At 71.9% G+C, this 46121-nt stretch carries 42 protein-coding genes and 1 pseudogene (1 of these 43 running past the window's edge); 32 read left to right on the top strand and 11 right to left on the bottom strand.

The annotated features are described in order from the left end of the window. The 3 genes from ABZY31_RS18090 to ABZY31_RS18080 all read left to right on the top strand — a co-directional run. The coding region (locus ABZY31_RS18090; protein ID WP_356411247.1) for a DUF3459 domain-containing protein at positions 1-348 on the top strand (348 nt) is incomplete at its 5' end. A 25-nt stretch (positions 349-373) separates the two neighbouring features. Beyond that, on the top strand, positions 374-1402 hold the full coding sequence (locus tag ABZY31_RS18085) for a LacI family DNA-binding transcriptional regulator (RefSeq protein ID WP_356411244.1): 1029 nt from the start codon (positions 374-376) through the stop codon (positions 1400-1402). Positions 1403-1509: 107 nt separating this feature from the next. Further along, on the top strand, positions 1510-2439 hold the full coding sequence (locus tag ABZY31_RS18080) for a phosphatase PAP2 family protein (RefSeq protein WP_356411242.1): 930 nt from the start codon (positions 1510-1512) through the stop codon (positions 2437-2439). Positions 2440-2468: 29 nt separating this feature from the next. Here ABZY31_RS18080 and ABZY31_RS18075 read toward each other — a convergent pair whose 3' ends face one another. After that, the gene (locus tag ABZY31_RS18075; protein ID WP_356411239.1) at positions 2469-3170 is read right to left on the bottom strand and encodes a methyltransferase domain-containing protein; all 702 of its coding nucleotides are present in this window, start codon (positions 3168-3170) and stop codon (positions 2469-2471) included. A gap of 187 nt (positions 3171-3357) precedes the next feature. On the opposite strand from ABZY31_RS18075, the gene ABZY31_RS18070 reads away from it, so the two are divergent. Continuing rightward, positions 3358-4095, top strand: coding sequence for a PP2C family serine/threonine-protein phosphatase (locus ABZY31_RS18070; protein WP_356411268.1), 738 nt, complete (start codon positions 3358-3360; stop codon positions 4093-4095). A gap of 378 nt (positions 4096-4473) precedes the next feature. On the opposite strand, the gene ABZY31_RS18065 is transcribed toward ABZY31_RS18070, so the two are convergent. Continuing rightward, a complete protein-coding gene (locus tag ABZY31_RS18065) occupies positions 4474-7464 on the bottom strand; it encodes a bifunctional [glutamine synthetase] adenylyltransferase/[glutamine synthetase]-adenylyl-L-tyrosine phosphorylase (RefSeq protein WP_356411236.1) in 2991 nt (996 codons plus the stop codon). Positions 7465-8833: 1369 nt separating this feature from the next. Between ABZY31_RS18065 and ABZY31_RS18060 the strand changes: the two genes are divergently transcribed. Together ABZY31_RS18060 and ABZY31_RS18055 are read left to right on the top strand one after the other, a co-directional pair. Next, positions 8834-10936, top strand: a complete 2103-nt coding sequence (locus ABZY31_RS18060) for a PIG-L family deacetylase (RefSeq protein WP_356411233.1) — start codon at positions 8834-8836, stop codon at positions 10934-10936. Between the two features lie 134 nt (positions 10937-11070). Next, a complete protein-coding gene (locus ABZY31_RS18055; RefSeq protein ID WP_356411230.1) occupies positions 11071-12003 on the top strand; it encodes a hypothetical protein in 933 nt (310 codons plus the stop codon). Positions 12004-12083: 80 nt separating this feature from the next. Here the strand turns inward: ABZY31_RS18055 and ABZY31_RS18050 are convergent, their stop codons facing one another. Beyond that, positions 12084-12191: a glutamine synthetase gene (locus ABZY31_RS18050; protein ID WP_356411227.1), complete on the bottom strand. Its 108-nt coding sequence runs from the start codon at positions 12189-12191 to the stop codon at positions 12084-12086. A 257-nt stretch (positions 12192-12448) separates the two neighbouring features. Next, the gene (locus ABZY31_RS18045) at positions 12449-13378 is read right to left on the bottom strand and encodes a restriction endonuclease (RefSeq protein ID WP_356411225.1); all 930 of its coding nucleotides are present in this window, start codon (positions 13376-13378) and stop codon (positions 12449-12451) included. Positions 13379-13634: 256 nt separating this feature from the next. On the opposite strand from ABZY31_RS18045, the gene ABZY31_RS18040 reads away from it, so the two are divergent. From ABZY31_RS18040 to ABZY31_RS18030, 3 genes are all read left to right on the top strand, one after another. Next, on the top strand, positions 13635-14219 hold the full coding sequence (locus ABZY31_RS18040) for a hypothetical protein (protein ID WP_356411222.1): 585 nt from the start codon (positions 13635-13637) through the stop codon (positions 14217-14219). Positions 14220-15040: 821 nt separating this feature from the next. Further along, a complete protein-coding gene (locus ABZY31_RS18035; protein ID WP_356411219.1) occupies positions 15041-15580 on the top strand; it encodes a winged helix-turn-helix domain-containing protein in 540 nt (179 codons plus the stop codon). Then, positions 15577-16113 carry a transposase gene (locus ABZY31_RS18030; protein WP_356411265.1) on the top strand — a complete coding sequence of 179 codons (537 nt, stop codon included), beginning with the start codon at positions 15577-15579 and terminating at the stop codon, positions 16111-16113. The genes ABZY31_RS18035 and ABZY31_RS18030 overlap by 4 nt, the downstream gene beginning before the upstream one ends. A 961-nt stretch (positions 16114-17074) precedes the next feature. Here the strand turns inward: ABZY31_RS18030 and ABZY31_RS18025 are convergent. After that, positions 17075-17899 (bottom strand): hypothetical protein, encoded by an 825-nt coding sequence (locus ABZY31_RS18025; RefSeq protein ID WP_356411216.1) that lies wholly within the window; start codon positions 17897-17899, stop codon positions 17075-17077. A 1-nt stretch (position 17900) separates the two neighbouring features. Beyond that, on the bottom strand, positions 17901-18746 hold the full coding sequence (locus tag ABZY31_RS18020; RefSeq protein WP_356411213.1) for a sigma-70 region 4 domain-containing protein: 846 nt from the start codon (positions 18744-18746) through the stop codon (positions 17901-17903). A gap of 416 nt (positions 18747-19162) precedes the next feature. On the opposite strand from ABZY31_RS18020, the gene ABZY31_RS18015 reads away from it, so the two are divergent. The 14 genes and pseudogenes from ABZY31_RS18015 to ABZY31_RS17950 all read left to right on the top strand — a co-directional run. Continuing rightward, on the top strand, positions 19163-19633 hold the full coding sequence (locus ABZY31_RS18015) for a transcriptional regulator (protein WP_356411210.1): 471 nt from the start codon (positions 19163-19165) through the stop codon (positions 19631-19633). Positions 19634-19662: 29 nt separating this feature from the next. Next, positions 19663-20106 carry a protein kilB gene (locus ABZY31_RS18010; protein WP_356411207.1) on the top strand — a complete coding sequence of 148 codons (444 nt, stop codon included), beginning with the start codon at positions 19663-19665 and terminating at the stop codon, positions 20104-20106. Between the two features lie 92 nt (positions 20107-20198). After that, positions 20199-20465, top strand: a complete 267-nt coding sequence (locus ABZY31_RS18005) for a DUF6284 family protein (protein WP_356411204.1) — start codon at positions 20199-20201, stop codon at positions 20463-20465. Next, positions 20462-21307: a DUF2637 domain-containing protein gene (locus tag ABZY31_RS18000; protein WP_356411201.1), complete on the top strand. Its 846-nt coding sequence runs from the start codon at positions 20462-20464 to the stop codon at positions 21305-21307. Before ABZY31_RS18005 ends, ABZY31_RS18000 begins: the two co-directional genes overlap by 4 nt. A gap of 52 nt (positions 21308-21359) precedes the next feature. Next, positions 21360-21623 (top strand): hypothetical protein, encoded by a 264-nt coding sequence (locus tag ABZY31_RS17995; RefSeq protein ID WP_356411198.1) that lies wholly within the window; start codon positions 21360-21362, stop codon positions 21621-21623. Then, positions 21616-21990: a DUF6251 family protein gene (locus ABZY31_RS17990; protein WP_356411195.1), complete on the top strand. Its 375-nt coding sequence runs from the start codon at positions 21616-21618 to the stop codon at positions 21988-21990. Before ABZY31_RS17995 ends, ABZY31_RS17990 begins: the two co-directional genes overlap by 8 nt. Positions 21991-22021: 31 nt before the next feature. After that, on the top strand, positions 22022-22213 hold the full coding sequence (locus tag ABZY31_RS17985) for a hypothetical protein (RefSeq protein ID WP_356411192.1): 192 nt from the start codon (positions 22022-22024) through the stop codon (positions 22211-22213). 84 nt (positions 22214-22297) lie between these two features. After that, a complete protein-coding gene (locus tag ABZY31_RS17980; protein WP_356411190.1) occupies positions 22298-22492 on the top strand; it encodes a hypothetical protein in 195 nt (64 codons plus the stop codon). Between the two features lie 87 nt (positions 22493-22579). After that, positions 22580-22774, top strand: a complete 195-nt coding sequence (locus ABZY31_RS17975; protein ID WP_356411187.1) for a DUF6257 family protein — start codon at positions 22580-22582, stop codon at positions 22772-22774. A 96-nt stretch (positions 22775-22870) separates the two neighbouring features. Then, complete coding sequence (locus tag ABZY31_RS17970) at positions 22871-24988, top strand: FtsK/SpoIIIE domain-containing protein (RefSeq protein ID WP_356411184.1); 2118 nt, start codon at positions 22871-22873, stop codon at positions 24986-24988. A 296-nt stretch (positions 24989-25284) separates the two neighbouring features. Further along, positions 25285-26169 (top strand): bifunctional DNA primase/polymerase, encoded by an 885-nt coding sequence (locus tag ABZY31_RS17965; protein ID WP_356411182.1) that lies wholly within the window; start codon positions 25285-25287, stop codon positions 26167-26169. A 2-nt stretch (positions 26170-26171) separates the two neighbouring features. Then, positions 26172-27647, top strand: coding sequence for an ATP-binding protein (locus ABZY31_RS17960; protein ID WP_356411180.1), 1476 nt, complete (start codon positions 26172-26174; stop codon positions 27645-27647). Positions 27648-28099: 452 nt separating this feature from the next. Beyond that, positions 28100-28336: a helix-turn-helix domain-containing protein gene (locus tag ABZY31_RS17955; protein ID WP_356411177.1), complete on the top strand. Its 237-nt coding sequence runs from the start codon at positions 28100-28102 to the stop codon at positions 28334-28336. Between the two features lie 72 nt (positions 28337-28408). After that, positions 28409-29647: pseudogene (locus ABZY31_RS17950) on the top strand (site-specific integrase); the annotation flags it as partial. Between the two features lie 101 nt (positions 29648-29748). On the opposite strand, the gene glnA reads toward ABZY31_RS17950, so the two are convergent. After that, complete coding sequence (glnA, locus tag ABZY31_RS17945; protein WP_356411174.1) at positions 29749-31110, bottom strand: type I glutamate--ammonia ligase; 1362 nt, start codon at positions 31108-31110, stop codon at positions 29749-29751. Between the two features lie 214 nt (positions 31111-31324). Here glnA and ABZY31_RS17940 point away from each other — a divergent pair, with 214 nt between their 5' ends. Both ABZY31_RS17940 and ABZY31_RS17935 read left to right on the top strand, forming a co-directional pair. Then, entirely contained in the window at positions 31325-31981 is a 657-nt protein-coding gene (locus ABZY31_RS17940; RefSeq protein WP_356411171.1) for a DUF3105 domain-containing protein, read from the top strand. 65 nt (positions 31982-32046) lie between these two features. Continuing rightward, positions 32047-32712 (top strand): DUF305 domain-containing protein, encoded by a 666-nt coding sequence (locus ABZY31_RS17935; protein ID WP_356411262.1) that lies wholly within the window; start codon positions 32047-32049, stop codon positions 32710-32712. Positions 32713-32728: 16 nt separating this feature from the next. Here the strand turns inward: ABZY31_RS17935 and ABZY31_RS17930 are convergent, their stop codons facing one another. Next, a complete protein-coding gene (locus ABZY31_RS17930) occupies positions 32729-33652 on the bottom strand; it encodes an alpha/beta hydrolase (RefSeq protein WP_356411168.1) in 924 nt (307 codons plus the stop codon). Then, the gene (locus tag ABZY31_RS17925; RefSeq protein ID WP_356411165.1) at positions 33649-34335 is read right to left on the bottom strand and encodes a DUF998 domain-containing protein; all 687 of its coding nucleotides are present in this window, start codon (positions 34333-34335) and stop codon (positions 33649-33651) included. Before ABZY31_RS17925 ends, ABZY31_RS17930 begins: the two co-directional genes overlap by 4 nt. A 71-nt stretch (positions 34336-34406) precedes the next feature. Between ABZY31_RS17925 and ABZY31_RS17920 the strand changes: the two genes are divergently transcribed. The 4 genes from ABZY31_RS17920 (at position 34407) to ABZY31_RS17905 (ending at position 39807) form a co-directional block, all read left to right on the top strand. Continuing rightward, positions 34407-34868 carry a DUF6153 family protein gene (locus tag ABZY31_RS17920; RefSeq protein WP_356411162.1) on the top strand — a complete coding sequence of 154 codons (462 nt, stop codon included), beginning with the start codon at positions 34407-34409 and terminating at the stop codon, positions 34866-34868. 90 nt (positions 34869-34958) lie between these two features. Next, positions 34959-36677, top strand: a complete 1719-nt coding sequence (locus ABZY31_RS17915) for a multicopper oxidase domain-containing protein (RefSeq protein WP_356411159.1) — start codon at positions 34959-34961, stop codon at positions 36675-36677. Between the two features lie 118 nt (positions 36678-36795). After that, positions 36796-37950 (top strand): DUF4352 domain-containing protein, encoded by a 1155-nt coding sequence (locus ABZY31_RS17910; RefSeq protein WP_356411156.1) that lies wholly within the window; start codon positions 36796-36798, stop codon positions 37948-37950. A 102-nt stretch (positions 37951-38052) separates the two neighbouring features. Then, entirely contained in the window at positions 38053-39807 is a 1755-nt protein-coding gene (locus tag ABZY31_RS17905) for an NAD+ synthase (RefSeq protein ID WP_356411153.1), read from the top strand. A 63-nt stretch (positions 39808-39870) separates the two neighbouring features. On the opposite strand, the gene ABZY31_RS17900 is transcribed toward ABZY31_RS17905, so the two are convergent. After that, a complete protein-coding gene (locus ABZY31_RS17900; protein WP_356411150.1) occupies positions 39871-40899 on the bottom strand; it encodes an endonuclease/exonuclease/phosphatase family protein in 1029 nt (342 codons plus the stop codon). Positions 40900-41197: 298 nt separating this feature from the next. Here ABZY31_RS17900 and panB point away from each other — a divergent pair, with 298 nt between their 5' ends. The 3 genes from panB to ABZY31_RS17885 all read left to right on the top strand — a co-directional run bounded on the left by panB (position 41198) and on the right by ABZY31_RS17885 (position 44044). Then, entirely contained in the window at positions 41198-42079 is an 882-nt protein-coding gene (panB, locus tag ABZY31_RS17895; RefSeq protein WP_356411147.1) for a 3-methyl-2-oxobutanoate hydroxymethyltransferase, read from the top strand. Positions 42080-42164: 85 nt separating this feature from the next. Next, positions 42165-43196 (top strand): ATP-binding cassette domain-containing protein, encoded by a 1032-nt coding sequence (locus ABZY31_RS17890; RefSeq protein WP_356411145.1) that lies wholly within the window; start codon positions 42165-42167, stop codon positions 43194-43196. Continuing rightward, positions 43193-44044 (top strand): ABC transporter permease, encoded by an 852-nt coding sequence (locus tag ABZY31_RS17885; protein WP_356411143.1) that lies wholly within the window; start codon positions 43193-43195, stop codon positions 44042-44044. Before ABZY31_RS17890 ends, ABZY31_RS17885 begins: the two co-directional genes overlap by 4 nt. Positions 44045-44091: 47 nt before the next feature. Here the strand turns inward: ABZY31_RS17885 and ABZY31_RS17880 are convergent, their stop codons facing one another. Beyond that, a protein-coding gene (locus ABZY31_RS17880; protein ID WP_356411140.1) for a BTAD domain-containing putative transcriptional regulator crosses the window boundary here: on the bottom strand, positions 44092-46121 show its 3' portion. 1288 nt of this gene lie beyond the right edge of the window; 2030 of the gene's 3318 nt are visible here — the last part of the coding sequence; its start codon lies off the right edge, out of view; the stop codon is at positions 44092-44094.

Here is a 46121-nt window from a genome sequence, read left to right as displayed (position 1 = left end):
GGCGGGAGCTGGCTGCCGCAGCCGGCGGAGTGGGCGGGGCTGAGCGTGGCCGCCCAGACCGGCGATCCGCACTCCACCCTGGAGCTGTACCGGGCGGCCATCGAGCTGCGCCGGGCGATGCCGGGGCTGGGGGCGCCGGAGCCGGGCGGGACCGGGATGCGGTGGCTGGAGGGGCCGCAGGGGGTGCTCGTCTTCGCCCGCCCGGACTTCGTCTGCACGCTCAACACCCGGTCGGCGCCGGTCGCGCTGCCGGCGCCCGGCAGGCCCGTCCTGTCCAGCTCTCCGGTGGAGACGGACGGGCGCGAGGTCGTGCTGCCGCCGGCCACGTGCACGTGGTGGGCAATGTGACGTGCGACCGGTACAGTCCATTTCCATGACCGCACGGCTTGCCGACATCGCAGCTCAGGCGGGGGTCAGCGAAGCCACGGTCAGCCGGGTCCTCAACGGCAAGCCAGGTGTGGCCGCGGGCACCCGCGAATCGGTGCTGGCCGCGCTCGACGTGCTCGGTTACGAGCGCCCCGTGCGGCTGCGCCAGCGCAGCGCCGGCCTCGTCGGGCTGATAACGCCCGAGCTGGACAATCCCATCTTTCCCGCGCTCGCGCAGGTCATCGGGCAGGCCCTCACCCGGCAGGGGTACACGCCGGTGCTGGCCACCCAGACCCCCGGCGGATCCACCGAGGACGAGCTGACCGAGATGCTCGTGGACCGCGGGGTCTCCGGCATCATCTTCGTCTCCGGTCTGCACGCGGACACCACGGCCGACATGGGGCGCTACGACCAACTCCGCGGCCAGGGCGTTCCGTACGTCCTGATCAACGGGTTCTCCGACAAGGTGCAGGCTCCCTTCGTCTCCCCCGACGACCGGGCCGCGATGCAGCTCGCGGTGACCCACCTGACGGCGCTCGGCCACACCCGGATCGGGCTGGCGGTGGGGCCCAAGCGGTTCGTGCCCGTGCTCCGCAAGATCGAGGGCTTCCGGCTGGGCATGCGCGAGCGCCTCGGGCTGGACGACGCCGCGATCGAGGAGCTGGTCCAGCACTCCCTGTACACGCTGGAGGGCGGCCAGGCCGCGGCCACCGCGCTCATCGCCCGCGGCTGCACGGCCATCGTGTGCGCGAGCGACATGATGGCGCTCGGCGCCGTACGGGCGGCCCGCCAGCAGGGGCTGCGGGTGCCGCAGGACGTCTCGGTGGTCGGCTTCGACGACTCCCCGCTCATAGCCTTCACCGACCCGCCGCTGACCACCATCCGCCAGCCAGTCCAGGCGATGGGGCAGGCCGCCGTGCGGACCCTGCTGGAGGAGATCGGCGGGACCCCCGCACCGCACAGCGAGTTCGTCTTCCTCCCCGAGCTGGTGGTGCGCGGGTCCACGGCCTCCGGCCGTCCCGCCGAACGCCCCTGACCTGCCGCTTCTTCCCGCGCGATCCTCCGCAGGTCTGATGCCCGCGCGGGCAGGACCGTCCGGGGGGATGATCGGAGCAGGCGCGCCATCTGACAGACTCTTTCCCCATGGGTGAAGTGAGTGTGAAGGCACTGGATACCAGGACGGACATCTCGTCACCCGCCGTGCCCGAGGACGGGAGCCCCCGGGACCGCCGGGGACCGGCCGGGTCCGCCGGCGGGCTGCTGGGGCGGCTGCGGGCGCCGCGGCGGCCGCGGATCTGGTTCGAGGTCCTGCTGCTCGCGATCAGCTACTGGACGTACTCGCTGATCCGCAACTCGGTCCCCGAGGAGAAGGCGGCCGCCCTCGCGAACGCCGACTGGATCTGGCGCGTGGAGCACACCCTCGGCATCGCCGTGGAGCGCAGCGTCAACCACGCCGTCGACTCGGTGACGTGGCTGATCGTGGGCATGAACTATTACTACGCCACCTTGCACTTCATCGTGACGATCGCCGTCCTGGTGTGGATCTACCGGTTCCATCCGGGGCGGTACGCGGCCGCCCGCCTGGTCCTCTTCGCCACCACCGGCGTGGCCTTGGTCGGCTACTACCTGTTCCCGCTGGCGCCGCCCCGGCTGATGAACGGCACCGCCTTCATCGACACCGTGCTCAAGCACCACACCTGGGGCTCCATGGCCTCCGGGGACCTCAAGCACATGTCGAACCAGTACGCGGCGATGCCCTCGATGCACATCGGGTGGTCGCTCTGGTGCGGGCTGACCGTCTTCGCCGTCGCGTCCGCGCCGTGGGCCCGGATCCTGGGCCTGCTGTACCCCACCGCGACCCTCGTCGTGATCGTGGCCACCGCCAACCACTTCTGGCTCGACGCGGCGGGCGGAGCGCTGTGCCTGGCCTTCGGGTACACCGTCTCCCGCGCCTGGTACGGGGCCCTGCCCCACCGGCTGCCGCGCCACCCGCTGCACACGGGTCCGCACCCGGCGTCGGCGGCGCTGCTGCGCCGCGTCGACCGGTTCCGCCGGGTGCGCTCGGGCGCCTGAGCGCGGCCGGGCTCTTCCCGGCGGCTCGGTCAGCGTCCGGCGACGAACCACCGGGCCGGAAGTTCGACGGGCGATCCGTCGGCCCGTACCTCGCTCATCACGAGCGCGGTGGAGCCCTGCTCCAGGATCCGCAGCCCGGCTCCGCGCAGCAGCTCCGCGACCTCGCCGTCGGCCACCCGGCCCGGGCGCAGGTCGTGCTCCCGTACCCGCAGCAGCTTCGGGGTCGGACCCACGGTGCGCATCACCGCCTCGGCCTCGTCGGTGGGCTCCAGCACCAGCGCCCGCCCCCTGTCCCCGAGGAGGGCGGCGACCGTGGCGGCGACGGCGGGGCGGTCCTCGGGGTCGCTCTGGTGCAGGACGGCCCGCAGGTAGACGTGGGCGTCGCCGAGGCGTGCGTGCAGCGCGCGGGCGCCCGGCCCGTCGGTCAGGTCGAGCTGCTCGTACGAGGCCACCCCGGCCGGGTCGGCGCGGCGGGCGTGGGCCACGGCGGCCGCGGCGAGGTCCACGCCGACGGCGGCGGCGAAGCGGGTGGCGAGGAAGCGGGTCTGGGTGCCGTTGCCGCAGCCGAGGTCGGCGATGGGGAGCGCGGGATCGGCGTGCGGCTCCAGGAGCGCGATGTCCCGCCCGGCCGTGACGGCGGCCCCGGCGTCCCAGAAGGGCTCGCCCTCGGCTCCCGAGCTCTGCTCCCAGTAGCCGTCCCAGGCCGTGCGGTAGCGGTCGGACAGTGCCATGCGGTTCTCCTCGGGCGGCGGGGTGGGGCGGGGCTCGGTCGCGCCGGGCGGTGCGCCTGCCCCCTACCCGTGGAGCGCCCCGGGGACTCCCCGTTCCCCCGGTCGGCCGAGCTGGCCCCGGCGCCGTGGCGCGCCACAATGGAGGAAGGACGCGTCGGCCGTTGCGGAGAGGCGGGACGTCGTGGCGATGTACATGGCCGTGACCGCCCTGAGCCATGTCGGGCTGGTCCGCGATCAGAACGAGGACAGCCTCGTGGTGGGGCCGTGGACGCTGTGCGGGACCACGACCCGCAGCCCGCAGACCCTCCTGTTCCCCGTCGGCAGACCCCTCGTGGTGGCGGTGGCCGACGGGCTCGGCGGGCACCCGGCGGGCGAGATCGCCAGCGAGCTGGTCGTGCGCCAGCTCGCCCTGCTCGGCCCGTCCCTGGACGGCGCCCGGGCCGTCGAGGACGCGCTGAACGTCTGCAACCGCGCGGTGCACTCGGCCACCGCGGGCCGTCCGGAGCTGACCGCGATGGGGACGACCGTCGCCGGGGCCCTCGTCACGGACCGGTCGCTGCTGTCGTTCAACGTCGGCGACAGCAAGGTGTTCCGCGCGGCGCCGGACGGGCTGCGGCAGGTCAGCGTGGACGACAGGCCGCCGCCGCTGCCGGGGCGCCGGGCGGGGTCGGCCGTGACGCAGACGATCGGCGGCAGCCGCGCGCCCCACGTCCTGACCCCGCACGTGGCGTCCTTCCCGCTGTCCCCGGGCGATCGATACCTGGTGTGCAGCGACGGGCTGACCGACCCCGTGCCGCAGGAGACCATCGGCGAGGTGCTCCGGGTGCGGGACGACGGCGAAGCCGCGTTCGCCCTCTGGAAAGCCGCCATCCACGCCGGTGCCCCGGACAACATCACCCTGGCCCTGATCCGCATCGGATCCTGACCCCGCAGTCGCCTCCCCGGTCCTGCCCGGCCCCGCCCATTCAGCCTCACTGGCGTGTGCACGCCCCCATCCAGCCTCGCCCGCGTAGACAGCGCCACCCATCCAGCCCGTCGGCGTACGCGGCCCGCCAAAACCAGCCCCGCCGGCGTTTGAGGCGCCACCCCTCCAGCCCCGCCGGCGTTTGAGGCGCCGCCGGAGGCACCACCGGCGGGCGGCCGGGGTCCGACGTCGGCTCTCCGCCGGATCGCCCTCCGGGGGCGCCTCAAACGCCGGCGAGGCTGAAAATGGCCAGATGCGCTTGGCCGGGGGATGTGACCCCGGGCCGAAGAGTCAGAGCCCTGGCTCCCGGGGCCCCCGGGGCCGGAACAAGGCCCCGGGTCAGGCGGAGCCGTAGAAGAGTTCGTCGACCACCGCACGGGCACGACGGGTGATCCGGCGGTAGTCGTCGAGCATCTCCCCCACCCGCCCCGGCGGGTACCCGAGGTAGCGCCCCACCGCCGCCAGCTCCCGCGCGTCGGCGGGGAACGTGTCCCCGGCCCGCCCCCGCACCAGCATCACCGCGTTGCGGACCCGCGTCGCCAGGACCCACGCCTCGTCCAGCGTCTGGGCCTCCTCGGTCGGGATCAGCCCGGCCGCGTGCGCCGCGGCGAGCGCCTCCCGGGTGCGCGTGGTCCGCAGCCCCGGCTCCGCCCACGCGTGCCGCATCTGCATCAGCTGGACCGTCCACTCGACGTCGCTGAGCCCGCCGCGGCCCAGTTTCGTGTGCAGGGTCGGGTCGGCGCCGCGCGGCATCCGTTCCGATTCCATCCGTGCCTTGAGCCGCCGGATCTCGCGGACCGCGTCCTCGCCGAGCCCTTCGACGGGGTAGCGCAAGGGGTCGATCAGATCGATGAAGCGGGCGCCGAGCTCCGGGTCCCCCGCGACCGGCTCGGCCCGCAGCAGCGCCTGGCTCTCCCAGGTCAGGGCCCAGCGCCGGTAGTAGGCGGCGTAGGAGGGCAGGGTCCGTACGAGCGGCCCGGACCGTCCCTCGGGCCGCAGGTCGGCGTCGATGAGCAGCGGCGGGTCGGCGGTGGGCAGCTGGAGCAGTCGGCGCATCTCGGAGACGACGGCCTGCGCGGCCTTGGCGGCTTCCTGTTCGTCGACGCCCGCGCGGGGTTCGTGGACGAAGAGGACGTCGGCGTCGGAGCCGTAGCCCAGTTCGTGGCCGCCGAAGCGGCCGACGCCGATGACCGCGAACCGGGTGGGCAGCGTGTCGCCCCACTGGGCGCGGACGGCGGCGCGCAGGGCGCCCGCGATGGTGGCGGCGGTCAGGTCGGAGACGGCGTTGCCGACCCGGTCGACGAGGGCGCCGGGGTCCTCCTCGGCCGGGCTTTCCTCCGTACCGTAGGAGCCGATGATGTCGGCCGCGGTGGTGCGGAAGAGTTCGCGCCGGCGCACGCCGCGGGCCGCGGCGACCCCGGCTTCGGGCCGGTCGGCGCGGTTGACGGCGGCCAGCACCTCCTGGGTGAGCGCCTCCTGCGTACGGGGTTCCAGGCCCCCGGTGTCGCCGAGCAGGGCCACCGCTTCGGGGGCCCGCATCAGCAGGTCGGGGGCGAGCCGCCCGGCGGACAGGACGCGGGCGAGGTTCTCGGCGGCGGCGCCCTCGTCCCGCAGCAGCCGCAGGTACCAGGGGGTCTTGCCGAGGGCGTCGGACACCTTGCGGAAGCCGAGCAGCCCGGCGTCGGGGTCGGCGGAGTCCGCGAACCAGCCCAGCAGCACGGGCAGCAGCGTCCGCTGGATGGCGGCCTTGCGGCTGACCCCGGAGGAGAGGGCCTCCAGGTGGCGCAGGGCGGCGACCGGGTCGGCGTACCCGAGGGCTTCGAGGCGCTGTCCGGCGGCGCGCGGGGAGAGCCGGGTCTCGCCGGGGGCGAGCTGGGCGACGGCGTCCAGGAGCGGCCGGTAGAAGAGCTTCTCGTGCAGGCGGCGGACGACGGAGGCGTGGCGGCGCCAGGCCTTGTGGAGTTCGGCGACGGGTTCGGTGCGCAGGCCCATGGAGCGGCCCAGGCGCCGCAGGTCGGCCTCGTCCTCGGGGACGAGGTGGGTGCGGCGCAGCCGGTAGAGCTGGATGCGGTGTTCCATGGCGCGCAGGAAGCGGTACGCGTCCCCGAGCTGGGCGGCGTCGGTGCGGCCGACGTAGCCGCCGGCGGCGAGGGCCTGGAGGGCGTCGAGGGTGGTGCCGGAGTGCAGGGTGGCGTCGCTGCGGCCGTGCACGAGCTGGAGGAGCTGGACGGCGAACTCGACGTCGCGCAGGCCGCCGGGGCCGAGTTTCAGTTCGCGCTCGACCTGGGCGGCGGGGATGTTGTCGACGACGCGGCGGCGCATCTTCTGGACGTCGGCGACGAAGTTGTCGCGTTCGGCGGCCTGCCAGACGAGGGGCGTTATGGCGTCGATGTACTGCGCCCCGAGGTCGGGGTCCCCGGCGACGGCGCGGGCCTTCAGGAGCGCCTGGAACTCCCACGTCTTGGCCCAGCGCTGGTAGTAGGCGAGGTGGGAGGCGAGGGTGCGCACCAGCGGACCGTTCCTGCCCTCGGGGCGGAGGTTCGCGTCGACGGGCCAGATGGTGCCTTCGACGGTGGTCTCGGAGCAGATCCGCATGAGGTGGGAGGCGAGCCGGGTGGCGGCCTGGACGGCCTTGCCCTCGTCGGCTCCGGGGGCGGTGTCGCCGACGAAAATGACGTCGACGTCGGAGACGTAGTTCAGCTCGTGGCCGCCGCACTTGCCCATGGCGATGACGGCGAGCCGGCACTGGGCGGCGTCGTCGGGGGCGGCGGCGGTCGCGATGCGCAGGGCGGCGCGGAGGGTGGCGGTGGCGAGGTCGGCGAGTTCCGCGGCGGCCTGGGCGACGTCGGTGGTGCCGCAGACGTCCCGGGCGGCGATGGAGAGCAGGCAGCGGCGGTAGGAGACCCGCAGGGCGACGGGGTCGGCGGCGTCCGCGAGGCCGCGCTCGAACTCGGCGAGGCCGGGGTGCAGGTCGGCGGACTCGTAGGTGACCAGGGCGCGCCAGTCGTGGGGGTGGCGGGCGAGGTGGTCGGCGAGCGCCTCGGAGGCGCCGAGCACGCCGAGCAGGCGGTCCCGCAGGGGTTTGGCGCTGACGAGGGTGTCGAGGAGCAGGGGCAGATCGTCGGGCGACTGCGCCTCGGCGAGCCGGACGAGGCCGAGCAGGGCGAGGTCGGGGTCGGCGGTCGCGCCGAGGGCGTCGAGGAGCACGGGGTCGCTGTGCACGGCGGCCAGGGCGGGCGCGTCGAGCAGCCGCCCGGCGGTCGAGGGGTCGGTGAATCCGGCGCGCACCAGCCGGATGAAGGTACTGCTCCTGCGTCCGGGAACCGTCATCCCGCCGCCTCCCGCTCCTGCCACGACGCAGAGTCTGCCCTGGCTCTGCCTCGGTCGACCTTATCCGGATCGCGGGCGCGGCTCACCGATGTGTGGGGGGCGCCGGGTGGGTGGGGCGGGAGGTCCGGGGGTGGCCGCGGTCGGGGGTGCGCGCGGTCGGGCTCGGGTGGGCGGGGTGGCTGGCGCCCGGTGGGCGGGGCCCGGTGCCGTGCCGAGCCGCTCGGAGCGGGGCGACGGCGTGCGACTGCCGCGCGGACCCGGCGGTGGTGGGGAGGCCGGTGCGGGCTCCGGTCGCAGGCCGGCCGCCCGGCGCCTGGGCAACGGCCTGCGACCGTGGCCCGCAGCGCTGGCGCCGGCGCCGATGCAGGTGCCGGTGCGGGCGCCCGTACCGCGCCGAGACGTTTGGCACCCGGGCGAGGACATGCAGCCCGGCCGGACGCCGGCACCGCATGCGGGGGCCGCCGCGGCCACGGGCGGCCCGTTGCGGCCCGGGCCCCGGGGGGCACCGCCCGCAGCCTCCCGCACGGCACGGCTCCGCGGCCCGTGATGCCGGGTCCCTCTCGGGCCGCCGGATCGCCGCCTTCGGCGCGCTCCCGCCGAGCGGCCGGCGCAGCCTCACGTACGCCCGTACGCCCGTACGCCTCACCACCCCGCGCACGCCCCCAGGCGCCCCGCGAAGCGGCGGAGTTCGGCCACGAACGGGGCGCCGAGCGCACCGGAGTCGGCGGATCCGGTGACCGCCCCGGCCCCGGCAGCGCGTCCGGCCGCGGGGACGTGTCCGACATCACAGACCCGGGACGGGATGCGCGGCTTCGGCGCGGGGAGCGCCACCAGGTGCCCTGCGGACCGGCGTTCGGTCGGCGGCGAGCCGGGGTCGGATGCCGGAGCGGGGCGTACGCGGGGGCGTACGGCGCCGACGTACGCGGGGTCGCGCTCCGGCGCTCCGGTCGGCCGGAACCCGGTCGGCCCGGCGCCGCGACCAGCGGGAACCCGACCGGCCCCGCGATCCGGGCCGTTGCGGGGGCCGCCCGCACCACCGCACCCGGCCCCGCACCCCGCCCCCATGACGGACGCCCGCGGCGGATCGCCCGCGCCCCCACCACCGCCCACCCCGCGGACGCCACCGGCGTGACGCTGACCACGCACCAAACCGGTCAATTCACCACGACTGGGGCGCTTGAGCCCACACGCGCCGCGTCCACATTCTGATCATTTTCCGCCCCCGCCCAGCCACGGGGCACAATCAAAACCGGTCACGACCGGAAGCAGTGGAGTCATCGGTGAAATCGGTGAACCAAGTTCGCCGCATTGACCTCTATCTGACTACACGGCGGTTCTTCCGCACCCGAACGACCCCAAGGCGTGACCCATGCCTGTTTCTCGCCGCATACGCCTGGCGACCCTGCTCACCGCGCTCACCGCCGGTGCCACCGGCGTGTTCGCGGTCGCCTACGGCGAGGACCTCACCGCCGGAGGGGGCACCGGCTCCGGCGCACCCGGCGCGGCCCGGCAGGCCGCGGTCGCCCCGCCGAGCACCACCGGCGGATCGGTGCTGCAGATCGTCGCCCACCCCGATGACGACCTCTACTTCATGAACCCGGATCTGAGCCGCTCGCTGCTCTCCGGACGCAAGGTCACCACCGCGTACCTCACCTCGGGCGAGGCCGACGGCAAGAACGAGGCGGTCGGGGCGTCCTTCAACGACCCGTCCCAGCCCGCCGACCGGGCCCGCTACGCCGAGGCCCGGCAGAACGGCATCCGCTCCGCCTACGCCCAGATGGCCACCGGCGACCGCACCAGCACCTGGAAGCGCTCGGTCGTCCCGACCGCCGGGGGCGGCTGGGCCGAGCAGGACGTCCTGGTCGCCAAGCCGCAGATCAACCTCGTCTGGATGCAGCTGACCGAGGCCCGCAACGTCAACGACGAGCGCCCCGAGAGCCTGCGCGGCCTGTGGAACGGCGAAGCCGCCGCCCTGCCTTCGCTGCTGACCTCCGGCACGCCGGTGAAGCAGACCTTCAGCTACACCAAAGAGCAGACGATACAGGCGATAACGGGCATTTTGGAGCAGTACCAGCCGACGACGATACGGATGCAGGATCCGACGCCGGGCCGGTACGCCAACGGGAAGATAACCGACCACCAGGACCACATGTACGGCGCCCGCTTCGTCCACGCGGCCACCGAGCGCTACGCCGAGGTCACCGCCCGGCCGCACTTCTCGGTGCAGAACTACCTCGGCTACGGCAACAGCGTCCTGCCCCACTCCCTCGACCCCGAGACGGTCGAGGCGAAGGTCTCCTACCTCAAGACGTACGCGTGGCTGGACCGCACCGACTACTGCGGCAGCCCGTACGGCTGCGGCGACCGCAAGGTCGCCCCCCGCATCACCGGCCACAACTGGGCGCAGAGCATCCGCTACTCGCGCGGCGAGGAGACCTCCTGGCTGACCGAGGGCGTGAGCGGGCGCTTCTGGGCCTTCTCGGTCCTGGACGGCCGCATGGCGTACTGGACCCGCAGCGGCGCGGAGGCCCAGTGGGCGGGCCCGGAGCTGCTGCCCGGTTCCGGCATGGACCAGGGCGCGACGACCGTCCGGCTCCCGGACGGCCGGGTCGCGGTGTTCGGCACCCGCACCACCGCGGGCACCCGCCCGCAGGACTACCGGCGCGAGGTCGTGTACGCCGTCCAGGGAGCCCCCGACGGCCCGTTGGGCCCGTGGCAGGTGCTGGGCACCCCCGAGGTCTCCGACGAGGCCGGCACCTCGGACATCGGCGGCCCCGCGGTCGTGGTCGCCCCCGACGGCCGCCTCGGCGTGTACGTCCGTGACGCGCAGCACACCCTGCGCGCCCGCGAGCAGCAGACCCCGGGCGGCGGCTTCGGGCCGTGGCAGAAGCTCGGCGGCGCGGACCTCCAGGGCGATCCGGTCGCGGTGACCGACGCCGCCGGACGCCACCACGTGTACGCCGCCACCTCCAAGTCGGTCCTGGCCTGGACCCGGCCGTCCGTGGACGGCCCCCTCCAGGGACCCGCGGCGACCGGCCTGCCGCCCACCACCGGTCCCGTGTCGGCGATCGCCGAGGGCGAGGGCGTACGGCTGTACTTCCGCCGGCCCGACTCGGGCACCGTGCGCAGCGTGCTGATCACGGCGGGCGGGGCGAAGCCGGTCGTCTCGTCCGTGGTGGAGGTGGGCGGGCGCGCCGGGTACGGCGCGGTGAGCGTCGCGGGCCGGCTGCTGACGGGACGCGCCGACACCGGCACCATCAGCACCACCGGTCTCGGCGCGGAGCCCGTCTGGACGGAGTCCCAGATGCTGTACGCCGGCGCCCCGGCCAGCATCCTGGACGCGGCGGGGGCCACCACCACGGCGGTCCTGGGCCTGGACGCGGACCTGCACGTCACGACCACCCTGCCGGACATCGCCGACCTGAGCCGCGTCTCGCGCACCGTCTGGCGCCCGGCGGTCACGCGCCCCTGAGACCGTTTCCTCCCGGAACGTCTTGCCACGCCCCGAACCGTCAGGCAAAGATCAGCGGGTCCGCATCACGATCTGACACGCGACGCCGCGCCATGACGCTCCGTCATGAGGGCGCCGCACGGGGGGAACACAGGATGAAGACGGCGAAGACACGCATACCCGGGGGCGGGCGCGGGCGCGGCCTGCTGCGCACGGCAGCCCTGCTGGCCATGGTCCTCCCGGCGGCCGCCGGACTGCTCGGCGGCGGCGCCGTCGCGCACGCCGCGCCGGTCGGGAACAGCTCGTTCGTGTGGGTCGGCGACCCGGGCGCGGGCGGCGACGACCAGTCCCGCTCCTACGACTCGATGAGCGGCGACGTCTTCGGCGCGACCGCCGCCGCCGACCACGGCTCGGTCTCGGTGAGCATCAACCGGCCGGGCGACCCGTGGACCGTCGACCTGGCCGCGCCCGCGGGCCAGGAGCTGGCCGTGGGCTCGTACGCGGACGCGGTCCGCTTCCCGGAGACGGGCGAACGTCCCGCCGTACCGAGCATGCTCGTCAACGGCTACCGCGGCGGCTGCGCCACCCTCACCGGCAGCTTCACCATCACCAAGCTGGAGTGGGGCGCGGGCCGGACGCTGAAGTCGCTGGTCGCGGAGTACCGCGAGGACTGCGACGACCGCAACGTCCTGTTCGGCCAACTGGAGATCACGCCGACGCCCGTCCCGGCCGCCCTCGTCCTCGGCCTGACCATCGCGGCCGACGGCCGGGCCACCGGCCCGACCGATCGCGCCACCGTGCACGGTACGGCGACGTGCTCCAAGCCCGTCACGATGTACCTCAGCGGCACCGCGGTCCAGCAGCTCAAGCACACCACGACCAGCGGCATCGTGGGCGCCGTCGAGATCGTGTGCACCCCGGGCCGGCCGGTCCCGTGGACGGCCCGGGCCTGGACCCTCGGGGACACCCCCGTCCCCTTCGTCAAGGGCCGGGTCACCCTCGACCTGACGGCCCGCGCCCAGGACCCGGACGGCGCCCGCATCGTCTCGGCAACCAAGACCGGACTGGTCACCCTGCGCACCCCCTGACGCCCCGGCCCCACCCACGCACACGCGAACGGGCCCGCCCCCCATACCGGGGGCGGGCCCGTCCCACGTACACCTGCGCGCTACAGCACCGGCATCATCTTGCGCAGCTCGAAGGCCGTGACCTCGGAGCGGTACTCCTCCCACTCCTGCTTCTTGTTGCGCAGGAAGTCATGTCGCGTCCGGCCCACCAGGCACTCTCTCCGGAATCCCTGGCGTGACCGGCCCCCAGGGGGCCGTCATTGGTCGTCGCCAGTGACCCCCGGCCACCCTCCGACGGCCCAGAGACGGCCCACCGCCGTACCGACCGCGCCCCTCCGACCTGTCGGCATACGGCTCCGGAGGCCCCGTGCGTCTGACACGTTTCAGCAGGTCAGCGTCTTACAGATTCCGACCGATCCTTCGCCGGTCCACGAATAGGCCGCGGACCGGCGATCTGAGGGAGCGCTTACGGGATGAGGCCCGGTTCGGTGCTGCTGTAGCTCTTGCCGTCGGGCCAGATCACGGCGCATCCCTGGCTCTGGGCAAGGTCGAGCAGGTCCTTGCGGGGCTGGGAGGGCAGGAGAATGGCGCGGGCGGAGTGGTCCACGAACCTGCTGTAGTCCGCGAGCTGGCCGATGGCCATGCGGACGTTCTCGCGGGTGACACTGCCCTTGGCCTCCACGAGGAGCCCGAGCTGCTTGGAGTACAGGTCGGTGAACAGGGGGCGGCTCTCGCCCGGGGGGAGCATCCTGTGCCGGCAGGACTCGTGGCCCTTGTCGGTGAGGTAGTCGGCGAAGGCCTTGACCAGCTTGGCTTCCCGGCGCTCCGCCTCGTAGGTCTCACCGTTGGGATTGACGAACGACTTCTCGGTCTCATTGCGCTCCAGCGGGAGCTCGTCCACCTTGCTCGGGTCGTCGCTGAGGAGACGCCCCAGCTTGGTGGCGGGGTTCTTCGGCTCGGTGTCGACCGGCTTGAGACGGAAGATGATGACCTTGCGGAGCGGGCCATCATTGGTCTCGGGCGCGTCAGCCTCGTACCAGGGGTCCTCCTGGTCGACGACGAACTCGCCGCGGTAGGTGACGGTCCCGCGGGCTCCCTGGAACACGCGCAGTGCGCGGCCTTCGGCGTGGTGGTTGAGGATGCTGGCGTTACCGGAGAGCATGCGCTGGTCTCCGTACTGACCTTCTCCGCTGTAGTGGAAGCGGCCGTCCGGCATCCAGTCGTCGTAGTAGCCGTGCTTCTCGCCGGCGACGGGGTCGGTGAAGACGAACACGTTGGGGGTCTTCGCGGAGGGGCCGATGCCGCCCTGCGTCCGTCCTCCGAAGATGCTGTGCAGCTCCTGGCGCTTGATCGTGTCGCCGGGCTTGAGCGTCCACTGTGCGGCAGACGTAGCCATCTCGTTCACGAGCCTCCTTCGACAAGGCACCCCTCGATGGGAGTGGATGTCGAGGATGACACGTCAGAATCGGATGCCGAAATCCTTTATCCGATCCGGGCATTGCTGCTTGCATGCGTGGATCGTAGCCCCTGCCGTGAGGGCATGTTCATCCCGCGCCCCGTGTGCGCCCTTGCGCAACGTCCTCTTCCAGCTGACGGTTTGGGGAAGTTGTTGCTCGGCGCATCGGCGCTACCTGGGGGAAGGGTGGTACGGCGTGGGTTCGTTGACACCGTGGGCACGCAAGACCTTCGGAGACTTGGCGGAGTCGGTATCCGAGATCATCCCGACTTGCCTCGTGCGTGCTCACGACCGCGCACGCAGCGGCCACCAGGGGGTCCACACGCAGACCCTTGAGGCCTACGGTCATGGCCTCTATGCAGTGCAGTACGAAGAGCTGGCGGCCGGCCTGGCGCCCCTGCCAGGGGCTGCCGCGGTGCGCCTCCAAGCGCGGACCGTGATGATCGTTTCGGGTCACGTGATCTATCCCATTTGCTACGCCAAGCGGGACGCGCCGGTGACCTCGGCACGCCTCAAGAAGAACGTCGGTCTTCGTGCTGAACTCATCAGGCGTCACGGCCCCGAGCCGCTCCAGCAAGAGTTAGATCTCGGCTTCGAACTCGACGAACCAGAGCCCCACCCCTCCCTCGCCCAGCTACCGCCAGATGTCGGCCTCGTTCTGGTTGCGTACGCCTGCTCCATGGACCGCGGCGTCATGAGGATCGAGTGGGGATCTGCCGAACTCCGCCGGGAGGACCGATACCTCATCTGGCACCACCACGAGACGCTGCTGAGCTCATAGCCGCGACAAGGGACATGAGCTTGGGAATCACCGATCTTGGGCGTGGCGTTTGCCGTCTGACCAGTGGGATCAGAAGGCGGGGCGAATATTGCGGCCCCCCATGCAGTCCGCCGTTGACCGTGGTTCTCTGCTCTATCTGGCACGCGTCTGGCACGCTCAGGCCTGAGCGATGGAAGCGGCTTTGGGCTGACAGAGGGGGCTTGTGGCATCCCGTCGTGTGCATCGCCGTCATGGCGATCCCTCTCGTCCTTCACCAGCATCGTTGACCGCAGGCGGTAGTTGCAAGGCGTCCTTGGATCTCGCGAACAGCTCCAGATACGCGGTGACCTTGTCTGCTCCCGGCGGAAGATCCTGGATTGCGCGCTCCGCACGTCGCTGTAGAGCGAGCAGTCTCCTGTGCTGCTCCCTGCGTATCTCCATCTCGGCACGCTCCAGTTCCTGGGCTGACTTCTGCCTCCTCCAGGTCCGGAATTCTGAGGCCGCTGGAAGGGCCGCAGCAGTAAAGATGAGCACCAGACACACCAGCCACCAAGGTGTGCCAGTAAGGAAGGCGCCGAGGCCTCCACCGCTGCTGATGGTGGCTGAGGGCAAGGACGGTCGCATGGACATACCTCTCCGAGCCCACGTGGGCTCTGTGGCTAGCTCACGAAGGAGGAGGGCTGCTGTTTTTGGGCATGCAAAAGGCCCGAGCCATGGCTCGGGCCTAAGAGTCCAGAGGTCAGTTAGAGGCGGGGCGGTGGGCGCCTGAGTGGGCTGTTACTGAGGATTTCGGGTTGTCGTCGGGTAGTGACGATTCGTGATCCCTGCGGTATGCCGGTGAGGTGAGGTATCCAGAGGGTGGGGGCCTGACCGCTGAGCGTCGGGCGTTTCGTGAGGGGATCCGGCTTCAGGCCGGCGTGCGGTTCGCGGCGGGTGAGAAGACCGCGGTGATCGCGAAGGATCTGCGGGTGAGTGTGCGCTCGGTGGAACGCTGGCGCCGTGCCTGGCGCGAAGGCGGCATGGAGGCCCTGCGCTCGAGGGGCCCGGCGAACTCCCCGACCGTCACCGACACCCAGTTCGCCGTACTCGAGGAGGAACTCGGTAAGGGCCCCTCGGCGCACGGCTTCGAGGATGAACGCTGGACTTTGGTCCGCGTTCAGACGGTGATCCGCCGCCGGCTGCGGGTGAGCCTGTCGGTGGCGACGGTGTGGCGGCTGCTGAAACGGCACGGCTGGTCCTGGCAGGCACCCGCCCGCAGAGCCCTCGAGCGTGACGAGCACGCGGTCGAACTGTGGAAGAAGGAGGTGTGGCCACGGGTAAAAGCCTCGCGGCGGCGTCCGGGGCCTGGATCGTCTTCGAGGACGAAGCCGGCTTCTCGATGACTCCGCCGCGTGCCCGCACCTGGGGTCGGCGCGGACACACCCCCGTCATCCGCGTCCGCGGCAGGTCCCGCCGACGGACCTCGGTCGCCGCCCTGTGCTGCTACAAACCCGGCGAGAAGAGCCGCCTCATCCACCGGCCCCGCCAGCATCTCCTCCTCAAGGGCGCCCGCAAGAGTTTCTCCTGGCAGGACTACCGCGACCTGCTGGTGAGGGCCCACATTCAACTCGGCGGCCCCATCGTGGTGCTCTGGGACAATCTCAACACCCACCTGGCCGCCGGACTGAAACGCTACGAAGCCGAGCACGACTGGCTCACCACCATTCGCCTCCCGGCATACGCGCCAGACCTTAACCCCGTCGAGGCCCTCTGGTCCCTCGTGCGCAGAGCCACGGCCAACACCGCCTTCGCAACCCCCGACGACCTCGACCGCACACTCCGCCGCGAGTTACGCAGAATCCAGCTCCGCCCCCACCTGATCGACGGCTGCCTCAACGCCACCAACCTGACCCTCACCCCACCGACCCCAACCTAAAAACCTCAGTAGCTACGCGTCGCCACCACGCCGCTCCACGGGCAATGGCGGCGCTTGGCCGGGGATGAGCTCGTCCGTCCACTCGTCCCGTACCGCTCCCGGCAGTTCGTGCAGGTTGTACCGGACGTTGCCGCGTCCTCGTCCGTACGTGGTGATCCGGCCCTCGCTGGCCCAGCGCCGAATGGTGCTCTCAGGTCGGCCCGTGTAACAGGCAGCGAGGTCGGCAGGGAGGAGGATTGCGTTCGACGGCGGTTCCACTACTCCCCCTCGAAATCTCTGGCAGAACCTGAGGCGAGCGGCTAAGGGCATGCACGTGACGCAGTATCAAGAAAGTTACGCTCGCGCAGGTCAAGACGTCAAGTCCCACGCGTTTAACGCTCAATGGCCGGAACGCAAAAAGCCCTCTTCGAGAGAAGAGAGCATATGAAGGCACGCCAGGGCTGGCCTCAGGTTCTCATGGGATGCACTCCGCAGCAACCTGCACCAGTGCCCGCACTCATCACTCACCCCAACTCCCATCCCGTCTGCCGTCGGCCCATGACATGTAGAGCGGGCGCGGTGCCGGGCGTCCAGGTGGAGCGACCAACTGGACGAACGACCTGGACGCCCGGTGCCGTGTCTGCTCGGCTTGTCCTGGGTCGACGGCAGACGGGATGGGAGTTCCCCGCCTCAACCCACTACGGCCGGCACCCGCCTACGGCGCCCCTCCATCCCGGAGTCGGAGCGCCCCCGCCGGAGGCATGTCGGTGAGGGGAGGGAATCCGCGGGCGTCAGGGTTCAGCTCATGCCCTTGGGCCTATCCCGCCGTAGGGGCGCGCGTCGGCGGCGGCAGCGCCGAGCGGGCCGCAGGCAGGAGCGCGGGCGCAGCCAGAGCCGGGAAGCGCGCCCGGCGGAGCGGAGCGCAGCCGGGTGCCTTGATGTAGCAGGGAAACTCTCACCAAAGTGCGAACCCTGACGGCTTTCAAGACCAAACAACCGCATCAGGCTGGCAGAACGCCACTGCGGCATCGTCGCCCGCCTTGTATCGCGGCCAGCGGCGCCCATGGGGATCGGTGGCTTCTACCTCGCGCACCTTGCTGATTAGCGCTGCGGGGCCATCGTTCCGCAGTTGCGTGAACACATCAGCCCAAGAGGCCATTTGGTACTCGGTAACGAGCCGCGAGACGCCATCCGAGACCACGGCGGCGGAACGAACCTCACTCGCATCCGCGATCCCCGTGAGGGCGTGGTAGGCCGCGTCTGGCGCCGCAGAAGCTACCCAGTAACCCTCGGGCGTGTTCCTGATCTCGCGTTGCGCCGCTACGAGCCGCGCCACGCTCGCACGGTGCTCAGGGGTCCCTGTCTCGTACCGCTCAGTCTCGGCCCGCAAATCTTGGCAGACCTCGTCTACCCGAAGATCAGTCAGCGTGGTGAAGCCGGTGGGGCCTTCGAGCACAATCGGCGAATCTGCCAGAACCAGGTGATCGAATTGGTCCAGCCGTTCACGGAGGATGGCCACGGTTGCCGACGGTGTGCCCGGGTTCTTGAGGTCACAGTTCGGATGGAGGGCGGCGACGCGCTCCAAAGCCGTTGCCAGTGCGTCGGGCAGCGCAGTGCCACTGTCCGCAAGGGCAGCAACGATGTGCCCGCCTAGCTGGGCGACGTACCAAGGCACGCCGTGGACGCATCCGGTGTCCAGACCCGCCGTACTGAGTCCGTCAAGGACCACGGCGAATCCCGGAGTGCCGGCCACCCAGTCCTCATTGGGGGACGTGCCACCGGCCTGGGTCGCAACGCTGACGTGCATGTCATCCCTCGTGTCGGTAGAGCGGCGTGACCCGCTTGCTCTCCAGGACTTCCAGGGTCTTGGGGTCATAGCGGCAGGAGATCAAGGTGGAGAACCGTCGAGTTCGGACCTCCTTATACAGCTCGGGGAGGTGGTTCTCCAGGAAGTGCACAACGCCGTTAGCGCCAATGGCGTGGATACCCGCGGCGTAGAGGAACGTCCCTCGGCCGTCGAGGCGCGGCAGGCGGGCGAGGTACCCGAAGTCAGCCGCTGAGCCGTCCTCGTCCATGGGCGACCGGAAGCGCTCCTCGGTCTTGAGGTCAACCAGGTGCCAAGCGCTGTCCTTCTCGAACCGCAGGAAGTCGTCACCCTCCAGCACCTGGGCGATGATCGGCGAGAGCCGGGGGCCGCAGACGACGACGTGGTTGTCCCGGTTCAGGTTGACCATGCCGCTCGGAGGGATCACCTCGTACCGCGCATCGAGCTTGAGCGAGGCCAGGAGCTTCCTCAGCCGGTCGAAGTTTCCGAGGTCTTCTCGCGCGACCACTTCGCCGGGGTTCTCGTCGGGGGACTTTCCCGCCTCGTACTTGCCACCGAGCGAGATGGTCATGAGGTCGGTGCCGAAGAAAGCGCGCTCGGGCGGCGGGCCCTGTGAGGCCAACTGACCTACCCGGCCTCGGCTGACTCCCAGAAGCGCCGCAATCTCCGACTGGGACATGCCCGACGCCGCCGCTTCCTCGATGGCCTCCCGCCGGATGCGTGAAAGCTCGACCACGCGTCCCTGGTAGTCGGCCAGGAGGTCGATCGCCGCCTTAGCGCGCTCCACAGGCACTTCTACCTGCGCAACTCGCTGCATTTCTTCGTGCATCTCCAGCCTCCGCGCTTAGGGGGTCTAGCAACCATACCGCGAGGGGGGCTTGACGACCACGGCGGGAGTGCCTACCTTGGCTATCAGGTCAGCGCATAGACCCCCTAGGCAGTCAACTGCATGGGGGCCTAACATGCCGTTGAGCTGGCACTTTGCACGGACTGGCAAGAACCGCTCAGCCGGAAGAAACGAGAAGGCGACCTCGGTCGCGCGCCGACGGGCTGGAGTGGCTGCTCCTTGAGAACTCAACAGTGGACCTGAATTTCAGAGTTCAGCCTCCCTGCCTCGGCAGGGCCGGTTGCCTCCTCTGCCCGTCCAGCGCCTTTGGCGTCGTACGGGTGGGGTTGAGGGGAGCCGGGGCCGGTTCGTCCGGCCGGTTTCACCGTCATCTTCGATCGCTCTCGTCTGGAGTCTTCGTGCACGCTGCATCGTTCGCCGCTGTTTTCGCTGCCCTGTACGTCGCTCACAGCGTGGGTGACCACTGGGTGCAGTCCTCCTGCCAGGCCGCCGACAAGGGCAAGCCCGGCTGGACCGGCCGTCTGGCCGACACCCGCCACGTGGCGGGCCTGACCGTCACCAAGCTGGTGGTCCTGCTGCCGGTCGCGTTACTGCTCGACCTGCGCCTGACGGCGGCTGGCCTGCTGGCCGGTCTGAGCGTGGACGCGGTCACCCACTGGTGGGCGGACCGCCGCACCACGCTCGCGTGGCTGGCCAAGGTCACCGGCAAAGCCGAGTTCTACAGCCTCGGCACCCCGGGGCATCCGGCCCACCCGGTCACCTCCGCCGGCACTCCGGCGGCGCACCTGGGGACCGGCGCCTACGCCCTCGACCAGTCCTTCCACCACGTGTGGCTGCTGGTCGCGGCACTGATCATCGCCACCGTCTGACCTGTCACTCATCTGCGAGGAGATCCGATATGTGGGCAAGCCTGATAGCCGTGTTCGGGACGTTACTGGGGTCCGCGACATCGTTCGTGCTCCAGCAGCGCACCGTCCGTGTGGAGCGGACCGAAGCCCGCTCGCACGAGGGGCGCCGGGAGCGGCTGGCCGCCGTGACCGCCCTGGTCGCGGCGCTGGCGGATCACCGCCGTGCGATGTGGCTGCGGGAGGATCTGCGGTTGGCCGGTGCCGCGGACGCGTACGAGGCCGCCCGCGCCGACAGCCACACCACGCGTTCAGCGCTGACCGCGCCGCTGGTGACCCTGGAGCTGCTGGCTCCCGAACTCGCGGAGCAGGCCAAAGCCGCCGCCACCGCCGTCTACGCCCTGCGCGGCGCCCCCGACCACGCGTCTCTAACCGCGCTGCGGTCCTCCGCGATCGACGCGGCTGACGCCCTCGTGCGCCAGGCCGCCAGCACCTGACCCTTCCGTTTCACCCCTGAACCTGTGCAGCCCCCGGCGCTCGAACGCCGGGGGCTGCTGAGTCCCGTTCCTCTCTCGAAGGAGCAAGACCCATGAAGCCCATCGTTGCACTTCACGACGTTGTTACCCCGTGGTCGGACGGCATGGAGCCGTCGGATGCGGAGCTGGACGCGATCGAGTGGGAGCTGCCGCTGATCCTGGCGGACGTCGAACTCCTGGACGCGGAGATCATCGTGCTGGACCGGGCGCCGTCCGAGCTGGACGAGCGCCGGATCCGCCGGGCCCGCCGCAAGGTCCTCGCCATCCGGCGGCAGCTGACCAACCAGGCCATCGCCCATGTGCCTGGCGGTGCGGCATGAACCGCAACGCCAAGGTGGCCCTTGTCCTGGCGCTGGTGGTCGTGGTCGCGATGGCGTTCCGGGTCTCCTGGAACGCGCTGCGTGACATCGCGAAGGCCATCGGCGCTGACGATGTGGCGGCGACCCTCTATCCGTTCGTGGTCGACGGCCTCATGGCCCTCGCCCTCGTCGCGGCCCTGGTCCTGACCAACGAAGCCCGCAAGTTCGCCTTGCGGGTCCTCGCCGGATACACCCTCGCCTCTCTGGTCCTGAACTACGTCCACGGCCTGTTGCCCGAACTCCACGGCGAGTCGATCGGCTGGAGTCGACTGGCGGACGGGAACCTGACGAACTGGACGCTCGTGCTGCTCGCGACGTCGCTTCCGGTCGGGTCGATCTACTTCGGGTCCGATCTCGTCGCCAAGGTTCTCCATCACCGGCCCACGATCGAGCCGACTCCCGTCGAATCGGTGCAGATCGATGTAAATCGGTCTACCTCTGACCGGGGCGAACCCCTGGTTGAGGACGTCGACCCGATCCGCGCGCTGGAGCCGGGGCCGGTCGAGGCAGTCGAGGCGGTGGCCGATCCGGTCGAGGCCCGACCGTTGGTCGCCGCTGCCGACGCACCGCGTCAGCGTCGGGCGACCGGTCGGGTCCCCGGCGCCGCCCGATCGACCCGCCCGGTGCGCACCCCGGAGGAACTCCTCTCCGAGGCGCGGAGCATCACCGAGGCGTGGCCGGTCGAGGAGCTGACCGGTGAGGCCCTGCGCAAGGCGCTGCGGACGTCCCCGGCCAAGGCCCGGGTCCTGCGCGAAACCCTGCGCGCCGAACGGCAGAACAACGCGGCCCCGGCGATCGCCTGATGGCCCTGCACGGCATGCCCATCCCCTGTGACCTTCCTCAAGGAGATCCGCAATGACCAGCCTCACCGTGTGGCCCACCGGCGTCCTCGCCCGCTACCTCACCAAGGCCGCCGAGATCCTCTCCGACCCCGAAGCCACCGTCGACGTCCGCAAGAACCGCAGCTACGGCGACAGCTGGGACTGCCGGGGCTGCGGCCGCGGATCCAGCAGCGGCGACACCGACGCCATCCACCGGGGCGCGCAGGAACACGCCGAGACCTGCCGCGCGGTCCCGCGCCCCTACTACCTGACCGGCAAGGAGCGCTCCGGTGAATAACCTCCCCGAACCCTCCCGGGTCGTGCAGCTCCCGGACGGGACCTACGTCTACGCCGACACCGCCCCCGTGCCCGCCCCGTTCCAGGGTGCTCAGGTCGTGCACCAGCACATCCACCAGGCCCCGCCCGATCGCACCGTGCAGCGCATCGCCCTCGGGTCCGGGGTCGGCGCTGGGGCGGTGGCGGCCGGGGTGTACTTCGGGCCGCTCCTCGTCGGGGTGCTGACCGCGATCGCCGCGAACATCGCGCTGCTCGCCTTCCTCGCGCTGATCCTCGCGTGGGGTGTCCACACCGTCGTGAAGTCCATCGGCGGGGACGCCGGCACCGCGGCCATGAAGAACGTACGCAAGGCCCGCCACCGCCGCTGACCTCGAACTTTCCTCCCGAACGGAGCCTGACATGGCCTTCAAGGCAGGTGACAAGGTGCTGATCATTTCCTGTGCGGATGACCCCCGCGCAACCGGCAGGACAGGGCGGATCGTGGACGACCTGCCCCCCGGACCGCTGACGGACGGCCGGTGGACGGTCAACCGGATCAGTCCGCTGATCGCCCCCGTCCTTTGCCACACACACGAACTGCGGGCCGCCTGACAGCTGCCTGTCCGCCCCCGGGGAGGTCATGTCCGGGGGCGGGCGGGGAGCCGGACAGACCGGCCCCGGAAGTGGAGATTCGAGATGACCGCGGACGTCAACGTCTACACCCCCTTTGGGCGCCACCGGCTCTACCGCTACCAGGCCGTCTGCTCCTCGTGCGGGTTCAAGGGCTTCACCACCGAATCCCGCACGGTCGCGGAGGCGGAGAAGCGGCGCCACAAGTGCCCGACCCCGCGTCGCCAGAACTGCTGCCAGCACCACTGCTGCCACCACTGAGCCCCTGACAGCTGCCCGATCCACCCACCCCGCGCGAGTGGGTGGTGAGGGGAGCCGGACAGACCGGTCTCCGGAAGGAGTCCCGTGATGGCGAAGGACCCGAAGTTCACCGCTGGTGAGACCACCAAGCTCGCCTGGTACATCGCCCGGATGGCCAAGCGCGGCATCGCCGGAGAGAACGTCTACCAGGGCGACCTGGAAAAGAAGATCGACCGGATCATCGACGGCGCCCGCGACCGCGAAGAGCAGGCCGCCGCCGCCGCCCGCAAGAACGGCAAGTAGCTGTGCCCCCGGAGCGGCCGTCCCGGCCAAGGAAACCGCGCCGCTCCGGGGCCCTACCCCACCCCCGCTGTGCAGCGAGAGCAGGAGTCCCCCAGCATGACCGACAACGTCGTCCCCTTGTTCAAAGACCCCCTGACCGCGACCGAAACCACCCCCGCGGCTGCCCCCGCCCCGGCCACTCCCACCGTCCCGGCGGGGCCGGTGCGGGTGTGGAAGCGCACCGCCCGCGGCGTGCGTGCGGCCGTCACGAGCGAGCAGACCCGCACCGCTGCCCGGCTCGTCGCCCGCCACGGCATGTACGTCATCGGCGGTACCCGCATCACCGCCAAGCGCACCTGGGACGGGCGGACCGCCTCCCGCTACGAGCGGATGCTGCGCGCCGCCGAAGCGGGCGGGAACTTCGAGGAGGCCAAGGAGTGGGAGGACCGGCTGCAGCGCTTCCGCTCCGGCCGCCACCAGCGCCGCATGGACCTGCTCCGCTCCGCCCCCGACCTCGCCAAAAGCACCCTGTACGGCACCGGCCTCACCGTCGGGAGCCTGCTGGCCCTGGGAATCGTGCTGGCCGTCGCCAACAAGGACATCACCTGGGTGATCGGGCCGATCACGGCCGTAATCGAGCTGATCCGGTGGATCGTCGTGGTCGCCACCGTGGTGTGGGGGCCCGCGCTGATGGCGGGGCCGTGGCTGGCGTTACTGGCCTTGTGGGGTGTCGGCAAGCGTCAGCAGACGGCCCCGCAGTGGACGCTCCCCGCTCAGCAGCGCGACGACGCCGGGGCACCGATCACCCCCTCGATCGTGGTCACCGCCCTGCGCGACCTCGGTATCGCCCCACTGCGGCGCGCTATCAAGGAGATGGGGGATGCCGGCGCGGCGATGCTCGGCCCGATCCGGATCGCCGGATGCGGCGTGGAAGTCGACGTCACCCTCCCCTCCGGCGTCTCGACCGCCGAGGTCCAGGGGCGGCGCCGCAAGCTAGCCGAGAACCTCGCCCGCCACGAGCACGAAGTGTTCATCACCCTGCCGACGGCCGCCCGCACGGTCCGGCTGTGGATCGCCGACTCCGGCGCGCTGGACGAGCCGATCGGCCCCTCCCCGCTCGTCACCGACGAGACGATGACCGCGAACTACAAGACGGGCAAGGCTCCCTGGGGCCAGGACCTGCGCGGCGACGCGGCCGCCATCAGCCTCTACCAGCGCCACATGCTGACCACCGGCCTGTCCAACCAGGGCAAGACCGCCGCCCTGCGCGCGCTCGCGCTGTGGCTGGCCCTCGACAAGACGGTCGAGTTCCGGATCGCCGACCTCAAGGGCGTCGGCGACTGGGGCATGTTCGACGGCCTGGCCACCACCCTCATCCAGGGCCCGACCGACAGCCACGTGATCGAGGCGACGGAGATGGTCGAAGGCCTGGTCGCGGAGATGGAACGCCGGATCCAGGCCCCGCCCGGCACCGTCTTCACCCCGCTGGTCGGCATCGTGGATGAAGCGCAGGTCGCGTTCATGTGCCCGGCCGTCGGCGACGACAAGCGGCCCTACGGCGGCTCCAAGGCCACATCCCGCTACTTCATGGCCGTCCGCAAGGTCCACAACCAGGGCCGCGCCGTGGACGTGACCCTGTGGGAGGGCACCCAGGACCCCACCGACCAGAACCTCCCCAAGCTCGTCCGCGAAGGCGCCCACACCCGCGCCTCCCTCGTCCTGGGCACCGAATCACAGGCCCGCATGGCACTCGGCGACAAGGCCGTCGACGGCGGCGCCGCACCGCACCAGCTCCGCCAGGGCCTCGACAAGGGAACCCTGGTCATCGCATCCGACGGCATCACCATCCCCGCCGGACAGGCCTCCATCACCGTCCGCACCCACTACATCGACACCGAGCAGGCCACCGAGATCGCCGAGCGGGCCAAGGCCCTGCGCGGCGGCGTGACCACCGCGCACACCACGGACCCGGGTCCGGCCCTCGACCCGCTCGCGGACATCCTGACCGTCCTCGGCACCGAGACGCGCGTCCTGACCCAGGACGTCCTCAAGCGGCTCACCGCACTGAACAAGCAGGCCTACGGAAGCTGGTCGTTCATCGACCTCAAGCGCGTCCTGGACGGCACCGGGGCTGAGCCGTACAAGTCGGATGGCCGCATGGTCATCGGCCGCGAACGCGTCGCCCGCGTCCTCGCCAACCGCCCCGACGAGGGTTCCGCTTCCGCCGCCGAGTAGAGGGAGCGGCACCCCATCCGGTCAGGGAGGAAGGGAGAACTCCCTGACCCCCTCCCTGACCCGCCTCCCTGGCCCTGAGCTGCACAAACGATCTGCCAGGGAGGCAGGGAGGCACCGCAGGTCAGCCCCCGACAACCCCCTCCACGCGCACCCCGGCAGGGGGTGCCTCTGCCTCCCTGCCCGCCCATCAGCAGGGATTCCGTTTCGCCCGCCCGGACATGCCGAGAGCGGCCCCCACTCACGCCAATGACTGGGGCCGCTCTCGTCCAGAACACTCAAGAACTGGAGAGACCAGCATGACCCACCCGACCGACTTCCCGCGAGACCCCAACCGCCCGGCCTTACCCGCCGCCCTGCGGACCGCCCTCCAACTCGCCGAGCTGGGAGTGCCGGCACTCCCGCTGCGGGCGGGCAAGTGCCCCGTTGGGAACTGCCGCGCCTGCACCGGTTCGGCGTGCGGCGACCGCCCGCACATGTTGGCCGCCGGGCCCTGCCAGTGCCCGGCCCCCTGCCACGGCTGGGCGGCCGCCACCACCGACCCCGATGTCCTCACCTCTCCGGCATGGGCCCGCGCCTGGCAGCAGGCCGCAGCGGTCGCCTACCACCCCGGCGGGGCACGACTCACCGTCGTGGACCTCGACAACGCCGAAGCCATCGCCTGGGCCCGCCAGGCCCTCCCCGCCACCAAGGCCGTGCTCACGGCACGCGGGGAGCACTGGATCTACCGCGGCGCCATGCAGTCCTCGAACGGCGTGCGGCCGGGCGTGGACATCAAGTCGTCCATGACCTACGCCCGCTGGTATGGCCCCGGAAGCGGGCCGATCACCGCCCTGCCGGACGTCGTACGGGCCCTGGTCGTGCGGGAAGTACCCGTCACCCGCGCCGTCGTGCACGCCGTCAGCCTCCCCACGGCGGCCGGGAAAGGAGTGTGCTGCCACCGGACCCCGACCTACCTCGAACGGGGTATCGCCATGGCGGAACAGGCCATCACCGGCGCTGAGAGCGCGATCCACGCCAGCGTGTACCGGGTCTTCCTCGCAGTCCTGTCCAAGCACGGCCGGTGCGGCTGCCTCACCGAGGCTCACGTCGCGCGGCTGTTCAACGTCGCGCACGCCAAGGGCGAGTCGCCCCGGCACTGCGCCGCCGCGTGGACCAACGCCCGCACCGCCTTGGGGTTGTAGCCATGCCCGAGGACGAGAAGAACCCGGCACGCCAGATCATCACCGACTACGCGCAGCAGCATTTCCGGTACTTCCGCACCACCGAAGGCACCGTCTACGCGCAGAAGAACGGGCACCCCGTCGCCCGCCCCATCCGCTCCCAGGGCACGACCGGGAGCCACCGCCAGGAACTCATGGTCGGCCTCTTCCACGACGGCCACGGCGTGTTCAACGGAACCGCACTCAAGGAGGCGTTGGACTTGATCGAAGCACTCGCACTCAGCCAGGACGTGCAGCCCACCCACATCCGGGTCGCCCCCGGATTCGACGGCGCGACCTGGCTCGACCTCGGCCGCGACGACGGCCAGTCCGTCCGCATCCACCCCACCGGCTGGGACATCCTCACCCCGGACCCGCGCGAAGTGTGCTGGCGCCGCACCCAGCTCACCGGCGAACTCCCCCTGCCCGCCAAGGACACCAACGGCAAAGGCATCGACGCTCTGCTGCGACTGTGCAACTTCGCCAACGCCGAGAGCGAATGCCTGGCCCTCGCCTGGCTTATCGGCTGCCTGGAACCGGTCGTGCCCGTCCCCGCACCGTTCCTCACCGGCCCCCAGGGCGCCGGGAAGTCCACCGCGGGGAGGATGCTGGTGCGGATCATCGAGGGCATGACCGGTGACCTGCGCCGCGCCCCGAAGGACGAAGAGAACCTGATCACGGCCGTCGCCGCCGGATGGGTCACCGCCCTGGACAACCTCTCCCACCTCCCCCCGGACCTGTCCGACCTCATGTGCTGCATCGTCACCGGCGCCGAAAGCATCAAGCGCGCCCTGTTCACCGACGGCGACGTCGTACGCTCCCGCTACCGCCGCCCCCTGCTCCTGACCGGCATCGACGTCGGCGTCATCCGCCCCGACCTCGCCGAACGCCTCCTCCCGCTCCGCCTGGTCCGCCCCCTGGTGCGCCGCACGGAAGCGGAGCTGTGGGCGGAGTACGCCCCGGCCCTGCCCGTCATCCTCGGCTCGCTTCTCGACCTGACCGTCAAGGTCCGGGCCACCCAAGCCAACATCCCCTCCGACCTGCGGATGGCCGACTTCGCCCACCTGTGCGCCCAGCTGGACGCGGCGACCGGCCTCAGCTCGCTGACCGCCTACCGGGCCAGCCTCGACGACCTCAACGACGACGTCATCGAAGGTGACGTCCTCGCCCAGACCGTCCTCAAGCACGCCGCCACCCTCGACCCGGGCGCGGAAGCACAGATGACGTCCACCGAGTGGCTGCACCTCCTCACCCAGCTCTACACCGGCGACGACTTCCGCCCGCTCCCCAAGGGCTGGCCCACGACGGGCAAGGTCTTCTCCGACCGCCTCAAGCGGCTCCAGCCCACCCTGGCCGCCCGCGGCGTCCTGGTCGACTGGGGCCGCACCAAGACGGCCCGCTACATCGAGATGCTCCGCCCGGCTGGGCCGTCGCCCACTGAGCAGCAGGCCGCGTTCTAACCCGCGCCGACACGGCCGGTCCCGGCACAAGCAAGAGGAGCACCCGCCCCCGGCCGCGCGTGCTCCTCTTGCTGTTCCGGCGGCTCGCCGCCGCTGCACAAGTCGCGCCGCGCAGCGGCTCGTTCTTCGCGTTCTAAGGCGCACCCCACCACCACAGAAACCCCCTCCTTTTTCCTAAGAGAAGAGATGCTGCGTCACCCGCGACACCACCGGCCCCTAAAGGGCCCACGACCTGCGCAGACACCGGTGACGTAGACGGCCAAAACCTGCGTCATCACGCGACACCCACGTCACCGCTCTACGTCACCAGGTGACACCGGTGACGTAGAGCGGTGACACACGACCACGCCCTGAGTCACCCAAAACCGCAGGTCAGGGCGTCACGTGACGCGCATGACGCGGTGACGCAGAAATTGGGGCCTCGGACAGCACCCGCCCAACGAGGAGAGCACGTGACCACCGTTTCCGATCCACGCGCCATCCTCCGGCGCGGGCTCCCCGACCGCTACCTCACCCCCGACGACATCGCCGAACTGTTCGAGGTCCCACTGGAGACCGTCTACCAGTGGCGCAAGAAGCGCACCGGCCCGCCCGGCTTCCGGGTCGGCAAGCACACCCGCTACGACCCGACCGACGTCTACGACTGGATCGCCGAGCAGAAGCGCAGAGACATCAGCCAAGCCGCCTGACCCACCACGAACACCGCCGAGGGCGGGCCCACCCGGGCCCGCCCTTCCTGCATCCCCCAGAAAGGCCCTGCCGTGGCTGGCCACATCCAAGACCGCTGGTACAAGACCGAACCGGGCCCTGCCGGAAAGGCCGTCCGGGTCAAGACCGACCGACACGGAACCGGGCTCCGCTACCGCGCCCGATACATCGGCCCCGACGGGACCGAGAAGAGCAAGTCGTTCCGGGACCGCGAGAAGCGGCTCGCCGAGCAGTGGCTCTCGCACATCGAGGCGGACATGTCCCGCGGCGCCTACGTCGATCCGGCCGCTGGGCGGATCACCTTCCGCCAGTACGGGGAGAAGTGGATCGCGGGGCAGACCACTGACATGACGACCCGTACGACGGTAGAGGTGCAGCTCCGGCGGCATGCGTTCCCGCACATCGGCACGCGGCCCCTGGGCTCCTTCAAGCCCGAGCACATCCGAGAGTGGCTCGGCACCCTCGAAAGCCTGATCCCAGCCTCGTCCTACCGGCGTGTCATCTTCAACACCGTGTCGGCAGTGCTGACGGCGGCCGTGGAAGACGGGAACCTGGCCAAGAACCCGTGCCGGGCCAAATCGGTCCGTGCTCCCCTGCCCGCGACTCCCCGCGTACGTCCCTGGCCGGCAAAGCACGTCTTCGCCGTACGGGCCGCGCTCCCCGCGCGGTACCGGGCCATGGCCGATGTCGGGAGCGGTTGCGGCCTGCGCCAGGGCGAGATCTTCGGCCTCAGCGTGGACGCGGTGAATCACGAGACCGGATGGCTGCATGTCGCCGTTCAAGTGAAGGTGGTCAACGGGCATCTCGTGTTCTCGCCTCCGAAGCGGAACAAGGAGCGGGACGTCCCGCTCCCCGACCGCGTGGCGCACGCACTCAAGGCGCATAGCGAGGAGTTCCCGCCTGCGGATGTCACGCTCCCGTGGCTCCGGCCGGACGGGCCGATCGTGACCAAGCGGCTGGTGTTCTCATTGAGCGGCGGCGGGGCCGTGCGCCGGACCGACTTCAACACCCGGGTGTGGAAACCCGCTCTCGTCGAAGCAGGGGTCATCGGGGAGCCGAAGCCCGGGCAGCGGCACCAGGCCGCGCGGGAGCACGGGATGCACGCGCTCCGGCACTTCTACGCTTCGGTGCTCCTGGACGCCGGGGAGAACATCAAGGCGCTGAGCACCTACCTGGGCCACACCGACCCCGGCTTCACGCTCAGGACGTACACGCACCTGATGCCGAGCAGTGAGGGGCGCACCCGGAAGGCCGTGGACGGGGTCTACGAGGCCTCGGATTCTGCGGCTGACGGCCCACAGAGGCCCAAGAGGAATGAGACGGCTCCGGGCCGACGGTCGTCGACCGTCGGCCCGGAGTGCCGATCATCGCCCGTAAGCGCGCTGACCTGCTGCTACAGCACCGGCATCATCTTGCGCAGCTCGAAGGCCGTGACCTCCGAGCGGTACTCCTCCCACTCCTGCTTCTTGTTGCGCAGGAAGAAGTCGAAGACGTGCTCGCCCAGGGTTTCGGCGACCAGTTCGCTGCGTTCCATCAGGGAGATGGCCTCGCCGAGGTTCTGCGGGAGGGGTTCGATGCCCATCGCGCGGCGTTCCGCGTCCGAGAGGGCCCAGACGTCGTCGTCGGCGCCGGCCGGGAGTTCGTAGCCCTCCTCGATGCCCTTGAGGCCCGCCGCCAGGAGGACGGCGTACGTCAGGTAGGGGTTGGCGCCCGAGTCGATCGAGCGGACCTCGATGCGGGAGGAGCCCGTCTTGCCCGGCTTGTACATCGGGACGCGGATCAGGGCCGAGCGGTTGTTGTGGCCCCAGCAGATGTACGAGGGGGCCTCGCCGCCGGAGCCGGCGGTGCGGGAGGAGCCGCCCCAGATGCGCTTGTAGGAGTTCACCCACTGGTTGGTGACCGCCGCCGTCTCGGCGGCGTGGCGCAGCAGGCCCGCGATGAAGGACCGGCCGACCTTCGAGAGCTGGTATTCGGCGCCCGACTCGTAGAAGGCGTTGCGGTCGCCCTCGAAGAGGGACAGGTGGGTGTGCATGCCCGAACCGGGGTACTCCGAGAACGGCTTGGGCATGAAGGTGGCGTGCACGCCCTGTTCCAGGGCCACCTGCTTCATGACCAGGCGGAAGGTCATGATGTTGTCGGCCGTGGAGAGCGCGTCCGCGTAGCGCAGGTCGATCTCCTGCTGCCCCGGGGCGCCCTCGTGGTGGCTGAACTCCACGGAGATGCCCATGGATTCGAGCATGGTGATCGCCTGGCGGCGGAAGTCCATGCCGACGTTCTGCGGGGTGTGGTCGAAGTAGCCCGAGTTGTCGGCCGGGACCGGCCGGGTGCCGTCCAGCGGCTTGTCCTTCAGCAGGAAGAACTCGATCTCCGGGTGGGTGTAGAAGGTGAAGCCCAGGTCGGAGGTCTTGTTCAGGATGCGCTTGAGGACGTACCGCGGGTCCGCGTAGGAGGGGGAGCCGTCCGGCATCAGGATGTCGCAGAACATCCTCGCGGTGCCCGGGGCCTCCGCGCGCCACGGCAGTATCTGGAAGGTGCTCGGGTCCGGCTTCGCGATCATGTCCGACTCGTAGACCCGGGCGAAGCCCTCGATCGCCGAGCCGTCGAAGCCGATGCCCTCGTCGAAGGCCTGCTCCAGCTCCGCGGGGGCGACCGCGACGGACTTCAGGAAGCCCAGTACGTCGGTGAACCACAGGCGCACGAAGCGGATGTCGCGCTCCTCGAGCGTCCGGAGGACGAATTCCTGCTGCTTGTCCATGCCTTCATCCTCGCAGTTCAGATGGCCTGTGCACCACATCCGGCGGCCGTGGGGCACGGTGGGGCGGACCCAGTATCGCGAGCGGTGGTTTCCGCCAGATTACGCACCTTGGCAAGCTCGCGGCACCCCCGCACTGACCGTGGACCGGTCATGAGCATTACCATCTGCGCCCATAGGGGTCCCCCCGCCCGCCCCTCTCCGCAGAAGGACTGACATGGCGAGCAAGTCCAGCAGCACCCAGGACCACTCCCGCAAGGCGCGCATAGCCGACATGCGCCGGGCCGACAAGTCCCGCGACCGGCGCAAGAAGATCCTCGTCGTCACGGTGTCGACCGTCCTCGTCGCGGGCCTCGTCGGCTTCGGCGGGTACGTGCTCAAGGAGCGGATGGACAAGAAGGACGCTCCCCCGGCCTCCACCATGGACACGGTGACCGGCGTGGCGAGCTGGGACGCGAAGAAGCTGGGGCGCCAGCACGTGGACACCCCCGTGACGTACCCGATGAACCCCCCGGTCGGCGGTGACCACAACCCGCGCTGGATGAACTGCAACGGTGACGTCTACAAGAACCCGCTGCCCGAGGTGAACGCCGTCCACTCGCTGGAGCACGGCGCGGTCTGGGTCACCTACAACGAGAAGGCCGCCAAGGCCGATGTGGACGCGCTCGCGGCGAAGGTGGCCAAGACCCCGTACACGCTGATGAGCCCGGACAAGGAGCAGTCCGGCGCGATCATGCTCAGCGCCTGGGGCAAGCAGCTCAGCGTGACCAGCGCGACGGATCCGCGCGTGGACACGTTCTTCAGTACGTACGTCCAGGGCGCCCAGACCCCGGAACCCGGCGCGGCCTGCACGAGCGGCCTGGACCAGAAGTGAGCCGTACGTACTGGGCGGCGGGCGGCGCCGTCGTCCTGGCGCTGTTCTTCGCGGCGGCGGCGGTGATGATCGCGGCCGTGGGCGGCGGCACCGCGGACGCGGCCGACGGCGCCGGACGGGCGCCCGGCGTGTCCTCGCCGGACGCCGGGTTCGCCCGGGACATGGCCGTGCACCACCAGCAGGCCGTGGAGATGTCCTTCATCGTGCGCGACCGCACCGGGGACGAGGCCGTCCGCAGCCTGGCCTACGACATCGCCAACACGCAGGCGAACCAGCGCGGGATGCTGCTGGGCTGGCTGGACCTGTGGGGGCTGCCGAAGGTCACGCCCGGCGAGCCGCCGATGTCCTGGATGACCGCCGGCGCGGCGGACGGCCACGACATGGCGGGCATGCACGCCGCGCCCGGTACGGATGGAGCCGCCACGCCCGGTGCCGAGGGGGCCGCCCAGGGCGGCGCCGTGACCAAGCCCGGCGCGCTGATGCCCGGCATGGCCACCAAGGAGGAGCTGGCCCGGCTGGACACCCTGCGGGACCGGGACGCCGAGGTGCTCTACCTCCAGCTGATGACCGACCACCACAAGGGCGGGGTGGCGATGGCGCTGGGCTGCGCGCGGCTGTGCCGGACCCCGGCCGAGCAGAAGCTGGCCCAGGGCATGGCCGAGGCGCAGCGTTCGGAGCTGTCGCTGATGGCCGACATGCTCGGCAAGCGCGGGGCCGCGCCGCGCCCCTGAGGGACGCCGCGCGATGTCACCCGTTCGGCCCCGCGTGCTCACGCCGGTCGGCGGGTGCGCCGTCGGCCGCCGGCGCGTCCAGGACCGCCCGGGCCACCTGGTCCGGGCGGTCCAGCATGACCATGTGCCCCGAGGGGTCGGCGATCTCGAAGCGTGCGCCGAGGCGCTCGGCGAGGTCCGCCTGGCGGCCGAGCCAGCGCCGCGCGGCGGGCCGCGCGGAGCCGTCCGCCCCCGCGAGGACGGTCGCGGGGGCCCGCAGCGGGTGCGCGGCGCGCAGGGCGAGCACCTCGGCGGCCTGGTCGCGGTAGCGGGCGTTCTCCCGCAGGGTGCCCTGCCAGACGCGGCCGGTGCGGTAGCAGCGGCGTACGGACTCCCGCGCGGCCGGGTCGCCGCCGCCGGTCCGGGAGGCCCGTACGCCGGTGCGGCGCAGCAGCGGGCCGAGCGCGGCCGGCAGTCCGGCGGCCGTGAGGGCCCGCCCCAGCGCCCCCGCGGCGGCGTCGCGCACGGCGGCCGGGAGCAGCGGCGGCCGGGCGCTCTCCTCGACGCTGCTGTCGAGCAGGACCAGCGCGGCGGTGCGGGCCGGGTACAGCCGGGCGAAGGCCTCGGCGTGGAACCCGGCGATGGAGTGGCCGACGACGGTGGCGGGGGCGCGGCCGGCCGGGCCGAGGGCGTCCAGCAGGGCGGCGATCCGGCGGGCCTCCCCCGCGGCGGTCGGCGGCGCGGCGGCGGGGGCGCTGAGCCCGTGGCCGGGGCGGTCGAAGCGGACGACCGTGCGGTGCGGGGCCAGCAGGGCGGCCACCGGGTCCCAGTCGAACCAGCCGAGCCCGAGTCCGGCGGCGAGGACGCAGAGCGGGCCGGCGCCCTCGACGACCACGTGCAGGGGCACGCCGTCGGCGGGCCGCACGAAGCCCTCGTACCGCGCCGGCGGCCGGCCGCTCACGTGCGCCGTTCCCGGTGGACGGAGTACGCGAGCAGGCCGAGCCAGAGCGCGACGAACAGCACCTGGAGCCGCTGGCCCGCGCCGAGCGCCCAGGTCCCGCGCCCGGCGGTGAACAGGGCGATCGCGCTCAGGGTCCAGACCGTGGCGAGGAGTTCGAGCGCCACCAGCACCGGGCCGTAGCGGGCGAGCGGGGCCCACCAGCCGTGGCGGCGGGCGGCGACGGTGAGCGCCACCAGGGCGACCAGGGCTCCGGTCATGGCGAGGCTGCTGCTGATGGCGTGGGCCTGGTGGGTGGCGGGGACCAGGCCGGCGGTCTCCCGGGAGGCGCACACGGGGTCGGCCGTCGGGGTGCAGCTGAGCGGCAGCCAGGCGTCGGCGGCGGTGGCCGCGCCGAAGAGGGCGACGCCCGCCCAGCCGATGACCGCCCACGGGCGGCGGGATCCGGGATGGGAGCGGATCCGCAGGAGGGCGAACAGGCCGCCCGCGAGGGCCAGCAGGCCCGCGGTGAAGTCGGTCGCCCGGAAGAGGCCGCCGAGCGGCTGGTCCTGGGCGGCGAGTTCGCTGACGTAGGTCTCGACGGGGTCGAGGCCGGTGGACAGGACGACTTCGAGCACCCATGCGGTGTAGGCCGCGGCGCCGAGGCCGAGGAGGGCGGCGACCCGCCGCGTGCCGTTGGTGGACATGGTGGGACCAATCCTAAGCAGGGCGGGGCCGATCGGCCGGGCGCATACCCACCCGGGGTAAGCTGTCGCGCATGACGGACGCCGCCCGCAGGACGCCGCGAGCCGCCCGGTGGTCCCGGGTGCTGCTGCTCGCCGCACTGCTGCTGGGCATCGTCACCATGCACACGCTGGGCCACCCGGACGACTCCCGCGCCGGACGGGACGCACCGCCCGCCCACTCCGGCGCCCACGCGATGCCCGCGCCGCCCGCCGACGCCCCGGCCGCCGCGCCCGCCCCCGAGGGGGACGCTGCGGCCCGCGGGCAGCTGCTGGGCGATCCGGCGGACGGCCGGATGGCCATGGACCCGATGTCCGTGTGCCTGGCCGTGCTGCTGACCGGGATCACCCTGCTGGGCGCGCTCGCGCTCGCGCGGGCCGCCGTCGGGTCCGGTCCGGCCGCGCGGCGCGGGGTCCGGGGCGGCCGCGTGCGCGGTGGGCCGGACCCGCCCGGGGGCCGGGAGCTCCTCACCCTGCTGGCGGTGCTGCGCGTATAGGACGGGCCCGCCGCCGCTCCCGCGCGCCCGCGGGAGGCGGCGGACCGCGCCCGCCCGTCCACGCGACACCACACCACGAGGTGCACTTCCATGCGCGCTCCCACATCGACGACCCCTCCTTCCCCCCGGCCCTCCCCCTCCCCCACCCTCTCCGGCCTCCCCTCCCGGCGCGCGGTGCTCGGCGCCGGCGCGGCCGCGGCCGGATCCGCCCTGCTCGCCGCCTGCTCCGGCGGTTCCGGCACGGACCACGGCTCCATGGACCACGGCTCCATGGACCACGGCTCCATGGACCACGGCTCCATGGGCCACGGCTCCCCGGACGGCGGCTCCTCCGCCCGCCCGGCGCCCGGCGGTTACGTCGACCCCGCCGGGCCCGAGGTCCGGGCGGCCGAGGCGGCCCGCCGGGCCACCGGCCCGGTCGCCGAGGTCGCCCTGACCGCCACCGCGGGCCCGCTGGACCTCGGCGCGGGCCGCACCGTGCGCTCCTGGGCGTACGGCGACCGGCTGCCCGGCCGGGAGGTCCGGGTCACCGCGGGCGGCACCCTCGCCCTGACCCTGGCCAACCACCTGCCCGCGGCGACCTCCCTGCACTGGCACGGCCTGGCCCTGCGCAACGACATGGACGGGGTGCCGGGGCTCACCCAGCGGGACATCGCCCCGGGCGCCTCCTTCACGTACCGCTTCGCCGTGCCGCACCCGGGGACGTACTGGTTCCACCCGCACTCCGGGGTTCAGCAGGACCGCGGGCTGTACGCCCCGCTGATCGTCGAGGACCCCCGGGAGCCCCTCTCCTACGACAAGGAGTGGGTGGTGGTCCTGGACGACTGGCTGGACGGGGTCGACGGCTCCACCCCGGACGCCGTACTCGCCGAACTCCGCGGGGGCATGAGGGAAGGAGCCGGTCACGGTGGCCACGGCGGCCATGACGCGGGTGCCGGCGCCGCCTCCCCCACCGCTCCCGCCGGGCCCTCGCGCATGCTCATGGGCGGCGGGGGCAGCGCCGTCCTCGGCAAGGACGCGGGTGACGTCGGCTACCCGCACTACCTGGTCAACGGCCGCCTCCCGGAGGACCCTTCGGTCTTCGCGGCCCGCCCGGGCGACCGGATCCGGCTGCGGATCGTCAACGCGGGCGGCGACACCGCCTTCCGCATCGCCCTCGGCGGCCACGAACTGACGGTCACGCACACCGACGGCTTCCCCGTCGAGCACGCGAAGACCGGCTCGCTGCTCCTCGGAATGGGCGAGCGGTACGACGTCCTCGTCACGGCCGGGGACGGGGTGTTCCCGCTCACCGCGCTGGCCGAGGGCAAGGGAGCGGCCGCCTCGGCGCTCGCGCTGCTGCGCACCGGGAGCGGAGCGGCGCCCACCGCCGCGACCCGGCCCGCCGAGCTGGCCGGACCGCCCCTGACCGCGGACCGGTTGCGGGCGGCCGGGAGCGCGGCCCTCGCCGCCCGGGCTCCCGACCGGACGGTGCGGATCAAACTGACGGGCGGCATGGCGGCGTACGACTGGGCCTTCGACGGGGAGCCGTACGCGCCGGACCGGCGGCACCCGGTGAAGGCGGGCGAACGGGTCCGGCTGGAGTTCAACAACTCCACAACGATGTGGCACCCGCTGCACCTGCACGGCCACACCTTCGCCCTCGGCGGGCAGTCGGGCGGGGCCCGCAAGGACACCGCGGCGATCCTCCCCGGGGCCACCCTGACGGCCGACTTCGACGCCGACAACCCGGGCCTGTGGATGGTGCATTGTCACAACGTCTACCACGCGGAGGCCGGGATGATGACGGTGCTGGGCTACCAGCGCTAGCGCCGCCGGGACCGGCTCCCGGGCGCTGAACCGGGAGCCGGCAATCCGGTTGGCCGGGGGTGCGGCGCGTGGCAGGGTGGAAGATCACCGCGCCGCCATCCCTACATGAGGATTTTCGTTGGATCTGAGCAAGCCCTCGCACCCGTCGGCCGACCGGCCGGCCCCGGCCGACGACAGGCCGTCCGCGGCCGCCCCGTCCGGACCCCAGACGGAACCCGAGGGCACGCCCACGCCCGCGGACGCGCCCGCGGGCGCCCCCACCGACACACCCGTGCACGACGCGGCGACCGTGATCGGCACCCCGGCCGTCCCGCCGCAGGCCGCACCGGCTCCGCAGACCGCGCAGACGTTCGCACCCCCGTCCCCGTCCCCGTCGCCCTTCGCCGCCCACGGCGCGCCCGGCGCGCCCCCGTACGGCCCGCCGCAGCCGCCGTCCGCGAACCCGTGGGGCCCGCCGCCCGGCGGGTACGTCAACATGCCCTACCCGGGCGCCCCGGCTGCCCCGCAGAACAACGGCATGGCGATCGCCGCCCTCGTCCTCGGCATCGTCGGCATCCCGCTCGGCTTCACGCCGTTCCTCTTCTGGGGCGGCGCGCTGGTGGCGCTGGTCGCCATCGGCCTCGGCATAGCGGGCATGGTCCAGGCCTCCAAGGGCGCGCCGCGCAAGGCGATGGCCGTCGCCGGCACGGTGCTCGGCGTGCTCGGCCTGTGCGCGGCGGGCGCGGGGACGTACTTCACCGGCCGGATCCTCCACGAGATCGACGACCAGGTGAACAAGGGCCTGCCGCCCTCGCACAGCAGCCCGTACGACGACGAGTACGACGACGACTACGACGACGAGAGCCCGAGCCCGCGCCCCAGCGACGTCCCCGGCAAGACGTCCCCGCTGCCCTTCGGCCGGACCTTCACCTACGACGACGGCGTCGAGGTCACGGTGAAGGAGGCCACCGGGTACACCCCGGAGCCCAACAAGTACGACCCGGGCCGCCCGAAGTTCGCCGCGAAGGTGACCGTCACCATCACCAACAAGACGAACGAGAAGGTCGAGCTGCGCGCCGCGCTGCCCTCCGCGCGCGACGACAAGGGGCTGGAGTCGAAGCGGATGTACGACTTCACCGTGGAGCACCCGTTCTCGGGTTCGCTGCTGCCCGGGCAGTCGTCCACCGGCGTCTTCGCCTTCGGCCTGCCCGAGGGCACCAAGGGGATCCAGTTCGAGATCGCGCCCGGCATCGGCAAGTACGACGGCGCCATCTGGAGCGGCACCCTGGGCTGAGCGGGCTCCGCTTCCCCGGCGCTCCCCCCGGCGCGATGTCCCGGAACACCCCGCGTTCCGGGGCATCGCGTCAGAACGACGATTAGTGGCTAGAGTGGGGACGTGCCTCAACTTCGTCTCGCTCTGCTGCAGATCGACGCGCACGTCGGCGACATCGCCGCCAACGCCGAATCGATCGTCCACTGGACCCGGCACGCCGCCGAACAGGGCGCCCACCTGGTGGCGTTCCCCGAGATGGCGCTGACCGGATATCCCGTCGAGGACCTCGCCCTGCGCGGTTCCTTCGTCGAGGCCTCGCGCACCGCGCTCCTCGCGCTCGCCGAGCGGCTGGCCGCCGAGGGCTTCGGTGAGCTGCCGGTGGTCGTCGGCTACCTGGACCGGACCGGCCACGCCGTGCCGCGCCTCGGCCGCCCGGCCGGTTCCCCGGAGAACGCGGCGGCCGTCCTGCACGGCGGACGGGTCGCCCTGCGCTTCGCCAAGCACCACCTGCCCAACTACGGGGTCTTCGACGAGTTCCGGTACTTCGTGCCGGGCGACACCCAGCCGGTGATCCGGGTGCGCGGCGTGGACGTGGCCCTGGCCATTTGCGAGGACCTCTGGCAGGACGGCGGCCGGGTCCCGGCCACCCGGTCCGCCGGGGCGGGCCTGCTGCTCTCCGTCAACGCCTCCCCGTACGAGCGCGACAAGGACGACGTGCGCCTCGAACTGGTGCGCACGCGCGCCCGGGAGGCCGGCTGCACCCTCGCCTACCTGGCGATGATCGGTGGCCAGGACGAGCTGGTCTTCGACGGCGACTCGATCGTCGTCGGCGCGGACGGCGAGGTGATCGCGCGCGCCCCGCAGTTCTCCGAGGGCTGCGTGCTGGTCGACCTGGAGCTGCCGGCCGCCTCCGCGACCCCGGTCGAGGGCGTGGTGGACGACGGCCTGCGGATCGACCGGGTGGTCCTGTCCGAGGAGCCGGTGGAGCCGTACGAACCGGTGGTCGCGGGCGGGTACGCCGAGCGGCTCGACGACGACGAGGAGGTCTACGACGCGCTGGTCGTGGGGCTGCGCGCCTACGTCCGCAAGAACGGTTTCCGCTCGGTCCTGATCGGGCTCTCCGGCGGCATCGACTCCGCGCTGGTCGCCGCGATCGCCTGCGACGCGATCGGCGCGCAGAACGTGTACGGCGTCTCGATGCCCTCGAAGTACTCCTCCGAGCACTCCAAGGGGGACGCGGCCGACCTGGCCGAACGCACCGGGCTGCACCTGCGGACCGTCTCGATCGAGCCGATGTTCGACGCCTACATGGGGGCGCTGGCACTGACCGGCCTCGCCGAGGAGAACCTCCAGTCCCGGCTGCGCGGCACGACGCTGATGGCGCTGTCCAACCAGGAGGGCCACATCGTGCTCGCCCCGGGGAACAAGTCGGAGCTGGCCGTCGGCTACTCGACCCTGTACGGGGACTCCGTCGGCGCCTACGGCCCGATCAAGGACGTCTACAAGACGGACGTCTTCCGCCTGGCCCGCTACCGCAACCGGGCGGCCGCCGAGCGCGGCGAGACCCCGCCGATCCCGGTCTCCTCGATCGAGAAGCCGCCGAGCGCCGAGCTGCGCCCGGGCCAGGTGGACACGGATTCGCTGCCCGACTACCCGGTGCTGGACGCGATCCTGGCGCTGTACGTCGACCGGGACCAGGGCCTGGAGGCGATCGTGGCGGCCGGGTTCGACCGCGCGCTGGTCGCCAGGATCCTGCGGATGGTGGACACCGCCGAGTACAAGAGGCGCCAGTACCCGCCGGGCACCAAGATCTCCGCGAAGGGCTTCGGCAAGGACCGGCGGCTGCCGATCACCAACGGCTGGCGCGAGCGGGGCTGAGCGCGTGGCCGCGGCTTCCCCCTCGGGCCGTACCCGCCGAGGGGAAAGCCGCGGGCAGCGGTGTTACGGCCGGACCGTGAGCCGGGCCGCGATCGGCAGGTGGTCGCTGCCGGTGCGCGGCAGGGTCCAGGAGGCCTCGGGCTTGATGCCGCGGACCATGATCTGGTCGATGCGGGCCATCGGGAAGGCGGCCGGCCAGCTGAAGCCGAAGCCGTCGCCCGCCGCGCCCTGCGTGGAGCGCATCTGCGAGGTGACCTCGGACAGGGCGCGGTCGTTCATCGTGCCGTTGAGGTCGCCGAGCAGGACGACCTTCTTCAGCGGTTCGCCCGCGAGCGCGGCGCCGAGCGCCCCGGCGCTGTTGTCGCGCTGGTTGGCGGTGAATCCCGCGTTCAGCTTCACCCGGACCGAGGGCAGGTGCGCGACGTAGGCGGCGACCTGGCCGGAGGGGGTGTCGACGGTGGTCCGCATGGCGCGGGTCCAGCCCATCTTGATGTCGACGGGCCGGCTGGAGGACAGCGGGTACTTGCTCCACACGCCGACGGTGCCCTCGACCGCGTGGTACTTGTACGTGCCGGCGAGCACCTCCTCGTAGGCCGGGACGGCGCCCGCCTTCAGCTCGGTCAGCGCCAGGACGTCGGCGCCCGACTTGGCGACCGAGGCGGCGGTGCCGCGCGGGTCGGCGTTGTCGGCGTCGACGTTGTGGCTGGCGACCACGAGGTTGCCGCCGGAGCCGGACTTGTCGCTGATCAGCCCGCCGAAGAGGTGCACCCAGACCACGGAGGGCAGGACGAGCGCGATCAGCGCGGTCGCGGACTTGCGGACGACGCCGATGACCAGCAGCACGACGATGAGCACGCCCAGCCAGGGCAGGAACGTCTCGATGAGGCTGCCGAGGTTGCCCACGTCGTTGGGCAGCCGGGCGTGGAAGATCATCACGAGGGCGATCAGCAGGGCCGCGGCGGCGGTCGCGATGCCGCGCCGCCAGATCCCCGGGTCCTTGCGCAGGGCGGCCAGCCGGCTGCGGGGTCCGGATCCGGAGGGCTCGGGCTCCGGACCGCCGTTCCCCGTCTCCGCCACGTACGCCTGTGCCATGCCATGCCCTCACTGCCGTGCTCGCGCTCCGTCCCCGCCCCTTGACCCTAGGCGATGACCGAAGCCATGCGCGCCGTCCTTCCCGGCACGCACAACCCGGAGGACGAACGGCCGTACGGGGAAGGTTCCGCTTGTCACGAAACGCGCACATAGGCTCGGGCGTGCCTCGCGGGCGGCTGGTGCGGCCGCGGGACCCCGGAGCGGGTGTGACGGACCGCGCGGCGCAGCACTACCGCCCCGGGCCGCGATGGTGCCACCATGGTGGATGAGTCCGGGGACGCCGTGAGGGTGCCTCGAGATGACACAAGGAGCAGTTGCCATGACGCATGCCGTTTCGCCTGCCCGCGAAACCTCCGCCCCCACCCTGTACGGGGGCAAGGGCAGCCGCCGCATCACGGTCCGCGACCTCGGCCTCGCCAAGGAACGCGGCGAGAAGTGGCCCATGCTCACCGCTTACGACGCGATGACGGCGTCCGTCTTCGACGAGGCCGGGATCCCGGTCATGCTCGTCGGCGACTCGATGGGCAACTGTCACCTCGGCTACGAGACCACCGTCCCGGTGACGATGGACGAGATGACCCTGCTGTCGGCGGCGGTCGTCCGGGGCACCAGCCGGGCCCTGATCGTCGGGGACCTGCCGTTCGGCTCCTACCAGGAAGGCGCGGTCCAGGCGCTGCGCAGCGCGACGCGCCTGGTCAAGGAGGCGGGGGTCGGCGCGGTCAAGCTGGAGGGCGGCGAGCGGTCGCTGGCCCAGACCGAGCTGATCGTGCAGTCCGGCATCCCGGTCATGTCCCACCTGGGGCTGACTCCGCAGTCGGTGAACGCCATGGGCTACCGGGTGCAGGGACGCGGTGACGAGGCCGCGCACCAGCTGCTGCGGGACGCGAAGGCGGCGCAGGACGCGGGCGCGTTCGCGGTGGTGCTGGAGCTGGTGCCGGCGGAGCTGGCCGCGGAGGTCACCCGGTCGCTGCACATTCCGACGGTCGGCATCGGCGCGGGCTCGGAGTGCGACGCGCAGGTGCTGGTCTGGACGGACATGATGGGCCTGACCGGCGGGAAGATGCCGCGCTTCGTGAAGCAGTACGCGAACCTGCGCGCGACGATGTCCGACGCGGCGAAGGCCTTCGCCGAGGACGTCGTGGGCGGAACGTTCCCGCTGGAAGAGCACAGCGTCCACTGATCCCGGCGCCACCGACAGCCGGCCGACGGCCCCCCACGGGCGCTGTCGGTCGGCTGTCGGTGCTTTGTCAGTGGCCTCTGGTCCCATGTGGGACATGACGCGAAACGACAACACCCCCGGCCGTGGGGCACACGGCACCCACGCGGTAGAGGTACGGGGACTGGTCAAGCACTACGGCGAGACCAAGGCCCTGGACGGCGTGGACCTCGATGTCCGCGAGGGCACGGTCCTCGGGGTCCTCGGCCCGAACGGCGCCGGGAAGACCACCCTGGTCCGCTGCCTCTCCACCCTGATCACCCCGGACGCGGGCACCGCGGTCGTCGCGGGCTACGACGTGGTCCGCCAGCCGCGGCAGCTGCGCCGCACCATCGGCCTCACCGGCCAGTACGCCTCGGTCGACGAGAAGCTCTCCGGCTGGGAGAACCTCTACATGATCGGGCGGCTGCTGGACCTCCCCCGCAAGGACGCCCGCCGCCGCGCGGACGACCTGCTGGAGCGGTTCTCGCTGACCGAGGCGGCCAAGAAGGCCGTCATGAACTACTCCGGCGGCATGCGGCGGCGCCTGGACCTCGCCGCGTCCATGATCGGCAGCCCGGCGGTCCTGTACCTGGACGAGCCGACCACCGGCCTGGACCCCCGCACCCGCAATGAGGTGTGGGACGAGGTGCAGCGGATGGTCGCCGAGGGCGCCACCGTCCTGCTCACCACCCAGTACATGGAGGAGGCCGAGCAGCTCGCCAGTGAGCTGACGGTCATCGACCACGGCAAGGTCATCGCCAACGGCAAGGTGGACGAGCTGAAGGCGCGCGTCGGCGGCCGTACCCTCAAGATCCGCCCGGCGGACCCGGCGGACCTGCCCGCGATGGCCCGTGCGCTGGCCGAGACCGGCCTGGACGGCGTCGCCGGTTCCCAGGCGGTTCCGGACGAGGGCGTCCTGCTGGTCCCGATCCTGAGCGACGAGCAGCTCACCGCGGTGGTCGGGCTGCTGGCCGCCCGCGGCTACGCCATCGCCGACCTGGGCACCTACCTGCCCAGCCTGGACGAGGTCTTCCTCGCCATCACCGGCCACAAGGCCACGTCCGTCGACGCCCACCAGACCGAGGAGGTAGCGGCATGAGCACCGTCACCACGAAACCCGCCCCCACCCGCTCCGCCCCGGCCTCCGGTCCGGCGGCGGTGAGCGACGAGGGCCGCCTGGGCCTGCGCGCCCACCTGCGCCACATCGGCGCGCTGGCCCGCCGCAACGTCCTGCAGATCAAGCAGGACCCCGAGTCGATGTTCGACGTCCTGCTGATGCCGATCATCTTCACGCTGCTCTTCGTGTTCGTCTTCGGCGGCGCGATCTCCGGCAAGGGCAACCAGCAGGAGTACGTCAACTACGTGGTGCCCGGCCTGATGGCCATGATGGGCATGAACATCGCGATGGGCGTCGGGACCGGCGTCAACGACGACTTCAAGAAGGGCGTGATGGACCGCTTCCGGTCCATGCCCATCGCCCGGTCCTCGGTGCTCATCGCCAAGATCGTGGTCGAGGTCGGCCGCATGATGGTCGCCATCGCGATCCTGCTGGCCGTCGGCTTCATGCTGGGCCTGTCCATCAAGACCTCGGTCCTGGACCTGCTGGCGTCCATCGGTCTGGCGGCCGTCTTCGGCGCCTCCCTGATGTGGATCTTCATCCTGCTCGGTCTCACCATGAAGACCGCGCAGGCCGTGCAGGGCATGGCGATGCTGGTCCTGATGCCGCTCCAGTTCGGCAGCTCGATCTTCGCCCCGCCGACCACGATGCCCGGCTGGCTGCAGTCCTTCACCGACTACAACCCGCTGTCCAACCTGGCCGACGCCGCCCGCGCGCTGATCAACGGCACGCCGATCGGCAACTCGGTGTGGATCACCCTGGCCTGGTCGGTGGGCATCACCCTGGTCACCATGCCGATCGCCGTCCGCAAGTTCCGCGACAAGACCTGACGACCTGATCCGGGCGGGACCGGATCGCGTCCCGGACCCGCAGCGGGTCAGACCAGGGCGGTGGCCTCCTCCAGGGTGAGGCCGCCGCCCTCGGCGTGCGCCGCCTCGTAGGCGGCGTCGCCCAGCACCGCCCGCGCCCGCTCGTCGGCCCGGGCGACGCCCGCGCGTTCCGTGCCGACGGGCACGTGGGCCGGCGGCAGCAGCGCCCGGTAGGCGCCGACCAGCAGGGCTGCCGTACGGGCGTGCTCCGCGCCGCCGAGCCCCGCGTGCGCCTCGGCCGCGGCCAGCAGGTACACGGCGGGCATCTGCGGCGCGATCATCATGGACAGCGGTTCCCCGGCGGCGCCGAGGGCGACCCTGACCTGCGCGAGGGCGTCCTCGTACTTGCCGTCCTGGTTGTCCAGCCACGCCATGAGGCCCTGGAGGAACCCGTCGAAGATGGCGTAGACGCCGTGCGTGAACTCCTCGCGCAGCGCCTGGATCTGGAGGCGGGCCTCGGGGATCCGGCCGGTGGAGCCGAGGCGGGTCGCCAGGAACATCCGGCCGGCGGGCACGGCCTCGTCGCCGAACCGCTGGTCGGCGCCCAGGACCTCGGTGAGGATCTCCTCGGCCTGCTCGCCGCCGCCGTCCTCCAGCAGGGCCCCGGCCATCCGGACCCGCAGCACCAGCACCTGGCCCTTGGCGCCGAGCCGTTCGGCGTGCCGGATGGCCGCCCGGTAGTCCTCGGCGGCCAGGGCGTACTCGCCGCGCTTCTCGCGGGATTCGGCGCGGGCGGAGAGCGCCTCCGCGCAGCCCCAGTCGTCGCCGAGGTCCTCGAAGATGGCCAGGCTCTCCTCGGCGTCGCGGGCCGCGTTGCCGGCCCAGTCGGCGCGGTTGGCCAGGACGTTGGCGCGCAGCTGGAGCGCGGAGCCCAGCTCCCAGCGGTAGCCGAGTCTGCGGGCGGTCTCCACCGTGGTGTCGGTGATCTCCCGGAGCAGCCCGGGGTGTCCGCCGATCATGGCGGCGTAGATCCACAGGGATCCGGGATACCGGCAGGTCTGCGGCAGGCCCGGGTCGTAGACGGCGGCCATGCCGTCGATCAGCGGGCGGACCTCCGGTGCGAACCAGCCCTCGTTGGACTGGTCCAGGGCGGCGAGCTGGAGCAGCCTGATGCCGCGCCAGGCCTCCGTCAGCCGCTCGCCGGTGTACGGCGGGGGCGTGTCCACGATCTGTTCGTACACGGGCCGCGCGCGCTCGGCGGGCGCCGCGAAGGGATCCGGTCCGAGGGCCGCGACGGCGTCCGTCCAGTGGCGCATCTCGGTGCGCAGGTCCCGCATCTGCCAGTACCAGACCAGGGCGTGGACCAGGCACAGCGCCTCGCCCGTGTCGCGGGTGGCGACGGCGCGGCGCAGGGCGGTGCGCAGGTTCTCGTACTCGGTGGCGAGCCGCCGGGCCGCCTCGCGCTGGCCGCGCCCGCGCAGCAGGGGGTCGGTGGTGCGGGCGAGTTCGCGGTAGTGGACGAGGTGGCGGCGGCCGGTGGCCTCCTGGTCGTCGGCGGTCGCCGCGAGGCGCTCGGCGGCGTACTCGCCGACGGTCTCCAGCAGCCGGTAGCGCATGTCGCCGTCGGGTCCGGGGGCGGCGACGACCAGGGACTTGTCGACGAGCGAGCCGAGCACGTCGGCGACGTCGCCCACGCCGTCCTCCCCGTCGCCGTCGTGGGCGCAGACGGCTTCGGCGGCGGTGAGGTCGCAGCCGCCCGCGAAGACGGACAGCCGGGCCAGGACCGTACGTTCGGACGCGTCCAGCAGCTCCCAGGACCAGTCGACCACCGCCCGCAGGGTCTGCTGGCGCGGCAGCACCGTACGGCTCCCACTGGTCAGCAGACGGAAACGATTGTCCAGCCGGTCCGCGATCTGCCGCGGGGTCAGCAGCCGCAACCGCGCCGCCGCCAGCTCGATGGCCAGCGGCAGACCGTCCAGACGACGGCAGATCTCGGCGGCTGCGGCCGGATCGTCGGCGACGGCGAAGCCGGGCCGGGCGGCGGCCCCGCGCTCCGCGAACAGCCGCACCGCCATCGGGTCCGGCAGCGGTTCCACCG

Source organism: Streptomyces sp. NPDC006529, from assembly GCF_040611795.1.
In the GTDB taxonomy this organism is placed as follows: Bacteria; Actinomycetota; Actinomycetes; order Streptomycetales; family Streptomycetaceae; genus Streptomyces.
The sequence above is the reverse complement of the archived record's forward strand: the minus strand, read 5'-3'. Positions and strand labels throughout refer to the sequence as shown.

Coding starts and splice junctions, on each gene's coding strand:
- ABZY31_RS17965 (WP_356411182.1), top strand. CDS start 25,285: ATGACCCACCCGACCGACTTCCCGCGAGACCCCAACCGCCCGGCCTTA.
- ABZY31_RS17890 (WP_356411145.1), top strand. CDS start 42,165: ATGTGGGACATGACGCGAAACGACAACACCCCCGGCCGTGGGGCACAC.
- ABZY31_RS18065 (WP_356411236.1), bottom strand. CDS start 7,464: ATGACGGTTCCCGGACGCAGGAGCAGTACCTTCATCCGGCTGGTGCGC.
- ABZY31_RS17885 (WP_356411143.1), top strand. CDS start 43,193: ATGAGCACCGTCACCACGAAACCCGCCCCCACCCGCTCCGCCCCGGCC.
- ABZY31_RS17900 (WP_356411150.1), bottom strand. CDS start 40,899: ATGGCACAGGCGTACGTGGCGGAGACGGGGAACGGCGGTCCGGAGCCC.
- ABZY31_RS17995 (WP_356411198.1), top strand. CDS start 21,360: ATGACCAGCCTCACCGTGTGGCCCACCGGCGTCCTCGCCCGCTACCTC.
- ABZY31_RS17920 (WP_356411162.1), top strand. CDS start 34,407: ATGACGGACGCCGCCCGCAGGACGCCGCGAGCCGCCCGGTGGTCCCGG.
- ABZY31_RS17960 (WP_356411180.1), top strand. CDS start 26,172: ATGCCCGAGGACGAGAAGAACCCGGCACGCCAGATCATCACCGACTAC.
- ABZY31_RS18010 (WP_356411207.1), top strand. CDS start 19,663: ATGTGGGCAAGCCTGATAGCCGTGTTCGGGACGTTACTGGGGTCCGCG.
- ABZY31_RS18025 (WP_356411216.1), bottom strand. CDS start 17,899: ATGCACGTCAGCGTTGCGACCCAGGCCGGTGGCACGTCCCCCAATGAG.
- ABZY31_RS17925 (WP_356411165.1), bottom strand. CDS start 34,335: ATGTCCACCAACGGCACGCGGCGGGTCGCCGCCCTCCTCGGCCTCGGC.
- ABZY31_RS17915 (WP_356411159.1), top strand. CDS start 34,959: ATGCGCGCTCCCACATCGACGACCCCTCCTTCCCCCCGGCCCTCCCCC.
- ABZY31_RS17980 (WP_356411190.1), top strand. CDS start 22,298: ATGACCGCGGACGTCAACGTCTACACCCCCTTTGGGCGCCACCGGCTC.
- ABZY31_RS18075 (WP_356411239.1), bottom strand. CDS start 3,170: ATGGCACTGTCCGACCGCTACCGCACGGCCTGGGACGGCTACTGGGAG.
- ABZY31_RS17985 (WP_356411192.1), top strand. CDS start 22,022: ATGGCCTTCAAGGCAGGTGACAAGGTGCTGATCATTTCCTGTGCGGAT.
- ABZY31_RS18030 (WP_356411265.1), top strand. CDS start 15,577: ATGACTCCGCCGCGTGCCCGCACCTGGGGTCGGCGCGGACACACCCCC.
- ABZY31_RS17940 (WP_356411171.1), top strand. CDS start 31,325: ATGGCGAGCAAGTCCAGCAGCACCCAGGACCACTCCCGCAAGGCGCGC.
- ABZY31_RS18005 (WP_356411204.1), top strand. CDS start 20,199: ATGAAGCCCATCGTTGCACTTCACGACGTTGTTACCCCGTGGTCGGAC.
- ABZY31_RS17970 (WP_356411184.1), top strand. CDS start 22,871: ATGACCGACAACGTCGTCCCCTTGTTCAAAGACCCCCTGACCGCGACC.
- ABZY31_RS17935 (WP_356411262.1), top strand. CDS start 32,047: ATGATCGCGGCCGTGGGCGGCGGCACCGCGGACGCGGCCGACGGCGCC.
- panB (WP_356411147.1), top strand. CDS start 41,198: ATGACACAAGGAGCAGTTGCCATGACGCATGCCGTTTCGCCTGCCCGC.
- ABZY31_RS17975 (WP_356411187.1), top strand. CDS start 22,580: ATGGCGAAGGACCCGAAGTTCACCGCTGGTGAGACCACCAAGCTCGCC.
- ABZY31_RS18045 (WP_356411225.1), bottom strand. CDS start 13,378: ATGGCTACGTCTGCCGCACAGTGGACGCTCAAGCCCGGCGACACGATC.
- ABZY31_RS18060 (WP_356411233.1), top strand. CDS start 8,834: ATGCCTGTTTCTCGCCGCATACGCCTGGCGACCCTGCTCACCGCGCTC.
- glnA (WP_356411174.1), bottom strand. CDS start 31,110: ATGGACAAGCAGCAGGAATTCGTCCTCCGGACGCTCGAGGAGCGCGAC.
- ABZY31_RS18055 (WP_356411230.1), top strand. CDS start 11,071: ATGAAGACGGCGAAGACACGCATACCCGGGGGCGGGCGCGGGCGCGGC.
- ABZY31_RS18020 (WP_356411213.1), bottom strand. CDS start 18,746: ATGCACGAAGAAATGCAGCGAGTTGCGCAGGTAGAAGTGCCTGTGGAG.
- ABZY31_RS18070 (WP_356411268.1), top strand. CDS start 3,358: ATGTACATGGCCGTGACCGCCCTGAGCCATGTCGGGCTGGTCCGCGAT.
- ABZY31_RS18000 (WP_356411201.1), top strand. CDS start 20,462: ATGAACCGCAACGCCAAGGTGGCCCTTGTCCTGGCGCTGGTGGTCGTG.
- ABZY31_RS18080 (WP_356411242.1), top strand. CDS start 1,510: ATGGGTGAAGTGAGTGTGAAGGCACTGGATACCAGGACGGACATCTCG.
- ABZY31_RS18085 (WP_356411244.1), top strand. CDS start 374: ATGACCGCACGGCTTGCCGACATCGCAGCTCAGGCGGGGGTCAGCGAA.